This window comes from Mesorhizobium sp. M0207 (genome assembly GCF_040321995.1).
In the GTDB taxonomy this organism is placed as follows: domain Bacteria; phylum Pseudomonadota; class Alphaproteobacteria; order Rhizobiales; family Rhizobiaceae; genus Mesorhizobium.
This window is the reverse complement of the sequence record NZ_JAMYSQ010000038.1, coordinates 1-46,817: the sequence shown is the minus strand read 5'-3', so window position 1 is coordinate 46,817 and position 46,817 is coordinate 1. Positions and strand designations below refer to the sequence as shown.

Here is a 46,817-nt window from a genome sequence, read left to right as displayed (position 1 = left end):
GGGAACTCCATGGTCAGATCGACCCCTCTACCCGCTCAAGTCAAAATGGCAGTCGCGCCATCTCAGAACGAGGCGCCCCTCCCGCGAAGCGGGTTCGTGCATTGGGCGCAAAGCCGCTGGACCCAGCACCCGCGCGACCCACGCGAGGTCGTCCATTTTCAGATTTCAGTTCCCTCGGCCAGCGTCAATGCATCCTCGACGTCGACGCCGAGATACCGGACGGTGTTCTCAATCTTGGTGTGGCCGAGCAGAATTTGAATTGCTCGGAGATTCCCGGTGGCCTTATAGATAATGGAGGCCTTGGTACGACGAAGCGAGTGGGTGCCATAATCCTCACGGCGAAGGCCAACCGCCGAAACCCATTCATCGACCAGGCGCGCATACTGCCTGGTGCTCAAATGGCCAGCATGATCGACCCGACTGGGAAAGGCAAAATCGTCGACCGCTCCACCTCTACGTTCGAGCCATGCAAGTAGGCTTGCTCGGGCGTCTGCCATCAGTTCGAATTGAACTGGCCTCCCAGTCTTTTGCTGCACAACCATGGCCCGAGTCCGAATCTCAGCGCCACTCACTAGCGCGCCAATCTTGAGCTTCACCAAGTCGCAACCACGCAACTTGCTATCGATCGCAAGGTCGAACAGCGCTCGGTCCCGTGATCGACCTTCGCGGTCGAGAAAGAACCGGATTTCCCAGATTTGACGAACCTTCAGAGGTCGTTTGACGCCTACTCTCTTGCCTGCATTCCAAGCGGGACGGCCTTGTCGGCGAGGTCATACTGCGAATGTCCCATATCGTTTCTCCTCAGACCACTATTGGCCAGAGCACAAACGTTCGGGAGGGGCCGGGAGCGGTCCGGCCGGTTCTGGTATGAACGCGTGAGAATGCAGATATTCAATCCGGTGGGTCCGAGTCTCGAACTGACCCGTTCCGCACGTTCCTAAAGCTGCAACTCCTCTCAGTCCACTCAAGCGAAGACTCAGGGCAGCAAAACGATCGAACGTACCATATAGATGGACCGTGGGCAGCACTCGGGCTTGACGTCTTGCCGTCATGGTTGAACGGTAGCGGCAGCCTGGCACCGCGCAGGAAGGCACGTTATGATCAAGGCTGTCTTGGGTTTTCTTCTGCTGCCTTGGCTTGTCATCTTGCCCCTGATCGCAGTGACACCCGCGATCGCAACCGATTTCAGCCAGCCCGGTCCTTTCGCGATCGGTATTCAGAAGTTCACGATACCTGACGTGACTGGTGAGCACCCGCTGGAAACATGGGTCTGGTATCCCGCTGCTGGTCCTGCGCCAGCTCCCGCCGGCGCAATCCTGAAGACGACGCCGGACGCACCGCCGGCAACGACCGGTCCCTATCCGCTGCTTGTGCTGATCCCCGGATCCTCGATGCCGGGCATAGCCTACACCCGCTGGGGCCAGTTTCTCGCGACCTACGGGTTCGTTGTCTTCGCTTCGAGCTATGATACCGGATTCGACGTTCGCCGATTGCTCTATTATCGTTCTGCCAACGTGCTTCGTGTGGTCGGCTACGCCGATACACTGACAGCCCCGGGTGGCAAACTCGCTGGACTCATAGATACCTCCCACATCGGCGTCTGGGGGCATTCATCGGGCGGAGCGACTGCGCTCCAGGCGGGAGGCGCTCGGGTCGACTTTAAAGCCCTGGATAGCTGGTGCGCTGCAAATGAGGCCCAGAAGTATGGCGACTCATGCCAATTTGTAGGTTTCGAGCCAACGATTGCCAAACTCTACGGCGCTGCAGACCCGTTTGCGGAGCCGATGCCACCCATTCGGGATAGCCGCGTGGCGGCGCTCGTTCTCGCAGCTCCGGGCGGCGAGCTGCAGGTATTCGGCGCCACTGGCATTGCGGCTGTCAAAGTGCCGACGCTCATACTGGTCACTTCTGACGACGAGATGGTGAAGCCGGAATTCAATGCCCTATGGGCGCATGATAGCATCGGAAGTCGAGATAAGGCGTTGGCCGTATTCGACAAGGGTGGGCACATGATGTTCGCATACGGTTCCGGTTCCAGCCCGCAGTTCGATCAAGCCAAGACGCTGACCGCGGCATTCTTCCTCAGTATTCTAAAAGGTGATCCCATGGGGCAGGCGGCGCTGCGACCCGGCGAGGTGTCGTTTCCGGGCCTCCACTATAAAACGACCTTCCACTGAGCCGACCGGACTCGTTGCTGGACAGGTGGAGGCGCTCGTGTGGCCAACGGCAACACGTGGTCCGCTTGTGGCGCAACCGCGATCACCAATGCGGTGGCCGGTAATGTCCTCTTTAAGGCAGTTGACGACCGACATGAGACGCATTGCCGTCCGGCAGCCTGTGGGCCGGAAGCGGCCAATCGCTAAGTATAGAAATGACCCAACACCGGCCGCCCTTGGCGAGTGTGCTCCACCCATTGCCCTAGCGAATAGCGGCCTGACCGCCGCAGCCAGGACCCGCACAAGCCCTCCTGAACCCCAGCTGAACGCCGCCTTCAGCCTTAGTTCGAACGGCATCTCCTAAAAAGAAGCCGTTCAACCGCGGTCCCGTCCGCCAAAGGAGACGCTCTCATGATCCGCAATTCTTTCATCGCAACCGCGCTTGCCGCTCTTGTCGGTATCACTGCCGCCGCTCCGGCCATGGCCAATGACGTGCGCATCGAGCAATATGGCTGGTCGAACTCGGCCGGCGGCGCCCAGAACGGCTTCAAAAACCGTATCCGGGTGTATCAGAACGGCCGCTTCAACAAGGTGATCGGCCAGCAGCGCGGCCGCCACAACCTTTCGGCTATCGGCCAGGACGGGGCCGGCAACTACGGCGCCACCTACCAGAACGGCAACCGCAACGTGGCCGGCATCGGCCAGTTCGGCTCCAACCACACCACCATTCTGACCCAGGACGGCAACGGCAACATTGCTGCCGGCGTGCAGGTGGGCCACGGCTGCGATGCCAATGTCAGCCAGGGCGGCAGCGGCAATGTCGCAGCTTTCGTCCAGGCCTGCCCATAAACACGGCAACGGCCAGACGGCCGCGGAAAGATTCCGCGGCCGCCGCTAGCCAAGCCAAGGAGACGAACCATGCCCCGCATCGTCAAGCATTCCCGCCGCGTCATGGCGGCACTCGCCCTGATCCTGGTCCCGGCCGGCGCGCTGGCGACCATGGCCACCGCCGACCAGTCCGTTGGGCCGGTGCGCTGCGAGATCCGCGCCACGCCGGAAGGGGGCATGGTCTTGCTTGAGGCGCTTGCCTATGCCGACAGAAACGTGAGTGGCACCTATTCCTTCCATGTCGAAAGCACCGGTCGCACCGGCGGCACCAGCATCGAGCAGGGCGGCGCCTTCAGCGCCGCGCCCGGCAAGCCAGCTACGCTCGGCGCTGTCACGCTCGACGCAAAGGCCGGCGTTTACGACGCCAAGCTCGAAGTTGCGGTCGATGGCAAGAGCATCGGCTGCGCCGCGCGGGTCGGCGGCGCGACCTGATCGCACCGGCCAGTTCACGAAAAGGGCGTCGGCGTTCGGCGCCTTTTCTATGTGTGCCGAGCCGGGAAAAATGACTGAACGACAGCTGAACGACGGGTTCCGGGATGGTTCAGCCGCAATTCGGGAAGGTTGGCCATAGGCTGAGGCAGCCAGAAATGAAGACCAAGATGACCCGCAATATGTTCATAACCCTTACTGCCGCTCTCGTTGCCGGCAGCATCGGCCAGGTGGCGCTGTCCGCACCGGCCTACGCAGGAGGCTGGGTGTCGGTGACATTTGCTCCTGCCAACGCTCGCGACGCCGGCGCCCTGGCGACCGGCCTGCGCGTCTATTCGAAGTATCGCGGCCTGCACGGCGCCAGAATCCGTCAGTCCGGACACGGTAATGCTGCTGGCCTCGGCCGGAACGGCCGCGGCAATCTGGGCATCATCCATCAGGAGGGCAACGGCCATTCCGCCATCCTCAGGCAGAACGGCAACGACAACGCCTACGGTATTTTCCAGTTCGGAAGGAACACCGAGGCGAATGTCGTGCAGAACGGCGACGGTGGTGGCGGCGCCATCTTCAGCTACGGCTGGTAACGGCCGATAATCGGGGCGCGAGCGGGACTCGATCCCCTTGCGCGCGACCCAATCATTCGGGCCGAACATCTCGGCAGAGCCGAAGATGACCCCGCGGCTTCCTCCTTGGGAGGTTTTTCAACGCGGGCCGATGTCGACCCAGCCGCACCCCTCGCGCTGCGGCCCACATCGAAAAACCTTCACCGATGCGGACCTTCTGCAGCGGCTTTTCCACGCATAGCAGACGTTCGACGGAACGGGTGATCCTGCCCCGGCAAACACCGATGATATCAGATAAAGTGCGGCAGACAATGTCACGAGGAAGCGAGGCGACATTTCACGCTCCGCGACAGCCGGAAGTGATCGACAACTTTCCAACGTTTTCCTTCGCGATTGACCCATCCTGGTCAAACACCCCAAACCGGCGGCTGCATCACCGTTCCTCCGGCGGCTTGAGGTGCCGAAACTGCATCAGCAGCAGCAGCAGATCGTAAGCGATCTTCAGTGCACCGCAGATGATCAGGGGCCAAGCCCGGAACGAGGCAGCGAACAGAGCGCCCGCCAGGGCGGGACTGGCTGCGGCAGCCAAACTGCGCGGTACCGATGTGAAGCTTGCGGCGGCTGCCCGCTCCGCCTCGGTGACGACCGCCATGACGTAAGATGAGCGCGTCGGGACGTCCATCTGCGAAAGCGCGGCACGGATCAGCAGCAGGGCGGAGCGCCAGAGGGAGCGTCGGCGCAAGCGCCGCCAGCATCAGGGCGATGCTGGACGGAATGTGTGTGAACACCATCGTGTTGATGAGTCCGATGTGCCGCGACAGCCAGGCGGCAACGGGGAATGAGAACGCCGAAAGCACCCCGGACCAGAAGAAGAAAAAGCCCGCTTCCGAAAGCGACAGGTCGAATTTTTCGAAAAGCCACAGGGCAAGCAGCGACTGGACGAGGAAGCCGCCGGCAAAGGCATCAAGGCTAAAAAGGGCCGCAAGCCTGAAAACGATATTCCGCGAGGGGCCAAGCGCGGACGTGCTGCCGGAGTCCGACGTTGGACGGCGCCGCGGGATCTGCGCGTAAAGGAGACCGCCGAGCAGGCCCAGCAACGCATAGAGCACGAACATCGCCTTGATGCCGGTGAGTTGGTCGAGGCCGGCTGGAGCCAGAAGATCAGGGGTTGCCGAAGCGAGCGCGCCAACCGCGGCTGCGAGCGCACCCACAAGGCTGTAGCGCGCGAACATCTTGGTCCGCGCGGCGTCGGTGACTTCGCGTGTGAGGACGGCATGCTCTAAGGGCACGAACACGCTGACGCTGCCGGCCGACGGGTTGATGGTGCCTGCGAAGGCGATCACCAAAAGCAGCGCGTAGTCGTGGACCACAGCAAAGGCCACACCCGTGGCCACCATCAGACTGGCGGCGGCAAGCAGGAGTTGGCGGTGATCGTGTCGGGCACCAAGGAGTCCGACGGCGATGGTCAAGAGCGCTGAACCGAGCAGCGATCCGGTTGCAATGATGCCGACCTGCAGAGGCGCGAAGCCTAATGCGAGGAGATAGACCGGCAACAGAACGGCCACGAAGCCGTCGCCCATGTCGCGCAAGGCTCGGGCCGCAAAAAGAAAAGTCGCCGGGCGGATCTGCTGCACTGGTCTAGCCTGCCCCCATCACCTGCGTTGGCGTCAACGGCTTTGGCAGCGTCGCTCGACAGGGCCGGAAGATCATGACGGAGTCGCGTTAGACATTCCAGCGAGGCGAAGGCCATGAAGTTCGGGACGTGGGTCAGAATTCCCCGTGGTCTTGCTTTGGTAATGTCCAGGAAGGGGCGCATTGCCGCCCGCCAGCCTTGGGGCCGCTGACGACCCGCGACGAGACCTGGCATAAGCAGCGCCTGCCCATGGTCGAGGATCGCATCCGTGGCCGGCTCGGCGAACTTTCCGATCGCCTGGGCAATGCCGACTGGCTCGATGGTGCGTTCAGGGCCGGTGACCTTCTGATGGTGGCGGTGCTGCGCAGGTTGAACGGATCGGGTATACTGGACGAATATCCGAACCTCTCCGCTTATGTAGCCCGCGGCGACGTGCGGCCAGCCGTCAAGCGTGCTTTCGATGCTTAATTGGCGGTTTTCACGCCGCATCGACCGGCTGATGACATTCTGGTTACTTGACCCTCTAGCTTTGGTTGCGGTCTACTTTCTCTTCATTGGCCAGATACTGGTGGACGAAGGCGATGGCCATGCTGCCCTCGCCGACCGCCGAGGCAACGCGTTTGACCGGGCTCAGGCGTACGTCGCCGCAGGCGAAGATGCCGGGCGCGCTGGTCTCGAGCAGGTAGGGGTCGCGGCCATGCGACCAGAGCCCGGCCTTCTTCACGTCGTCGCCGGTCAGCACATAACCGCGTGCATCGCGCGCTACGTCGGCCGGCAGCCACTCGGTCTCGGCGTTGGCGCCGATGAACACGAACAGCCCGCCGCATTGGTGCCGGCTCACCTCGTTGCCGGTCTTGTCGAGAATGTCGATCGCCGTCAGGTGCGTCTCGCCGTGCACGGCCTGGACTTCGGAGTGAAGCTGGACCTTTACGTTGCATTTCGCCCTGAGCTGCTCGATCAGATAGTGAGACATGCTGTCGGCAAGCGAGGGGCCGCGCACCAGCAGCGTCACGCTGCGCGCATGGCCGGAAAAATGCATCGCCGCCTGGCCGGCCGAATTGCCGGCGCCGATCAGGTAGACATCCTGCCCATGCGTGCTGCTCGCCTCGCTGCGCGCGGCGCCATAATAAACGCCTTTGCCGATCAACCGGTCGAACCCGTCGATGGCAAGACGGCGCCAGGCGACGCCGGTTGCCAGGATGAGGCTGCGGGCGCGCACGACATCGGTGCCGTCGAGCACCACCTCGTGCGTCGTCGGGTCGATGCCGGCGACCGAACGGGTGACCAGGATTTCGGCGCCGAGCCGCTTTGCCTGCTGCAGCGCGCGGCTGGCAAGCTCGTCGCCGGAAATGCCGCTTGGAAAGCCGAGATAGTTCTCGATGCGCGAGGATGTTCCCGCCTGCCCGCCGGGCGCCTCGCGTTCGACGACGATGGTGCGCAGCCCCTCGGAGGCGCCATAGACCGCAGCCGCAAGACCGGCCGGTCCGCCGCCGATGATCGCGACGTCGTACTCGGCGCCGCGCGGGCGCGTCTGCAGCCCGAGGCGGATGGCAAGATCGCGCACGGCGGGTGCTTCGATAATCTCCCCGTCAGCCAGCCGGGCAACGGGACCATCGAGAGCCGGCCTGCTGAGGGCAGACCAGAAAGCCTCGGCATCCGACGTGTCGGGCAACAGCCAGGTGAACGAAATCTGGTTGCGGGCCAGAAACCGGCGCAGTTCGCCGCACGCCGTGTCCCAGCGATGGCCGACCAATGTGACGCGCGGCCTCTGCGGCTCGGCAGTGACGCTTTGCAGCCCGCCCATCCGCTCGCGGGCAAGCGCGCTGACCTTTTGGGCCACGTCCTTTGACACCGCGGCGATGGAATAATACTGCTGAACGTCGATGCGCATGACGCGGGAAGATTCGGCGGCGCGATAGCCACCGGGAAAACCCGAGCCAAGCGCAATCGGCACCTCGCCGAAGATCGTTCCCGGCAGACGCCAACCCAGCGTTCGCTCGATGCCGTCGAAGGTCTTTACGACTTCGATCTTGCCGGCGAGAACCGCAAACAGCGCGGCCTCTCCACCCTCGTGAATCGCGAACTCTCCGGGGCTGAGGTGAAGATCGGCCGCTGCCCGCGCCAGCCGCTCCAGCTCTGCCGCCGGCAAACCCGAAAACAACGGGATTGCTCCCACTTCATCACTTGTCAGCATTGCCCCTCGCGGGAGCCAGTTAGCGTTGTTTTTTTGCCGTGATCAATAAAAAAGCGAGGCGGAGCCGCGTTTTGGGAGAGAGCGCAACTTCCCCGTTGTTGTACCGTTGTTGTGGGGGAGATCGGCAGCCTCGACGCCATGTCACGCATGCTCGTAGCTCGCTCAATCCGGACGGCAGGTGGATGATCGTCGAGCCGTTCGCGCACGATCATCTGGCTGTCAACCCCGTCGGGCGCGCCTATTATGCCGCCTCCGCCTCCCCGGCCATAGCGCCAATGCCAAGCATGCACTAATATTCCAGCTTGCCCCTTTGGGGCTGGCGAGTGATCTGTTCAAAGGGAAGTACCCATGACCAATCATTGCTGTGGACCGGGCTATGCTTCTCCAGCCGAGGCGATGACGGCACCTCGCGAAAAGCTGCTCTATACGATTGCCATCTACACCGGCACGGGCATTCAGAAGCCGGACTATCTGTGCACGATTGATGTCGACCCGGAGAGTTCGACCTACAGCCAGGTGATTTCGCGTTTGCAAATGCCGGGTATTGGCGATGAGCTTCATCACTCGGGCTGGAATGCCTGTTCGTCGTGCCATGGCGATGCGAGCATGGAGCGGAAATATCTGATCGTGCCGGGTGTGCGCTCGTCAAATCTGCATATTGTCGATTGCGGTACCGATCCGCGCAGCCCGACACTGTTCAAGGTAATAGACGGCGCTGAAATCAAAGCCAGGACTAACCTGTCGGCGCCACACACGGTGCATTGCCTGGGCTCGGACATCATCGTTTCCATGCTTGGTGACGCCCAGGGCAATGCCCCCGGCGGCTATTTGCAACTCAGCAAGGAGTTCGAGATTGTCGGCCGCTGGGAAAATTCCATGGGCAGGATCAAGTTTGGTTATGATTTCTGGTACCAGCCGCGACACAACGTAATGGTCAGCTCGGAATGGGCCGCGCCCAATACCTTCATGCCTGGCTTTGACCTGGAAGAGGTTGGTCATCTGAAATATGGCCGAGAGATCCATTTCTGGGATTTTGAAAAGAAGGAGCCAAAGCAAACATTCTATCTCGGTGAAGATGGCTTGATCCCACTGGAAGTGCGATTCCATCATGACCCCGACAGCAGTCACGGCTTTGTTGGCGCGGCCCTTTCTGCAAATATCATCCATTGGTGGAAGAACGCGGCGGGTGACTGGCAATGGGAAAAAATTGTCGATGTCGGCAATGAGCCGCATCCCGCATGGCCGATACCAATACCGGGCGTGATCTCGGTTATTCTGCTCAGCATGGACGATAGATACCTCTATCTGTGCAACTGGTTGCATGGCGACATTCGTCAGTACGACATCTCGGACCCTCACAACGCCAAGCTTACCGGACAAGTGTGGATGGGCGGACTTCTCGGCCGTGCGCCTGAGGTCAATGGCGTGAAAGTGACTGGCGGGCCTCAGATGATACAGCTCAGCCTCGACGGCAAGCGCCTTTATGTGACGACCTCACTCTTCTCGACGTGGGATAATCAGTTCTATCCGGAAATCCGCACCAATGGCGGATGCATGCTGATGGTCAATTGCAATACGGAAAACGGCGGCATGGAAATCGATCCGCTATTCGTTGTTGATTTTGGTAAGGAACCAAATGGACCAAGCCGCTGCCACGAAACCCGTTATCCCGGGGGTGATTGCACGAGTGACATCTGGGTATGACCTGCTTCACCATCATTCTCGCCAATCAAGGCGGTGCGGCCTTTGACGTCGATCACCGCAAGCCCCTCTTGCAAAGCTTGCGCGAGCAGGGCGTGGATCTGCCGTATGGGTGCAAGTATGGCGGCTGCATAACCTGTGCGGCCAAAATAATCAGCGGCAAAGTCGATCAAAAAGCGCAGCGGGCGCTGAACAACCGCCAGATCAACAATGGCTATATAATCCTCTGCGTCGCCCGCCCTTTGAGCGACTGCACGCTGGAGGTCGGCGTTGAGAGCCACGACAAGCTCTATCGCAACCCCTTCCTTGACCCGCTGGCCGCTCATGAATTGAAAGCCGATATTGCGACCCCGTTGGAAGCAAAGAAATGACCCATATGAATCATGATGAGCCCTATTCGGAGGCTTATCTGCAAGACATTCTGAAATCGGTCAAAACCATCGCGATGGTTGGGGCCAGCCCCGATAAAACTAAATTTTCCTATGGGGTACTCAGGGTGCTGCACGAAATCGGCTACGACATGATCCCGGTCAACCCCAGTCCCGGTCTGGATGAGATTCGAGGGCTTAAGGTGTACGCGTCACTAGCGGCCATCGACCGGCCTGTGGATATGGTTGAGGTTTTTCGCCGCTCCGAAGATCTGTTGGAAGTTGCACAGGAGGCCATCGCAATCAACGCCAAGGTTCTGTGGGGTCAGATTGGGGTGCGCGATGACGCTGCCGCCCAGTTGGCGGAGAAAGCGGGCTTGAAAGTGGTGATGAACCGCTGTCCAAAGATTGAGTTGTTCCGCCCCTTCTGGAAGCCAAAGCTGCATTTGGGAATATGACTGCAGGGGCGCAGAATTCGGGGTTGTCGCGGCAACCAACCTGTTCCCTCTGGAGTCTCAGACGTTGATTCTGCTATCAGATTGAATTTTGCCCGAGGTACGATGCCAGATGATCGCTGAGATCACGCGCGTCGTCGCCAGCGCCGTCGATTAGAGCAGACTTGCGGCGGCGCAGAAACTGCGTCCCCATCAGGTACAGGCCCGGATGTTCCGCTACACCGCCGTCGTGACGGACGTGGCCCTTGCGGTCGAGGACCGGCAGTTCCAGCCAGGAGTAGTCCGGCCGGTAGCCGGTGGCCCAGATGATCGTCCTGATAGCGCCTCCGGCAAGATCGAGGCCGAGCGGCGGGTTGTCCTCGACACGGGTCGGCGGCGGGCGATCCGGCGGCCCGACCGTAGCGTCCAGGCCGTTGGCGCGCGCCCATTCGTCGATGAGGTCGAGCAGCCGGGCCATCTTGAGATCGGAAAGCGCGCACATGTTGCGCAACGACCCCGCAAACTGGGCCTTGCCGTCTTCGGTGATGCCGGCAAGACGACCGATGAGCCGGACGCCGAGGTCGTCGAGCGCATTGAGGTCGAGGGTGATGCGGTCGGGCGTGCCGGCAAGCTGTAGCGAAGGAACCCGTCGCGCCCGCCTGATGTCGTCCACCTCGTCGTAACGCTCGTCGAGCACGCCGGCGGCGTCCATCCACCATTCCAGGTCCTTGCCGCGATATACGCGGGGCGCCCGGATGTGCTCGCCCACCGACAGGGTCACTTGACGCCCCGAACGCTGCAGCTCCTGTGCGATCTGGGTGCCGCTCGACGACGCGCCCACCACCATCACGCCACCGTCGGCGACCTGACCCGGATTGCGGTAGGACTGTGCCGTCAGCATGGCGACCGACGGCGGCACGCGGCTGGCGACGTCGGGCAGGCGCGCGATGTTGCACGCGCCCGACGCCAGCACGACGGTCCGACACCGCCACTCGCCGCGGTCCGTGCGCACAAGATATCCCGCCCCGTCGCTGCGAACCGAGGTGACGGTCGTGTGGGTTCTGACCGGAGCCGAGATCGCCTTGGCATAGTTCCCGAGGAAGTCGATCACCTCAGGCATCGTCCGGTAGCCGTCGGGATCGTCGCCGTCATAGCGAAAGCCCGGCAGCCGGCTCTGCCAGTTCGGGGTGAGCAGCCGCAGTGAATCCCATCGCTCGGTGCGCCAGGTATGGGCGATCTCGCCGCGCTCCAGCAGCACATGGTCGATAGAGCGCTCCGCGAGGCAGCGGCTCATCGCGAGCCCCGCGTGCCCCGCGCCGACGATCGCTGTGGTGACGGAACTAATCGCACCCTCTCATCAGGAGAGTCTACGGTTCGAAGCGCCTTTCAATTCACCACGACCGTGACGTTCGTCGGATTGGTGACAATGTCATAGACCGCCGACCGCTTCTGCGACTGAGCGACGATAGCCTCGATGTCCTCGCGCTTTGCGTCGGCGTCGATGTTGTATTTCACCGTGATGCCGCTGAAGCCGTTGCGCACGTCGCTGTCGATGCCGAGAATTCCGGCGAGATCCATGTCGCCTTCGATGGTCGCCTTCACCGACTTCAACTGGATGTTCCGGTTCTGGGCAACCGCGGCGATGCCGGCGGTCAGGCAACTCGCCAGTCCGACCAGCACGTATTCGACGGGCGTGGCGCCCTTGTCCTGGGAAGCGAAGACCTCCGGATGGTCTGCGTCGAATGTGAAGGTGGTCTTGCGATGCTGATCCTCGCCGAGACCGTAGAAGCTCTCGACCGACGAGTGGCTGTGGGTGCCATCCTTCCATTCGCAGGCCGCGCGCCACTTGAACTGCGCTGCCTCCGGGGCGTTGGTGAGCGCTTCGCGTGCGCCGAGCAGCGCCTCTACGTTAACACCGTTGTTTGCCTGTACTTCGGAAGCCATAATTATTATCCTCCCTACCTTGCACTGGCTCAAAAACCCGACCGATCTCACTGACCTCAGATTTCACCATGGCGCGGCATGCTATGGGTCGCGAAGCGTTTCTTCAAGTTGTTTCCGCAGCGGAATGTTCGCCCTCGTGTGCCGAGTTGTGCCTTTGCAGGCTCTGGCGCGATCACGACCTTCAGCGCGGTCAATTGCAGTGTCTGCTTCCGGGGGAGGCAAAGTTCGCCTCTATGGCCGACATTGCGGCGCAAAGCAGCCATACCGCCGTCGCGTGCGAGACTCTGCTTCGGGTCACAAGCAGAACAGCAGCCCCCTACGGCTCGTCCCTCTCATCGCGCAAATTAGACACAACGCGGCGGTTCTGCGACCTGCAGGCGGTGTCGGGGCACTCGCGAACGAGCCTGTCCTTGCCGTAGCCCTTGGCCCACATGCGGTTGCGGTCTATGCCGCCGGCGGCGAGGTAGTCCATCACCGCATCGGCGCGCTGCTGCGACAGCGCCATTTCACTTGCGCCGGGGTCGTCGGCGAAACCCTGCAGCTTGAGCAGCCAGCGCGGATGCTTTGCTAGCCAGGCGATCTGGGTGTCGAGGGTGGCCTTGGCGACAGAATCGAGCGCGGCCGAACCTTGCGTGAAATAGGTGCGGCGGCCGACATTGAGGATAAAATCCTCCTCGCTGCCCGGCTGCACGTTCTGGAAGCCGGCAACCTCGGTGTTGGTGACGTCGGGTGTGGGAGGGGCCAGCGTGTTGCTGGTCGAGCAGGATGCGGCCAGCACGAGCAGGCCGGCGGCGAGCAGCCGGCGCGTGTTTTCAATGATGCGGTTCATGAGGCGCCAATCATTCGACAGTGGTGGAAGCGGGTGCCTGGTCGGCGATGTGCGGCAGGACCTGCACCGCGGTGCCGATCGGGCAGCGCTGGTAGAGGTCGATGATGTCTTCCGGGAACATGCGGATGCAGCCGCTGGAAGCGTCAGTGCCGATGCTCCATGGCTCCAGCGTGCCATGCAGGCGGTAGCCAGTGTCGGCGCCGTCGCGGTGCAGATAGAGCGCGCGCGGCCCGAGCGGATTGTTGGACGCGCCGCCTGCGATCATGTCCGGTAGCTCCGGCCTGCGCTTGCGCATTTCGGGAGGCGGGACCCAGTCCGGCCACAGCGCGCGGCGGTCGATCGTCGCGCGGCCGTACCATTTGAAGCCGTCCTTGCCGACGCCGACGCCGTAGCGGATGGCGGTCTTGTTTTCCATGATGACGTAGAGGAAATGGTGGCGGGTATCGACCACGACGGTGCCGACCGGCTCGCTACTGAAATACTTGACGATCTGGCGGTGCCATCTCTTGTCGATCTTGGCGAAGTTGGTCTTGCGATACACAAAATTGTTGTCGCTGGCGGTACCGGCGAAAAAGGATTTTGCCGCCGCGGCTTGAGCAATATTGCTGGTTGCACCCACCGCGACCAGCGCCAGGCCGCCGAGCACGACACCCCTGCGTGATAAAACCATCGGCAATATTCCCCCTCATGCCAAAAGCCTGGCGGACCATAATTGAGAATTACTTCGCCTCAAAGTGGAAAATGCTGCGTTGCTTCAGTCCGCCGTGTCCGGACATTCGTCATTGCCGGGTTCGGGCGGGTAGACCGGGTGATCGGCAGATTGCTCGACGAGCGTGGATACAGGTGGGTTGCAGTCGACCTCGACGCCAAAAATGTAGAGCGGTCCCGGAAAGAACGTCTACCGGTCTTTTTCGGCAACGCTTCGCAGGAGGAGATGGTGGCCGCCGCGAAAATTGACTGTGCAAAGGCCCTGGTGATCACTCTGGACGACCCCGAGGCAGCCAAATCGGTTCTTGCGGCGCTGAGACGCAAACTGCCCGACCTCCCGTCAGATGCGATGGCGGAGCGCCTCAACGATCACCGCCATCGCAGGCGAGAGCTGTCGCCTGCTCGGGTAGTAGAGGTGATAGCCCGCAAACGGCGGACTCCAGTCGTCAAGCACGAGCCTAAGGCATCCCTTGGCGATGTGCTGGCTGACGAGGTTTTCCGGGACATAGGCGATCCCGAAACCGCTTATTGCAGCCTCGATCATGGGAATGGACGAATTGAAGGTGAGTTGGCCCTCCACCCGCACGCGAAGGTCGCGGCCATCCCTGGCGAATTCCCAGGCATATAATCCGCCGAACGTCGCCTGCCGCATATTAATGCAGTCATGATCGACCAGATCCTGGGGTGCGGTCGGAACCGGATGGCGGGAAAAGTACTCCGGCGAAGCCACGGCGACGAGCCGCCAATCCGGCCCGATGCGCACTGCGATCATATCCCTGTCGATGCTCTCACCAAGCCGCACGCCTGCGTCGAAGCGCTCCTCCACAATGTTCTTCATGCCGTTGTCGCTGTAGAGCTCGACGCACACGTCAGGATAGTCGCCGAGCAAGGGCTGCAGCTTCGGCCAGACGGTCGTCTGGAGCGCATGGTCGGACAGCGTGAGACGGACCGTTCCGGAGGGTTTGTCGCGAAAGGCCACCAGGCTTGCGAGGTCGGCTTCGATTTCCTCGAAGCGGGGAACAAGAGATTGGAAAAGTCGCTCGCCGGCCTCGGTCGGTGCGACGCTCCGCGTCGTACGCGTCAGCAGGCGGACGCCAAGACGAGCTTCAAGCTCCTTGATTGTCGAACTCAGGGTCGACTGCGAGGTTCCGAGCTTGGCCGCCGCCTTGGTGAAGCTGCGCTCCCGCGCGACCGCCACGAACCAGAGCAGATCCTTCATGCCATCGCGCTGCATAGGGCACCTCCGATCGGACATTTATATCATGAGCAGATAAGTCCATGCGAATTACTTGGTCTAATAGAATGGGTTCCTCTGCAATATCTTCCGGCATGGCGACGGGGATGGGCGGCTGATCCGCCCCAGTCGCCTTGCAAGGATGCCAATTATGGAGACGACCTACGACACAAGGCTTGTCGAAGACCGCGCCGCATGGGGCGCGGTGTTGTCGATGGCGCTGTGTGTTTTCGTGCTCATCGCGTCGGAATTCATGCCGGTCAGCCTGCTGTCGCCGCTAGCGGCCGATCTCGGCATCACCGAGGGCCGCACGGGACAGGCGATCTCGATTTCGGGCGCTTTCGCCGTCGTGACCAGCCTGCTGGTCGCCGGCCTCACGCGCCGGATCGACCGCCGACTGGTCGTGACCGGCTTTACCCTTCTCCTGATCGTGTCCGGGCTGGCTGTCACCTTCGCGCCGAACTACGCGTTCCTCATGGTCGGCCGGGCGCTACTCGGCATTGCGATCGGCGGGTTCTGGTCGATGTCGACCGCGATCGTCATGCGCCTCGTGCCGCAAGACATGGTTCCGAAGGGTCTCGCCATGCTAAACGCTGGCAATGCCATTGCGGCCACGCTCGCCGCGCCGCTGGGCAGTTTTCTTGGCGCCTATGTCGGCTGGCGCGGCGCTTTCTTCCTCGTCGTGCCGTTTGGGCTCGTAGCGCTGGTCTGGCAGTGGATAAGCCTGCCGGCGCTGCCCCCGCGCCGGAGGAAGCGTCCAGGCAATCCGCTGGCGCTGCTCGGCCGTCTTCCTGTCGCCACCGGCATGGCGTCGATCATGATGCTGTTCATGGGCCAGTTCGCGCTCTTCACCTATCTGCGGCCCTTCCTCGAGAGCGTCACCCGGCTCGACATCGCCGAGCTTTCGGCGATCCTGCTGGCGATGGGGCTGGCCGGGGTGCTCGGCACCCTCTGCATAGGCCGGCTTTTGCGCACGCGCCTGTTTAGCGTCCTCATCGTCATCCCGCTGGTCATGGCCGCGCTGGCCGTAGCGCTCATCGCCTTCGGTACGATGCCAATTCCTGCAGCGCCGCTGCTCGTCGCCTGGGGCTTCTTCGGCACGGCCGCGCCCGTTGGCTGGGGCACCTGGCTCAGCCGCACGTTGCCGGACGACGCGGAGGCCGGCGGCGGGCTGCAGGTAGCCGTCATCCAGCTCGCCATTACAGGCGGCGCCGCGATCGGCGGCACGCTCTTCGATGCGGTCGGCTGGTGGGGAGCGTTCGCTCTAGGCGCGGTGCTGCTCTGCGGATCGGCGCTCGCCGCCTTTGCCGCATCGCATATGGCCCGGAGGTCTTTGCCATGACCATGGAGCGTGCGCCGCTCAGCCGCCGCACATTGCTCGGCGCCGCGCTCGCGGTGGCGGCCCTGCCTCGCGCAGCCGCCAGCCAAGAAGGCGAAGCCCCAGTCAGCCAGGAGCCCACTGACATGAAGATCAGGATGATTTTCAACGGCCGCACCATGACCGCCACGCTCTACGACAATCCGTCGGCGCGCGACTTCTTCTCCATGCTGCCGCTCGACCTCAAGATCGAGGACTACGCGCATAACGAGAAGATCGCCTATCTGCCGCGCAAGCTGACTGAGGAGGGAAGCGGTCCGTTCGCCAACGAGCAGCCTTATGACCTGTGCTATTTCATGCCTTGGGGCAACCTGGCCATGTTCTACGCCGACTACCGACATCCCGGGCTGATCAGGCTCGGCCGCTTCGACGAGGGCGAGCAGGCCCTGCACCTTCGCGGCGAGTTCCCGCTTCGCATCGAACGCATTTGAGGACACAAAGGAGATCACCATGGACATTCTTCGCGCAGGCACAAGGCCTTCCGCCAAGGGGCCGGCTGACTGGTTCACCGGAACGGTGCGGATCGATCCGCTCTTCAATCCCTTCGATGCCGGGCGGGTTCAAGGCGCACAGGTGACCTTCGAGCCCGGCGCCCGCACCGCCTGGCACACGCATCCGCTCGGCCAGACGCTGATCGTCGTCTCCGGCCTTGGTCGCGTGCAGCGCGAGGGTGGCCCGGTCGAGGAAATCCGTCCGGGCGACGTCGTCTGGTTCGCGCCCGGCGAAAAGCACTGGCACGGCGCGTCGCCTCAGACCGCCATGACCCACATCGCCCTTCAGGAGGTCAAGGACGGCAAGGTCGTGGACTGGCTGGAACATGTCAGCGACGCCGACTACGGCGCTTGATCTTCTCCACTCGAAAAGGAACCAAAATGCTCGCAACCCTTCTTTACAAACCGGGCGACATCCGCTGCGAGGAAATCGCCGATCCGAAAATCATGCGGCCAACGGACGCCATCATCAAGCTCTCGGCAAGCTGCATCTGCGGCTCGGATCTGTGGCCCTATCGCGGGCTGCAGCCGGTCGACGGCCCTATGCATATGGGCCACGAATATTGTGGCATCGTCGTCGAGGTCGGCGCAGAGGTGCGCACGGTCCGTCCCGGCCAGTTCGTCGTCGGCTCGTTCTGCCTCTCCGACAATACCTGCCCGCATTGCCGCTTCGGCTTCCAGTCGTGCTGTGTGCAGCGCGAGTTCATGTCGGGCGCGCAGGCGCCTTACGCCCGCGTGCCGTTGGCGGATGGCACACTGGTCGCCACCGCCGAGGTGCCGCCGGCCGAACTCATCCCTGACCTGCTGGCTGTGTCCGATGTGCTCGGCACCGGCTGGTATGCGGCCGACGCAGCCGAGGTCCGAGAAGGATCGACGGTGGTGGTGGTCGGCGACGGTGCGGTCGGCCTGATGGGCGTGCTTGCGGCCAAGGAGATGGGCGCCGAGCGCATCATCGCCATGAGCCGGCACGCCAGCCGCCAGAAACTCGCTCGCGAGTTCGGCGCCACCGACATCGTCGCCGAGCGCGGCGAGGAAGGTGTGGCCCGGATCAAAGAGCTCACCAAGGACGTCGGCGCGGACTCGGTGCTGGAATGCGTCGGCACGGCGGAATCCTTCGACCAGGCGCTGGCCTGCTCTCGCCCCGGCGGCACCATCGGCTATGTCGGCGTGCCGCACGGCGTGAGCTTCGACGGCCAAAAACTATTCTTCGGCCAGAAGCGCATGCTGGGCGGCCCCGCGCCGGTGCGCCGCTTCCTGCCCGACCTTATGGACCGTGTGCTCAAGGGCAGGATCAAGCCCGGCAAGGTCTTCGACCTCAAGCTGCCGTTGGTCGAGGTCGCTGAAGGCTACCGCGCCATGGACGAGCGGCGCGCCATCAAGGTCATGCTTTCGGTGTGAGCGAAGATTGGACGGACGGCCTGTCCGCACCCACAACAATCAGAAAAGGAACAACGCATATGACGATGAGATTGAAGATAGCCGCCCTTGCGCTTTCAGTTATCACGCCGGCTTTCTCGCAAGAGTCCCCGATCATTGGCGCATGGCGCATGAGGTCGCTCGAGGCCGGTGCCGATGGAAACCTCAAGCCCGTGCCATATTCCGGCCAGGTCATCTTCATCGAGGCCGGCACCCTCTCGGTGCAGGCCCAGAACCCCGACGCCAAGGCGCCGGACACGCCTTATACAGCGAATGGCTACGAAGCCTATTACGGCCCGGTCGCCATCGACGACCAGGACAAGACCTTCGTCATCACGATCGAGTCCTCCCTGGTCCGCAACCTTGTCGGTAAGAGCATGAAACGCAAATTCGAAGTCTTGGGCAACAAACTGGTCCTCACCCCGGACAATCCGGCCGAAGGCTGGCGCGTAACCTACGAACGTTACTGATCGGAACAGCCCGACTGTCAACCTGTCATCGATGGCCACAATGGCGCGGACTTCAGACCGAAATGGCGCGACAGCGGAACTGGCGCCAATCATGGCGGCTGTCTTCGCCGGCTTCCTCCTGATCGGCTTGGCGCTACCCGTCCTGCCGCTGCATCTTCACCAGCAGCTCGGCTTCGGCCCCTTCGCAGTCGGGCTGGTGACGGGCAGCCAGTTCGTCGCCTCGATGCTGTCGCGCATTGGGGCTGGAAACTATGCCGATGGGCGCGGCGGCAAGCGGGCCGTCGTCGTCGGCCTCATTGCCGCTGCCCTGGCGGGGTTCATTTACGTCGGCTCGCTGGCATTGCTCGACCGGCCCGTAGCGTCCGCATCGGCGCTCTTCGCCGGCCGGGCGGTACTGGGCGCGTCTGAGAGCTTCATCATCACCGGCGGCGTCGCCTGGGGCCTTTCCCTTGCGGGCGGACAGAACTCCGGAAAGGTCATAGCCTGGGTGGGCACGGCGATGTTCGCGGCGCTCGCGCTAGGCGCGCCGATCGGATCTGCGCTTTATGCGGCGAGCGGCTTCGCCGCGATCGCACTCGCGACGGTCGGCCTGCCGCTTGCGACGCTGCTTGCCATCCTGCCTATGCGTGGCACCAGCCTCGCCGCGAGCGCCGCGCGACAGTCATGGACGAGCGTGGCGCAAGCGGTCTGGCTTCCCGGCGTCGGAGCTGCTTTCAGCAGCCTTGGCTATGGCGCGATCCTGTCCTTTGGCGCGCTGCTCTTTGCCGAACGCGGCTGGCAGCCGGTCTGGCTTCCCTTCACCGCTTATGCCGCGTCGCTGATCGCGGCAAGGCTGTGCTTCGGCCACCTGCCTGACAGGTTGGGGGGCGCGCGCGTCGCTGTGATCTTCGTGGCGGTCGAGGCGGCAGGGCTGATGCTGACCTGGCTTGCGCCCGGGCCTGTTCTCGCCGCCATCGGAGCGGGCCTGACTGGCCTTGGCTACTCGCTGGTATATCCCGGTTTCGGTGCCGAGGCCGTAGGCCGTCTTCCGCAACGCAGCCGCGGCCTGGCCATGGGACTCTACACCGTCTTCCTCGACGTGGCGCTCGGCTTCGGCAGCCCGGCGCTCGGCTTGGTCGCCGCGTCGGCCGGCCTGCAATTCGTCTTCCTCGTCGTCGCGACGGCGACGCTTCCGGCGTTGGGCATCGCTCTGCTGCTGGGTCGCCGTAACGCTCCACTATAGCTAGTCTGTGCTCGAGATGTCGCACAACCACGATCGCTCCCGCTTTGGGCGACGTCTGCTTCCGGGCAATGACAAGACCGACGTCTACGGCCGACATTGGCGCAGAGCAAACGGTCGGGTTTCCAACGCGGAGCGACAAGAGCTGACCGTTGGTCGGCGCAAGTGTCGTCCTGACGTGACCCAATGCGGTCTTCCGTTGCGAGCGTCGGTTGCTGGAGCTGCGTTAAGTCGGTCGGAGGCCAATGGTATTTTCAATGGAACGCTAATATACATGGAAGCCCCAACGAGCAGCGCCTGCCAGATACTTGAGGAATGCCATGCGAAGGCTCATCTTCACGGCGATGTGTATCGCCGCCGCAACAGCCGCTAACGCCCATGATTGGTACGAAGACAAGATTGACCCCCAGACCAAATTCAAGTGCTGCGGCGGTTCAGATTGCCGCGCCATACCCCGGTCTTCGGTGCGGTCCAGGGTGGACGGCGGGTACACTTATTTGCCGCATAATTTCACCATCCCACGGGACCGGGTACAGGAATCCCCGGACGGGCAATACCATATCTGCGAAAATAAATATGTTGTAACCAACCAGCTGTATTGGCGTTGCTTCTTCGCACCTCGTGTCGATGTGTCTATACTTCTAAAGCATTAACCGCGCGTCACTTCCGCAACTTACATAAGCAAGGTGCTAGTCCATTAATTCTGTTGGACTTTCTTCAAAATTGCCGAAGCTTAAGCGGTGCGCGACTGCCCCAGGGATTTCATTGGATACATCGCGGCTATCGAGAGCCTACGCCCCTGGGCGTAACTCCATGGGGCGCTGCCGCGGGTGACTTCTGGGCGCGCTCCGCAATTCGGTGACAGATCGTGTCGGCGCGGCCGTGGTTGTGTAGATTGGCTGCGTGGCCCGCCTTGCCCGCATTGTCGTTCCAAGTCCACTCGCCACATAACGCAAACGCGGTAACGGCTGGCGATTTCGACCACGATGGACAGCCAAGCGATAGGGGATAACTGGCGCGGGATCATCAGCACGGTTCATGCGGGAGCGGCATTCGCCGGATGAGGCAGCTACGGCTGCAGTCTCGAATTTGACGCATCAGCACTTGCAAATCGTCAGCCGAGGTCTTTTGCTCGCGCGATAGTTGCCCTTGACCGTTGAATGGTTGGCGAACAGATGAACAAAATCGATCGACGGCGGCCAGAATCAGAAACGGACGCCACCGTAAATGCCGCAAGACTTGGAACTCGGCTGCGCCTCGCCCGCCAGACACGCGGCATGACGCTGAAGACGCTGGCCGCGGCTGCGAATTGCTCGGAAAGCCTGCTGTCCAAGATCGAGAACGGCAAGGCTTCGCCGTCCCTGCCCATGCTTCACCGCCTGGTCGAGGTTCTCGACACCAACATCGGCTGGATGTTCGAGCAAGTCGACGACGACGAGGCGATCGTATTCCGGGCGGGCGCAAGGCCTTTGATCGCGCTCGACGCGCTACGGCGTGGCGAAGGAATTTCGCTCGAACGCATCATCCCGTATTCGCCTGGCCACCTCTTACAATGCAACATCCATCACATCGAGGCAGAGGGCTCGAGCGAAGGTCCGATCCAGCATGCCGGCGAGGAAGTCGGCTACGTGCTCGCCGGGCGGATCGAACTGATCGTCGACGGCAAGAGCCATGCTCTCGCCACGGGTGATGCCTTCGTGTTCAGGTCGGAGCTGCCGCATCATTACCGCAATATCGGCGAGGAACGCGCTAGCATTTTCTGGGTCAACACGCCGGCGACTTTCTGAGCAACGCTGTGCGTTCATTTGGATTGACAAATATTCAAGTCTCTTGAATGCTTGCCTCGTGCCTGTAGCACCAACGGGACCAGCCGAGGTCTGGTCCGCAAGCAAGGGGAACCGAAATGCGTCTGTTCAAACTTCTCGCCGGCTGTGCCGCCGCCATTGCCATGGGCTCGGCAGCCATGGGATCGGCGCTTGCCGATACGTTCGCTCTCGTCAACATCAACCAGCAGGCCCTGTTCTTCAACCAGATCAACGAGGGCGCGCAAAAGGCTGCCGACGCCGCTGGCGCCAAGCTGGTCATTTTCAACGCCAACAATGTGCCGAGCGCGCAGAACGACGCGATCGAGAACTACATCACGCAGAAAGTCGACGGCATCATTCTGGTCGCCATCGACGTCAACGGCGTCAAGCCGGCGATCACTGCAGCCAAGGCGGCCGGCATTCCCGTCATAGCCATCGACGCGCAGATCCCCGACGGCGACAATATTTCGTTCATCGGCGTCGACAACACCAAAGCCGGCGAGGACATCGGCAAATTCTACGCCGACTATGTGAAGACCGATATGGCCGGCAAGGCCAAGATCGGCATCGTCGGCGCACTCAATTCATTCATCCAGAACCAGCGGCTCGACGGCTTCAAGAAGGCGGTGACCGAAAGCGGCCAGGGCGTCACCTTCCTCGACACAGTCGACGGCCAGAACGTTCAGGAGACCGCGTTGAGCGCTTCGGAAAACCTGATGACGGCCAATCCGGACATGAACTCGCTCTATGCGACCGGAGAGCCGGCCTTGCTCGGCGCCGTTTCGGCGGTGACCAGCCAGGGCCGCACCGGCGACGTCAAGGTGTTCGGCTGGGACCTGACCAAGCAGGCCGTTCAGGGCATCGATGACGGCTGGGTGGTGGCGGTCGTGCAGCAGGATCCGGCCGGCGAAGGCAAGGCCGCGGTCGAAGCGCTGGGCAAGATCAAGAAGGGCGAGAAAATCGACCCGATCATCAATATCCCGGTGACGATCGTGACCAAGAAGAATGTCGACCAATATCGCGCGATGTTCAAGTAAACTGCGTCGGCGACCGAGCCGCGGCGCCGCCCGAGGCTGCGCCGCGGATCCCTTGCAATCGCGTGGAATTCCAGATGAGCAGTGGCCAGACCTATCGGGTGCGGATGAGCGGCATCTCAAAGCGCTACAACGCCATCCAGACGCTCGATGACGTGTCGCTGACGCTGAAGCCGGGCGAGGTGCTGGGGCTGGTCGGCGACAATGGCGCCGGCAAGTCGACATTGAGCAAGGTGCTGTCGGGGGCAGTGGTTCCCGACGCCGGCACCATCGAGATCGACGGCAAGCCGATGATCTTCAGCTCCCCGGCGGACGCACGTGCGGCGCGCGTCGAGATGGTCTACCAGGACCTGTCGCTGTGCGACACGGTCGATGTTGCCGGCAATCTGTTTCTTGGCCGCGAGCCGCGCCGCCGCATCGCAGGCATTTCCTTTCTCGACAAGAAGCGCATGCATGACGAGACGCGCCAGATGCTCGATCGGCTCGGCATCGTCATTGCCGACACGCGGCTCAAGGTCGAAAACCTCTCCGGCGGGCAGCGCCAGTCGATCGCGATCGGCCGCGCCGCCTCGTTCGAGCCGGCCGTGCTGATCATGGACGAGCCGACGGCAGCGCTTGCCGTGGCCGAAGTCGAGGCGGTGCTCGAACTGATCCGCGCGGTCAGTGCGCGCGGTGTCAGCGTCATCCTGATCACCCACCGGCTGCAGGATCTGTTCCTCGTCTGCGATCGCATCCAGGTCATGTATGAAGGGCGCAATGTCGCCGAGCGGCTGATCGGCGAGACCAATATCGAAGACGTGGTCAATCTGATCGTCGGCCGCAAGTTCAGTGCGCGTTCCGCCACCAATGGCTATCGCGGTGGAGCGCCGGCATGAGCGACGCGATCCACACCGCCCAGCCCTCACGAGTACGCAAGGGCACCTGGCGCGATGCGCTGCTCGCCAATGGCAGCGTCGTCTCGATCGCGCTGTTCTTTCTGGTCGTCTGCATCATCTTCTCGGTTGCGACCGACGCGTTTCTGACATCGCCCAATCTGTTGAACATCCTGCGGCAGTCGGCGCCGCTGCTGATCGTCGCCGCGGCAATGACTTTCGTCATCACCACTGGCGGCATCGATCTTTCGGTCGGCTCCGTGCTGGCGCTGGTGGCGACGCTGTCGGCGACGCTTTTGCAGTTTGGCCTGCCGTGGCCAGTCGTTATCCTCGCCATGTTGGCGCTCGGTGCCCTGCTTGGGGCGGTGCAGGGCTATTTCATTGCCTATGAGGGCATCCCGTCCTTCATCGTCACGCTTGCCGGGCTTTCGGTGATCCGTGGCGTGGCGCTGCTGATCACCGGCGGCTATTCCATCCCGATCGAGCCCGGAAGCGCTTTCACCGTGCTGGGCCGCGCCTGGTTTCTTGGCGTGCCGGTGCCGGCGCTGATCGCGCTGGCGATCCTGGCCATCGCCTATCTCGCCTTCAACGAGACGCCATTCGGCCGCTATGTCACCGGCATCGGCGCCAATGCCGAGGCGGTGCGGCGCGCCGGCGTCAACACGCGGCAGACGACGCTCTTCGTCTATGTGATTTCCGCCACCGCGGCAGCCCTTGCCGGGATCATCATTGCTGCCCGGCTTGGATCGGGATCTTCGAATGCCGGCCAGGGTTTCGAGCTGGAAGTCATCGCCGCCGTCGTGCTCGGCGGCACCAGCCTGTTCGGCGGCCGCGGAACGATCATCGGCACGGTGCTCGGCGCGCTGACCGTGGCCGTCATCGGCAACGGCCTGATCCTGGCGCATCTGTCGCCTTTCCTGACGCCGATAGTCACCGGAACGATCATCCTGATCGCCATCTGGCTGAACTTCCGCCTGTTTCGCGGCGCCGTGCGGAGCCGTTGAGCCGATGAGCGGTCTGTTCGATGACGCAGTGCCGGGCCAGCGGCTGGCGATCGGGGTCGAAACAGGCCATGTGATGACCGTGCTCGGCCCAGTTCCGGTCGACGACATGGGCATCACGCTGATGCACGAGCACATCTTGCTCGATGGCGCGCGCAGCTGGAAATGCCCCTGCCATCCCGACGACATGGCGATCGCCGAGCAGCCGGTGAACATCGAGATCATCGGCGAGTTGCGCATGAACCCTTACGTCAACCGCGACAACGTCTCGCTCGACGACGCCGACCTGGCGCTGTCTGAGCTGCAGCGCTATCGCGCGCTGGGCGGCCACACCGTCGTCGATGCCACCAATATCGGCATCGGCCGCGCCCCCGAAAAGCTCGCTCGCATCAGCCGCATGTCCGGCCTGAAGATCGTCATGGGCACCGGCTTCTATCTCGAGCACACCCATCCCGAATGGCTGAAGGCGATGGATGTGGATGCCGTGACCGAGTTCATCGTCAACGATGTCGGCGGCGGCGAGACGCAGCCGCCGATCATGGCCGGGCTGATCGGCGAGGTCGGCGTCAGCAAGGATTTCACCGCCGAGGAACGAAAGTCGCTGCGAGCTTCGGCGCGCGCCTCGCGCATAACCGGCGTGCCGCTGTCGATCCATCTGCCTGGCTGGGAGCGGCTCGCGCACGACGTGCTCGATGTCGTCGAGGCCGAGGGCGCCGATCTTCGCCACACCGTGCTCTGCCACATGAACCCGAGCCACGACGATCCCGACTACCAGAAAAGCCTCGCCCGGCGCGGCGCGTTCCTCGAATACGACATGATCGGCATGGACTATTATTATGCCGACCAGGACGCGCAATCGCCCTCCGACGAAGAGAACGCACGCGCCATCGCCGCCCTTGTCGAGGCGGGCTTCGGCGACCGCCTGCTGTTGTCGCAGGATGTGTTCCTCAAGATCATGCTGACGCGCTTCGGTGGCTTCGGCTATGGCTATATCCTGAAGCATTTCATACCGCGCCTGAAACGCCATGGCGTCGAGCAGCCGGCCATCGACCGCATGCTGATCGCCAATCCGAAAAGCGTATTCGCGCGGCTCTAAGCGGCCTGGAATTACACTGGAGTTCAAATGTCCAAGAAGAAGATCCTGCTTGCCGGCGAATCCTGGGTGTCGACCGCGACCCATATCAAGGGTTTCGACCAGTTTCCGACCGTTACCTACCACACCGGCGCAGACGAGTTGCTGGGCGCGCTGAAGGCGACCGACTTCGACGTCACGTTCATGCCGGCGCATGAGGCGCAGCGCGGCTTTCCACAGACCATGGAGGCGCTGTCGGCCTATGACGCGGTCGTGCTCTCCGACATCGGCGCCAACACGCTGCTGCTGCATCCCGACACCTGGGTCCACTCCAAGCCGACGCCGAACCGCCTGCGCCTGCTCCGCGATTACGTCAGCGGCGGCGGCGGTCTATTGATGTTCGGCGGTTACTACAGCTTCCAGGGCATCAATGGCGGCGCGCGCTACCGCAAGACCCCGGTCGAGGACGTGCTGCCGGTGAATTGCCTGGCCTACGACGACCGCGTCGAGGTTCCCGAAGGTTTTGCGCCCGTGCCAAAACCAGGGTCGAGCCATCCCATCCTCAGGGGCCTCGGCTCGGACTGGCCGATCCTGCTCGGTTTTAACGAGGTGACGCTGAAGGACGGGGCCGAGGTCCTGGCCAGTGTGTCGTCGGATTATGGCTCGCTGCCGCTGCTTGTCACCGGCCGTTACGGCAAGGGCCGCACCGTAGCCTGGACATCCGATGTCGGGCCGCATTGGCTTCCGCCGCAATTCATCGCCTGGCCAGGCTACAAGACCCTGTTCGAACAGATGCTTGGCTGGGCGACCGGTGAGAGCTGAGCCATGCATGTCCACGTCGTCGGCAATGCCTGCGTCGATACCGTGTTTCGCGTCGGCCGCTTCCCTGCCGCGGGCGAGACTTTGAATGCCGTGAGCTATGCCGACGGGCTCGGCGGCAAGGGCGCCAACCAGGCGGTCGCAGCAGCACGGACTGGTGCAGAAGTGACGTTCTGGACGGCGCTCGGCAAGGACCCCGCTGGCGCGTGGATCAGGAGCCGCCTCGACGGCGAGCTGTCAGACCTTGAGGTGATCGAATTCGAGCTGCCGAGCGACCGCTCGACCATCGTCGTCGATAAAGGCGGAGAGAATTTCATTGTCAGCGGCGTCGCCTGCAGCGAGGCATTCGATCCGGTGACGCAAACAGCATTTGTCCGCTGGATCGCCCCCGGCGACATCCTCGTCTGCCAGGGAAATTTGCGGACTGCCGTGACCAATGCCTGCCTCAGAGCAGCAAAGGAAAACGGTGCGCGCACCGTTCTCAACGCCAGCCCGATCGACACGGCCTCGCTGCCCGATCTCGGCCTGGCGGAGGTTCTGGTGGTCAACCAATCCGAAGCGCAAATCTTGACCGGCCGGGATGACATGACAGCAGCCGCTGGCGCGCTGGTGGCCAAAGGCGCAGGCACCGTCGTCATCACCCTCGGCGCCGCAGGCTGTCTCCTGCTTGGCCCGGGCCATGAAGAGCCGCTTCGTTTGCCGGCGCCGCGAGTCGAAGCGCTCGACACCAGCGGCGCGGGCGATGTGTTCTGCGGCTGTCTGGCCGGTGGGCTTGCCCGGGGCATGCCGGTCATCTCGGCGCTGAAGCTGGCGCTCGCCGCCGCCGCAATCGCCGTGACACGGCCGGGCACGCTGGCATCCTGTCCTTCCGCCTCCGAGATGGCGGCGCTCATCGATCAAATGGAGCTCTCATGACCCAGCTCGGCCAATCCGGCGGCGACGCGCTCGTGGACCTTTTCGGCCGCACAAAGGTGGTGATCGGCGTCGTTCATCTGGCGCCGCTGCCCGGCGCTCCGCGCTATGACGGCGAGGCTATCGAGGCGATCTACCAGCGCGGGCTTGACGACGCCAAGGCCTATCTCGACGGCGGCTGCGACGGCGTCATCGTCGAGAACCATGGCGACATCCCGTTCGCCAGGCCTGATGATATCGGCCCGGAGACGGCGGCCTACATGGCGGTGGTTTCCGACCGCATCCGCCGCGAACTCGGCAGGCCGATCGGCATCAATGTGCTGGCCAATGCCGCGATCCCGGCCCTGGCGATCGCCAGCGCAGCCGGCGCCGGCTTCGTCCGAGTCAATCAATGGGCAAATGCCTACGTCGCCAATGAGGGCTTTGTCGAAGGCGAATCGGGCCGCGCGGCACGCTACCGCGCCAGGCTGCGCGCCAACGGCATTCGCATTTTCGCCGATGCGCATGTCAAGCACGGCGCACACGCCATCGTCGCCGACCGCCCGGTGGAGGAACTGGTCAAGGACCTGGTCTTCTTCGACGCCGACGCCATCATCGCCACTGGCCAGCGCACCGGCCACGCCGCGGATTTGGGCTACATAAGCATGATCAAGCAGGCCGCCGGCCTGCCGACGCTCGTCGGCAGCGGTGTCACGCCGGACAATGCCAAGGATATCCTCGCCATTGTCGACGGGGTCATCATCGCCAGCGCGCTGAAGCACGACGGCGTCTGGTGGAACCAAGTCGACTCTGCTCGAGTAAAGGCGTTCATGGGTGGTCTGAAGCGATAGCTGGACTACCCTACCAAGGGCTTGGGGCCCAGCTTGATCAGAGACGACGGACGGGCCCAGGATACTGCGCGACCAGATCGTCGACGGTCAGCAAAGTAATGCCTTCCACAATCGATTGAGCAATCAGGATCCGATCGAAGGGTCCTTGTGGATGGGTGGAAGCCCATCCACCGCAATGGCATACTCGCCGGTGATTGGCAGCTCATGATAGACATTGTCTATCAGGCCCCGACGTAAAAGACGCGCATCGACCCTGAAGTCGGGGCGCCCCAGACCGCGTTTAAAGGCAATCTCCCAGAGACTTGCGGCGCTGAACGTCAAGTGGTTGTCGGCATTCTCGATCTCAGCGAGGCCGGCACGCGGAAGCTTTTCGGGTTCGCCCGCCGCCCAGAGCAGAAGATGGGTCTCGAGAAGAAGTTTCATGCATGGCCGCCAAACAGCTTCTCGATTTCGTCATCGGCCATGCGATCAAAATCGTCCGGAACTGAAAACCGCCCGGCCATAAACCCCACCCGACGCATTTCGCCGGCCGCAGGTGCGTCTATGGCAACGACCTTGACCATCGGCTTGCCGGATTTGGCGATAATGAAGGATTCGCCTTTGGCCGCCCTGTCGACAAGACGAGACAGATGCGTCTTGGCCTCGTGGATATTGACGGTGCGCATTGCGGGCCTCATGACTTAGTCCATGCAACTTAGTCTACATGGGGCCCCGATTTTTTTAAGCGTGTTTCAGTCAGTGAAGGTGAAGGATGCCGGATGCGGCCGATCCTTTCGGATCGGCCGCATGGCACGACTTCAACAAAGACGCGTAATCGATTGTCTGAACTGCATGTTTGTTGGGACTGCGTCACACCTGATGTTGGCCGAACCTGTTGGTCCGGCATGCGACGTCGGAGTTCACAGGAGCGATTTTTGCCGAGCAGATGCTCTGCGTTGCGCTAGGGGCCGAAAGCGAAACGTCCGCTTTTAGGGCGCTGCGCCACGGCGGCGACGAGCCCGACACTGTACCGAAGGCGATCGACGCGACGGGCGCCAAGGGCCTTACCTGACTCTATGTTCCCTTCACGATTCTCGGTTTAGTCGGTCGGCGGGATTGAGCCGCGCTCTCGAGGGCCAGGGCCAACCGCTTCTCGTCTTCGATGGCGCGATCGACTGCCTCAATTTCCTCTTGGAGCACCTTCAGCTCGGCTCCGTAGCTGGAGCCGTCGCTGTCCCCGATCTGAAAGCCACTTGCCCGCATTGCGTCGCGAGTATGGTGCACGTTACGGACTCCTTCGCGCCGCGTCGCGACCAAGATTTCCCTAAACTCTCCAAGACGTTCAACGTGATTGCGAGCCATTGCGTTCTCCTATTTCGTCGTCATCGTCGCCGACGGCGATTCAGAACGGCTAAAACCTACGGAGATACTCTCGACAAAGCATGAGTGCGGAAGCTCAAATTTGAATGTCTTGCAATAGCGTGAAGCGCAGCAGGTGGAAATTGGCTTCGACCCGATCGATCTCAGACCAAATGCAGACACTTTCGGCCGAGCGCGTCTGCGGCTCCCCCAACGGGGCCATCCGCTCATGTAATCAGTAAAATTCGAGTGCGAGAATGGCCCGGGCCATGGACGTCCCGCCATTTCTGGTCGAGTTTGACCTGCGGCCGAGGCAGGGCAGGCTTCGGCGCGTTGGTTGTGTAAAGCATCTCAAGCAACCGCTCTCCGTCGATCAGCTCCAGATGCAGCCTTGAGTTCGTCTCTCGGGCCTTCCTCGGTAGCGCTCGCTCTACTTTCGAGAACGAGAGGCGGTGGTGACAAATATCCCCTGCCCGGCACTCGCGAAGACCTTGCTCCTACGAAGTTTCGCACCGCTTTGACGGATTCCGCATCGGTCGTGATGTTGCACTGCCCTCTGGATGACGCGGTTGTCACGCAAAGGCAGGAAACGGCGTAACGAAAGCGAACGCGAAATTTCAAACTGAGACACACAACCGGGATAGAACCGGGTAGACAGCATGCCGAAACGGAACGCAAGAACGGGTGCATAAGATGACGCCTCAGCACCTTTTTGTTAGCTAATGCTAATAAAGGCGTGTAATTGCTTCAACATGTGGCCGAAGCGGCAATCGGAAAAGGGAATGCCGCGGCGCCAAGCCCTGCCGCGGTCGTCCTTGCGGCCCTTTCGTCGTCAGGATTCTTGGTTCCCTCGAGCGCACATGATGCCCCGTCCGGATGGAGCTATCCGCCGGCCTGCTGTCACGGCGACGCCGAACATGGCGAGTGTCAGCGAATCCCAAACGGCGCGGTTCATGTTCGTCTCGGTGGCTGGGTTGTGATCCTGAGGGCCGGGGATCATCGGAAGATCACGCGGCAACAGCGATATTTCATCCCATATGGTGATGAGATTCCGTCGCAGGACGGCGACTATCATATATGCCTCCATCCGACCCAAGAGCATGAGAACTGTTTTCTTGTCCCGCCGGACTCGATATGATCCGGGAGCCAGCGCGAGCTGCGGCTGAGATGCGGATAGCGCCGCGCCCCAGTGCCGCCCGACGGCTTCGATGATGCGTGTAAGCGAAAATCCAAATTTCCCGAATCTTGCGGATCTTCGCTGGGGTGCCGCCTCAGCTCGTACCAAACATGCGCGCCACCCCGCGAAACGTCGCCTCAGTCGAGGCTGGCCGGCGACGAGAACGGCCGATTGGCGTCCACCATGAAGATGGCCAGCTCATCAAGAGCGGTTGTGCCGGCGCTGAACACCTCCATCGGCATGTCGACCCCGTGTCCGACCATGGTCGTGCCGGCTTCGGCATAGCTCACTCCGGGGGGCGTTCTTTGGCCGAGCTTGCCGCCCAGGACATAGAAGGCCTCCGGTCCCGGATGTGTATGGATCGGCGTCTTGGCACCGTCGCTCCACCGGGCCGTTGACGCGCAGCAAATACTCGCTCGCACTGATCGGCGGAACAGGCCCGATCTCGACGACCTTGGTCCCGGCAGGAGTGGTGCCATCCTTCGATCCGAGCGTGAACAGCCAGGCCTTGCAAAATCATGGTTCTGATGCGTTGTCGCAGTAATGGAAGGTGGCGAGATAGCCGGGGAGTACGCGCATGAACTCCTGTTGATGGGTCCAAGCTCTGCACTCCGCCATGGAGGTCATGGGTTTCACGTCGGGGAGCCTGATTAGCTCCCCCTGGTTGGTCAGAAGGAGTGTGACAGCGATGGCGGTGAACATGGCCCGGTTATCCATCGACTTAAGGCTGGCGACACAATAACCGCCGGGGTTGGGACGGACGTCGTCTGAGGCAACCTCGTTGACATGGTCAGGACCACAGAATCTCGCGATGCGGGGATCCGGTTTTGCAGCCGTTTGCGTTGCCAAAAGAAGAGCGAGAGCGATGATGAGCTTGGTGCGATTCATGTCGTCCTCCGTTTCATCCGGTGCTGCTGGGATCGCTTGGAGGCGAAGGCCGAATGGGCTAAACTAGGAAGCGCGCCAGGAAGGTGAAATGTCCCGAACGGCCCCTGAAATTGACCTGAAATCTGCTGAAACGATCACGTTTCGCGGTTTTGCCTTCCTGACGAAAAGCAAAGAACTCCGAACCGTCGAAGGCAAAGCGGTCAATCTTCGCAGCCAGTCCGCCGAGGTGCTCTCGGTGCTCGCGGCGCGACCGGGCGAAATCGTGTCCAAGGATGCGCTGATGCAGGCGGTTTGGCCCGAGACCTTCGTGACCGACGACAGCCTCACTCAATGCATTGCCGATATTCGCCGCGCATTGAGGGACGACGCGCACGTGACCGTGGAAACCCTCCCCAAGCGAGGCTACCGGCTGAATGCCAATCCGTCGGACGCGGCGGACGCAAACGCCGCAGCCGACACGGAACGTGCCAAGACACGATTCTCGCAGCGCGGCTTCATTCTTGCTGCAATCGTTCTCGTCCCGGCAGCGATCGGCGCATACTACGGCGCGGAAATATGGCGAGCCGCTCCAGTTCCTTCGAGCGACATGCCGAGGATTGCGATCCTTCCCTTCGACGACTTCAGTACCGGCGCGGATAAGGGATATCTCAGCGATGCCGTCGCCGAGGGGATCATCACCGAGCTTTCGCGGAGCAAGACTTATGCCGTCATCGCCCGAAACTCGAGCTTCAGGTACCGCGACCAGCCGGTCGACACCAGGAAGATCGGAGATGAACTCGGCGTCGACTACCTGCTCGAAGGCAGCCAGCAGAAGGTCGGAGACCGGCTGAAAGTGACCGCCCAGTTGCTGAATGCGCATGACGGATCGCATGTCTGGGCCAACACCTACAACCGAGAGATTGGCAATTTTTTCGTCGTCCAGGAGGAAATCATCCGCACGCTTGCGGATCGGGTCGGGCAGAGAATCCAGCGCCCGCTGCCAAGGAGTGACGCCGCGCAGGTCAGCGCGCTCCGCTACTACCTGATGGGAAGGGCCGAGTTGATGGGAAGGGCCGAGATCAATTTCTCTGCCGCGGGGAACGATCTGCTAAGGCAGTTCAGCCTCAAGGCGATCGAAGCGGATCCGAACGCCCAGTTCGGCTATATCGGGATGGCCTGGTCCTATCGCAATGACGCGGTATTCTGGCACAAGCAGGAAAATAACCCCGACGAGGCGTTGAAGCGGGCCGCCGAATACGCCGACAAGGCTATTCTACTCGCTCCCGACGATTCCGAGGCGCATAACATCCGCGCCAGCATCCACACCGAAGCCGGCGAGATGGAGCAGGCCCTTGCCCGGTACGATCAGGCGATCGCCCTGAACCCCAGCGACTCGAATATCCTCGTCATGAGTGCAGGCGTGCTGCTGAACGTTGGCCGCACGGACGAAGCGATTGATCGGATCGAGCAGGCCAAGGGCATCGATCCCTTCCACCCTGACTGGTTCCACTGGCAGATGGGCTGGGCGCTCTACGAAAAGAACGATTGCGGGGCTGCGCTGACGGCGATGCGGAAAATGTCTAGAATCCCGAGCGGCGCACAGCGCATGCTTGCCGGGATCCACGCTTGTCTGGGAAACAAGCGGGAAGCAAAGGAAGCACTTGCGGTTTTCCTCAAAGACTCGCCCGGCGACTCCATCAGCAAACAACGCAGGCAATGGGAGAAAAACTACCTCGCCCCCGGGGCCCTCGATCGCTGGATCGGACACATGCGGTTCGCGGGGTTGCCGGAGTGAACGGCTGTCCGGTTGTGGCCCGGCAGAAGTCCGATTGGCCGCATAAAAACCGTTGAAGCCTTTGTGTTGTGGACGGTGGTTGCCCTCAAAGCAAGATCATCCTTCATAGGAATATTGGGTGCGGGAAAGTCGGCAATGGGGCCGACTTGCGCCATAGTGCGCTCGCACCCCAACTTCTGCGACGAGCCCGATGGCTGCCGTTCATCGGCGATGCCTCGAACTTCCGCAGATGGCGCATTTGGTCCTTATCGGCTGCCGCAGAGCCAATCGCTCTCGAGTGCAGGCACTCCAGTGGAGTCCAGACGTTGGATTGGACCCTCGACCTCTACAAAAGCACACTGAGCTTCCAGTCGGGCTACGAAGCGATCGCTTCGGCGAGAAGTCGTCGTTCTCAATCGGGCGACGGGGGGATACATCGGCGAAGACGGCATAAGGGAGGATGCGCCAGACCGAGCCGACGGAATGGTCGTAGCCAAGGCCTTGGAGCGCATAGCGCCTGGCCGGGAGGCCGCCGCCAGTCAGACTTACGCAGCGCGTCGTTGAGCGAGGTGGAGACCCGAACGGGCTCGACGAGGGTCCACGGCGGTCACAATGTTGTGGTGGTGATCGCAGTAGACGCGATCCGGCGAAGTTGGCCCAGCACAAAAACGATAACCACCGGGTACTGACGGGTCTTCGCTCACCGGGAAGCGGCATTGATAGAGGCCTAGCTGAATGAGGGGGACATCTCTCGAAGTTAGTCTGATATTTTCAGGCATGATGGTTTCCTAGTTCACAGCAATTGCCGGGTGACGGCCGCAGTGCGACCCGTCAGGGGCGAGCTTCTCTCGTTTGGGAGGCTATGGATCACCATATGGTGTTGGCAGCACCGTCAATGAAGCCCGACGCCCTGCTTCTGAAGCCAATAGTTTGCGACTTAAGGCCACACCCGCAAACGCATTGGCAATCTACCATCTTGTCCCCGAGGCACCCGCCCGCCGCGGTTTGCCGGCTAATTCGTGCCGTGTTCGCTGGAGGTATCACTCCTCTCTGAATCCTGCAGTGAGGCGTGGCGAAATCCGAACTCGCCCCGTAGATGCTTGACGTGGGCTTTCAGCCCGGCCTGACCCATGGTCGCCGGCCGTTTTTGCCCTTCGGCGGTGGCCCGGCGTGCTCTTGGACACGCTTCCACAGCCGTTCGCGCATCTCCTGGTTCAAGGTGATGAAAGCCGAACCGGCATATTTTCCGGTACCGGGCTTCGCCAGCAAGGCGAATGCCGCCTTGCCCGGCTCGCGCTCGACGCCCAATAGTTCGTATTCCTGGACTGTGAAGCTCTTCGTCTTCAGCCAATTCGTCGTCGGGCCGCTTCGATACGGGCTGTCGGCGCGCTTCGAGACGATGCCCTCAAGGCCCGCTTGGTCGGCAACATACGCGGCGGTAAGTGCAAAGAGGCTCGCAATCCAAACACCACGCATCACACGCGCGGGCGGTCTGCGCATTGTAAACACCGAGAACGCGTTGGCTTAAGCGCAAATCCTAGGGAACATGCTAGAATGTGCGGCTTCGCTCAACTTGAGCAAATGTCCCCAACGACATCTAGGACGCGCTGATTTCCGCTTCTTGAAAGCTTGTTATCATGATAATTTTCAGTCTCCTCGCTTAAGAATATATAGACATTTCAGTCAAACCGGCGGGGGATGGGGAGGATAGGATGAAACTGTTATCGCTTGTTGTCGTAGCTACGTTTTCACTTGCTATGTCCGCTTGGGCCGAGGATCTACCAAGTAGCGCGAAGAAAGCATCGATGGAAGAATTTAAGACTTTTGCTAATGGGAAAAAGGTAAATGTAATCATATACGACGCTGGAGCTGCCATAACTGCCACTCTTGTCTGGAACTGGAAGAAAAAACAGATCATTGGCGAAGCTTTGGTGAACAACAAAACTAAGATAAAGGTCAAAGTTCCATTGACTTTCGACGGCGACAAGGCCTGTTCACAAGACCAAGGTAAACCAGTTTGTCATCTTATCTACATTGACAACGACAAATTTTACGAGGTGCGCGACGACGGCAAAGTCCACGCGACTTCAACGTTGGTTCAATGAGACGGACCACGTCCGAATGGTTTGGTCGGCGTTTGCACGGACCCGCAAATGCCGGCCCTATTCAGTACGCTTGTCAAGTCTTACGACACCTGCACACTCGCCTCCGACTCGAGAAAACTCACCGCTGCCTTTCGCACCTTGAAGCCTGCCGATGATATGGTTTTGCCTTGGCGCACCATCGTCATCGACGAAACTTAAATAGATGTCGAATGCCCCGTCGGCGGTGATTGTTCCGGCCAACGGCACCATCGCGGAAATTTCCGTTCCATCGATAAAGATTGTCGTTGACTGTTCAGTGTAATCGCAGGCGGAATTACCTGCGCGCCGCGTCAGTGCCCACGCGCCATCAAAAGCCTTTACCTTGACCGGAGCGCAGACACGTTCTGGGATATTCTTGATTGCGCGCAACACCTCTTTCGTCGGCTCCAGGCTGGCAAGCTTCAATCCCCGCTGCTCGGCAAAGGCTTGAAGAGCTTTCCGACTTCCCGGTCCCCATTTGCCGTCTGCCTGTCCGACAAGGCAGCCGACTCGCGTTAGCTCTGTTTGCGTTGCCTTTGTCAACGCGCGCGGATCAGCCAAAGCTTGCGTCACATCTAAATCAGGATGAGCTTCTGCAACCGCCACGCCCGCGATGGAAATCGAGGGGGCTTTGCCACGATCTGTTGCTGCCTGTTCGATCTCGTCGATCTTCAAGCTGGCTAACGCCGCAAAGGCGCCGCTTGGATACTGTCTGAGATAGGCCTCAAAGAAGCGCTTGTCCGTTTTTTCCTTGATGGTCTCCCAATAGGCGACTTCTACGTCCCCTCCTTTCGCACCCGCCGTGACAGCGGTGTTTCCGGACAACGGTTGCAAAATGACGTCGCCCGTCAGCGAGGAGTTGTCCCATGGCACTTGCTTGCCGTCGGTTGCTTCAAGCACATCCCTACGGACGTTGATGAGGTCGCGGGAGATGTCCTGGCCAGGCGTACCAAGATTCTTCAGCAGCGCAGATGTGAACGGCGAGTTCCTTCCCTCGCCGTCCAGCGCAACGTTCCCGGGCTGCGTTGCAAAGGCTATGAGCGATCCAACGCCCGTGCCTAGCTTTGCCAAGCCCCGACCGACCGTCCCTGATCGCGTACCCATCGAGCGCCCAAGGTTCTGTGAGAAAGGACTGTCCCGGCAAGCATCCAAAAATACCAGGTTGACCTTCGTGGTTCGCTCCATGGCCGACAAGACGAGGTCCATGGGCACGGCTTCGAAGTCGAGGTCGTTATATGTGGATAGCCGCGCATCAACGGGAGCCATGTAGTTGGTGCCGTTCACCTGGACGCCATGGCCGGCATAGAAGAGAAGCGCCATGTCGGCACCATCCAGCTTGCCGATGAAATCTCGAACCGTGCCGCGCATCCCGCTCAGATCGAGGTCCTCGCCTGCAACCACCTCAAAGCCCAACGCCTGCAGTTTTGCGGTCATATCCACCGCATCATTTTTTGGATTGGAAAGTGGAACCGCGTATCTATAGGCAGAATTACCGATGACCAGCGCGACGCGCCGTTCTGCCCACGCTTGGGCGCTCAGCGAAACTAGAAGAAGCGCAATGGCGAAGCGAAGCGCCATCATGGCTGTATATCCTTAGTCTCGGCTCATTCAGCGGGTTCACCAGTCGATAGACTGGACAAAACCGGAGCAATCTTGCGAGACTGAGCCCGGTGCTTCGCAGTGTCAAGTCCAACGGATCTAGCGAAGGGCCCGCCGCTAGCCCACAGTTCGTCAGCGGTCTATGCTGTGTAGATTCACGCCGATAGACACCGAAACGAATTGCACGCAGCTTGGCCGTCTTCACGCCGATCGGAATGGTTCAAAAAGGGCGCCTTCTCGCGTCGCTCGGATTCTTTTTCATTCTGGGCGCCTGCATTGCCACATTCTCTCCCTCAGGCGAGAAACTGCTGCGCGACGTCTTGATGACGACCATCTCGCCCTTCGTCGCGCCCCCGACAGACATCGTGATCGTAACGATCACAGAGCAGACATTGGAAAGGTTTCCCTATAGATCGCCGCTGGATCGGGGTGCCTTGGCCGACCTCGTGCAGAGAATCGATAAGGCTCATCCGAGAACAATAGGCATCGACTTGCTTTTCGATCAGCCAACCGAGGCGGAAAAGGATCGGCGCCTAGCTGAGGTTATCGAGGCGGCCGAAAGTCCGGTAATTGTCGCATCTGCATCACACGGGGACGACCTTACCGACAAGCAACTGTCGTATCTTAGTCGCTTCGCGCCAAGCGCCATCCGCGGACTGGCCGCCCTGTCTCATGATAGGGTCGACGGGGTTGTGCGGGAAGAATTTCCAGGGCGCGTGGTGAATGGCAACTGGCAACCTAGCTTTGCATCAGCGCTTGCGCAGACCGCCGGCATATCGGCATCGCAAGCTGCGGAGAAGATGGTCTACTATCGGGCTACAGGCATTCATCCGGCACGATGGACAATATATCCGGCACACGCCGCCGCTTTCGCGCCCCCGGCCTGGTTCGCCGGGAAGTTCGTTTTGATCGGCGTTGACCTCCCGCTGCAGGATCGTCATGCAACCCCCTTTGCCGTGCTGAACGGCTCTGTTGCCGGAGCGCTGCCGGGTGTCGTTATTCATGCCAATGCGCTGGCGAGATTGATCAAGGGCGACAAAATCATTACGCCAGAGGCGGTGGCGGCGTTTGCGCCCTTCGTTCTCGCGACGGCGCTCTGCATCTGGGTCGCTTGGCTCCGCATATCAGTGTTGGTGAAACCTGTGGTCATCATCGGCGCAGTCGTTTCGGTTTTGATCTTAGAAGCAACCGCGTTTGCCAAGGCCGGAATTCTGTTACCTATGGTCGCGCCGTCGATGCTGCTGCTAGGGCTCTCCGGATTCGTCGCCATTCTGGCATGGCACCGGGACTCGAAAGAAAGGCGTTTCGTCCAGAACGCGTTCTCTCAGTATCTCAGCCCGGCAGTCGTGGCAGAGCTAGTCAGCAAGCCGGCGTCGCTGCGCCTCGGCGGATCCGAACGCTTGATAACGTGCGTGTTCACCGACCTTGAGGGATTCACCAGTTTGGGCGAACGGACGGAACCAGAGGTACTTGCTACGGTTCTGAATGAATACCTCGAGGCGGTTTGTGGTCTCTTCATTGAACATGGCGCCACGATAGACAAACTAATAGGCGATGCAGTCATTGGTTTTTTTGGCGCACCGGGTGTGCAGGAGGACCAAGCCGAAAGGGCCCTAAAACTAACGCTTGCTACCGTCGCGATGTCTCGAAGATTTCGGACAGATCTAAAGTCTAGAGGCCATGACGTTGGCGTCACTCGTATCGGCGTCCATCGAGGACCTGCAGTTGTCGGAAATTTTGGGGGCAATCGATTCTTCAACTACACGGCCATGGGCGATACGGTGAACACCGCTGCCAGGCTCGAAGGCGCGAACAAGTTTCTAGGTACCGTGAACTGCATCAGCGAGGAGGTGGCGAACTCTTCCGATGACTACCTGCTTCGGCCGTCCGGTGTGTTGTGTCTGAAAGGCAAGACTGAGTGGATCTCAGCCTTCGAGTTGCTGGAAGACGGGCGTATGAATCGCGAGATGGTGGAGGCTTACTCGCAAGCTTACTTGCTGATGTCCGCGCGCGACAAGACTGCCGCTGCTGCCTTTGCATCGCTGGCCATTCAATATCCCAACGATGGCCTCGTTGCTTATCACCTTGGGAGACTGAAGCAGGGTGAGGCTGGCGATAGGATCTATCTTGAAGGCAAGTAAAACAAGCGTATGGTTGAACGTGCGTCATGTATCGGCAACCCAAAATCATTTTCCTACTGGCTGCGGCCATCGCAGCAGTTGGTTCCTGCTCGAGCGCTCTTGCGGCCAGCGAGTATGTCGTTGTCGCTGTCGATCCTCCCGCGGACAGCCCTCAGCTCGGCAAACTGTTCAGACTGGGCGACCTCGTGCATATCGAGGGTGGATCGACTGTCACTTTGATGGGTGACGATGGCTCGGTCACTGCGTTGCCGGGACCTGCCGATATTGTGGTGACTGACGACGCATCGGATTCTGGATCAACGTCTAACGGGGCGGCAGGCGCTTCTTCGAGTTTGACTGCGATTTCGGATCTATTGGGGAATGCCGCTGGTCAGCTCCAAACCATAGGTGGATCTCGTGGCGTTTCCGACACGACGGCCGCCACCTTGGAACCTTGGATGGTGCCGGTCGAAAATGGTCTGACAGGCTGCGTTTATGACCTCAAACTGGAGCTTTGGCGCCCACCGGAGCACAGGGCGGATGTTTCGGTTGCCTATAATGAAGAGTCGCTGGCGACAAGCTTGGTCTGGGACAAGGATACCCCAATTTTGGCAATTCCCGGAAACGTGCCACCGGATCTTCGATCCGTTGGGTTGGTGATCGACGATAAGTCGTTTCGAATGCCTATCGTGCATTTGCCCACCGGCTTCAGCCCGTCGGATCATGTGGGACTGTATGCCTGGATGATAGGAAGCGGTTGTCTTCTTCAGGCATCCGCACTGATCCGGAACTTGGCTAACCGATAGACCACCAGGGGTGGTCACTTCACGGCGCACTGGAAGCGGTAGAGGCGCGCCTTCGCGTCAACCACCGCCATATCGAGGCAACTTCTCGATGGCGCGCTAAGGAAAGCGATCGCCTTGTGCCCAGCGGGTACGCCGACTGAAAGTTTGCGGCGCACGAATTTAACGCTTTCGTTGACGTAGACTTGGACGGTTGCCGAATAGCGGCTGAAGTAGATACGCAGGTGGCAAAACGTCGTGCTCTGTTGCGAGGCTATGCTGGATCAGGTGATCCGTCCAGAAGAGTTCTTCCTGCAGAACCGGCGATCTCGAGATGCCACCGACCCTCCGCATGCCCCCTCGGAACGCTGGAAGAGGGATGGTGCGTCGCACAAAAATATTGCAATGCACTATAAATGCCGTAACGTCAGTTTCGTAAATGAACGAGACGGCTTTTGTGAAAGGCCGTCCACCGGAAAGGATGGAAACTATGGCCAAGACCGCTGACACCGTTGAAAATACCGCATTCCCCACCTTCGACGCGTCGAAGGCTGCCGACCAGGTCCGCGCTGTCGCCGAAAAGGGCGTCGAGCAGTCGAAAGAAGCCTATGCGAAATTTGCGTCAGGCACCGAGACGACCCAGAAGGCTCTGCAGTCGAGCTTCGAAACCGCCAAGACCGTCGGCAACGAGTTGTCGCTGAAGACAATTGCTGCTCTGCGCGCCAATGCCGAAGCCGGCTTCTCGCACCTCGAAGCCCTGGTTGCCGTGAAGTCGCCGTCCGAGTTCATCGAACTGCAGACTGCCTTCTTGCGCACGCAGCTCGAAAAGACCGTCGAGCAGGCCAAGGAATTTCAGGCCGTGACGACCAAGGCTGCCGAAGATGTATCGAGGCCGATCAAGGATGTCGTTGAAAAGGCGATGAAAGATCTCAAAGTCGCCTAATTGAGTCTAAGCGATCGGAAATAACCGCGAAACAACACCTTCTCCAGCCGGTCTTTTTCCTTTTGGCTGGATGCTCTTTGGTGCCTGCGTTGCCATGGCGGTGCGGGCATGGCTCTCCCGGCTGCGATCATCCGCACAATCTGACGGCGGCGAGCGACGAGCCCGGCCAGGGCCCCGGCTTCGGTGCCGCGCAACGGGCACTTGCCGCTCGACCCAACGAAGGCAGCGTTACAGCAGCATCGGTGGTGTCGGTCCTGGCCCGCTTGCCGAGCGCATGGCGTAGGCTGTCACCTGCCCGGATTGACCACGACAACCGCCAGGCTAGACTAGCACCCTGTCCAAAGCGGCAACGGCTAAGCGCGATACCCTGCCCCATTCTTCGCACGTCGAGCCTTGACATTCGCCTGCGGCAAATTCAGCTGGGCCTTCGTTGCACGGATGGCGGTGCGATGCGGCCTTTCGTCTATGAGCGGCTGCGCGGACGCCGTCAAACGGCAGAAACTTCAAATCCATCATGTTGGCTCATTGCCAAAGCACCGCTTCAAGACAACAATGACCTCGACGCCGGCGCGCCAGACGCGCACAAAAAGAGCGTTGGAGGAAATGGAGGAGGAAGCCGCTGGCCAAGTCACGGACGCGCTATGCATGCGGCGTTTCGGTGCTCACGACCGACGAATCTGACGCGGATGCGTTCGCCCGGGCGGTGGCAGCGGAAGCAGCGGCCATTGACGCCGGGTTTGCCCTCCTGTTTTTCTCGCAGAGCCTCATAGAGGCCGTCGCCCTGTCGGAAGCGCTGAAGACCCACGCACCGGCGCTCCACTATGCCGGCTGCTCGACAGCCGGTGAGATAACGCCCAAGGGGCTGGAGGAAGGCCAGATCCTGGCTATGCTGCTTCCCTCCGTATCGTTTTCGGCAGCCAGCACCATGATCGAAAATCTGTCCTCATCGGGCATGGACGGGATTACCGGCGAAGTCGAGGCGCTGAGGCGTTCGTTACACGAGCGCCTCGGGCACGAGCGGGCCGACACCACTTTCGCGCTCTGTTTGATCGACGGCCTGTCTTATGCCGAAGAAGCGGTGACCTCCGCCATCCATTGGGGGCTCGACGACATCCCACTGATCGGTGGGTCGGCTGGCGATGATTTGAAATTCGAGACAACACGGCTGATCTCGAACGGCAAAGTGACCTCCGACAGCGCCATCATCGTGCTGGTCACCACGGAAATTCCTTTCCACGTGTTCAAGACCGACAATTTCGTTCCCACCGACGAGAAGCTGGTGGTGACGGCATCCGATCCCGACCATCGCATCGTGCGCGAATTCAACGCCACCATTGCCGCCGAGGAATATGCCGCCTCGGTCGGCGTTGTCGCGCAGATGCTGACGCCATTGAGTTTTGCCTCGCATCCGGTGGTGGTGAAAGTCGGCGGCGAATTTTACTGCCGTTCAATCCAGAAGATGCACGCGGACGGCTCGCTGTCGTTCTTCTGCGCCATCGACGATGGTGTCGTGCTTGCCGTCGCCCAGCCTAAGGACATGGTCGAGGCGACCCGCGCCGCGCTCAGCGACGTCAGCGAAAGGCTTGGCGGCATTGACCTGATCCTCGGTTTCGACTGCGTGCTGCGCCGGCTCGACGCGCGCAATCGGCAGGTCTATCGCGAGATTTCGGAACTCTACAAGGTCAACAACGTCCTCGGCTTCGGCACCTATGGCGAACAGTACCGTTCGATGCATCTGAACCAGACCTTCACCGGCATCGCCTTCGGTGAACGCAATGCGGCCGAAGCGGCGGAGTAGGAAATCCGGGATGCCGCTCAGGAACATCGACGACCTGGAAAGGCTGAAGAAGATCAACGCCGCGCTGATCAGCCGCGTCGAGCGTTCCATGGACCAGCAAGGCAATGCCTTTTCGCTGTTCCAGACCGCCATTTCGCTCGAGAGCCGGGTGCGCAGCCGCACCGAAGAGCTGCATTCGACCTTGCGCCGGCTGGAGCAGTCGAACATCGACTTGAACGCAGCCAAGGAAAACGCCGAGCTGGCGAACCTGTCCAAGACCAGGTTCCTGGCGGCCGCCAGCCATGACGTGCTGCAGCCGCTGAACGCCGCGCATCTGTCGGTCTCGGCGCTTGCCGAAGTACAGACCAGCGAGGAAGGCAGAAAGCTGGTCCGCCAGGTCGAGCGATCGCTGGAGACGATGGAGGACCTGCTCCGCACCTTGCTCGACATTTCCAAGCTCGATGCCGGCGTCGTGCAGCCCGACATCACCGATGTCAGCCTGGAGACGTTGTTTTCGTCTTTGCGCTCGGATTTTCAGCCGGTCGCGGAGATGAAGGGGCTGACGCTGAAGTTCCGGCCGGTCGATGCGCTCGTTCGTTCGGACCGAACCTTGCTGCGCCGCATCCTGCAGAACATCCTGTCCAATGCACTGCGCTATACCCGCTCGGGCGGCGTGTTGGTCGGCACCAGGCATCGCGGCGACACGATCCGCATCGACGTTGCCGATACCGGCTGCGGCATCCCCGACGACCAGCGCGAGGCGGTGTTCGAGGAATTCCATCGCGGCGTGATCCCGACGGATGCCGGGCTTGCCGCCGGCGGGCTGGGGTTGGGGCTGGCCATCGTGCGCCGCATCGCCGCGGCCCTCGGCCATCCCGTCACGTTTTCGTCGAAGGTCGGACATGGCACGATTTTTCATATCGACGTTCCGGTCGGGATCGGCGACACGGCCGATCCAATCGCCAGCACCGTCGACATGGAGCGGCCGCGCGGCTACGGTCTGTTCGGTACAAGGGTGCTGCTGGTCGAGAACGACATCGACGTGCTGCAGGCGATGACCTCCCTGCTCGAGCGCTGGCAATGTCTGGTGCGCCCCGCCACCTCGACCGGTGACGCGCTCGACATGCTTGGCGACACCGACTGGTTGCCAGATATTGTCATAGCCGACCAGCATCTCGACGGCGGCGACCTCGGCACCACCACAATCGCCAAAGTCCGTGATTGTCTCGGCCGCGCGGTGCCGGCGCTGATCGTCACCGCCGACGGCTCGGAAAGTGTCGCCAAGGCCGCCCGCGCCGCCGGCATCGAGCTGATGCGCAAGCCGCTGAAGCCGGCCCAACTGAGGGCGTTGCTGGCGCATCTGCTGGCTTGAAGAATGGCTAACGCGATCCTCGATTACTTGGGAAAACCGGCGTCATCTCTTTTGACGTCACCGCCTTTTGAATCCTGGAAGTTCAAACGAACTGTAGATCATGATCTTCCGGAAATCCGCATAGATTACGTTTCTGCGCGTCACAAATTTTCCTTCATCTGCGATCGCGATGAAAAAATAGACACCATATTCATAGAAGCTGACAATTTGGATCGAGACCTCCTTGATATCCCCTTTTCATCCAGTCGCAACGACGTGCTGAATATCTTTGGCGTGCCCTCAAAAAGCGGCGCGGCACGGAGAGATCCTTTTTTGGGTGAATACGGCCCTTGGGACCGCTTCGACGAGGCGCATCATTCAATACATATCTCATATCACGCTCATGCAAACCGGATAACAAGGGTGACGCTTATGCGCGCCGACGCGGTGCCGTGACTATGCCGGGCATGCCCATGCGCGACTGAGGGGGCCCGGGAAACCCACAATGACAACGCAGTTCTACGGCACCTTCGACTTGCCCGTCGGATGGGAAGACATAACTGACAACCTCCCCGAGCGATCGCCGCCTACCTTAGTTAAAGAATCAGATGCCGGCGGCACCGTTCAATTCTCTATTGCGAAATGTCGAAGCGGGGAAAAGCCAAATGCAGATTTCGATGTTCTTAGAACGTTTATGATCGAGTTTTGTCGAAACAATTTCATAGATGTCGAGCGGATTTTTGAGAGAAAATTTGGCGACGTAATGTGTGTTGGCGTTTCGTCGCGGACTACAGATCAAACCTTATTGGCCTGGTATTTGTCGAATGGAAACGATTTTGCATTCGTGACCTACCTCGCGCAAGGCGAGGAATACGATCTCATCGATGAGGTAGCCGAAACGAGAGAAATCATTTCGTCTATGTCATTCGGATAGGGAGCAGCAGATCAAACGCCTTTGAGACATTCACCTGATCGCAGCGCCTTGCTGCTTCGTTTGCAGGGGCATCGGCAACGACCCCTCAAAACCCCGCCGGATCGCGAAACAGCTCGGCATTGTCGAGCTTTGAAACCTCGATCACCGCCTGGGTGCGGCTGTAGACGTTGAGCTTGCGCAGGATTTCGGAGACATGCGCCTTGACTGTGGTCTCGCCGACCTGCAGCTCGTAGGCGATCTGCTTGTTGAGCAGGCCTTGGCGCAGCATCTGCAGCACTTTGAGCTGCTGCGGCGTCAGCGTAGCCAGGCGCTGCACCATCTCGGCGCGGTCGGTGCTGTCGGCATCGCGCGGCCGGCCTTCATAAGTCTCGGGAACATAGATCGCGCCTTCCATCACCGAGCGGATGGCGGCGGCAAGGTCGCTCTTGCGCGCCGATTTGGGAATGAAGCCGGCCGCACCGTAGGACAGCGCCTCGGAAATGATCTTCGGTTCCTCATAGCCGGAGACGATGACCACCGGCAGGCGCGGATAACGCGTCCTGAGCTGCAGCAGCCCGTCAAACCCATGCACGTCGGGCATGCTGAGATCGAGCAGCGCCAGGTCGAAGGGCTTGGCATCCGTCAGAAGCTCGAGCGCCTCGGCAATCGAGCGTGCCTCGACCGTGTCGACTTCCGGATAGGCCATCTGCACGGCACTATGCAGCGCCTCGCGAAACAGCGGATGGTCGTCAATGATCAGGAACCTGGCGCGATCGGTCATCAGCTTCATTTCGGTTTGGTCTGGCCTAGAATAGTCCTGCAACCATGGCCAGCTTATTGGCAAATAGTACATTGCCATCTTGGCCGGCTAAAGCAGAATGTGCCCATGATTTCCGCGGCGCCACGCGGCAGATGTGGCCGTTCTGAAATGCAATGCCTTGCCCGGTGGCCCAAATCGACCGAATGTGCCGGCGACGGATCCATTGAAACAGAGACAGGTCGTGACCGACTTCCGGCTTCGCGTGACAGCCAGTGACCGCTGGCTTTCGCACTGTTGCCGGCCGCCACACGACGCTTCCCCGACGCCCGCCCTGTTCGCGGCCGCACCGATGGTATCGGCTGGTCTGGGGTCGCGCTGGTATACGGGCTGGTTTCCTGGACAAAACGCAGCAAGCTGATGGTGCTGCTGTTCAAGCCCCGCTAGGCGCTCGATATCGTACTGGTAAGGAGCACCACCTTGCCGCCATCGCGCTTTGGGCGCGACATTGCCCGCGATATCCAAGCTAGTCCACGATCTGGGCCGCGCCAAGCCAGAACCAACTGATCGCAGTCGCTGATCTTGAAGCTATACGATCCGGTTGGACCAATTTCAGCGTATTCCCGTTGAGCCCAACGCCCCCCGAGGCTGACAGCACGTCGGCAATGACTTACGGAGCGTGTCCGTCTACGCGCTCGCCTGCGTTCGTTCCAACGCCTGGGGACCGGGCGATTTCGTCCGGCCCCCAAAGATAGTGTCTGATCACTCGTTAGGCCGGCAACGCGCCGGATCTCTTGGCCGTCCAGGTGGCGATATAGTCCATCAGTCCTGGATTGAGGCAATCATAAGGTTCGAGCCCGATCGACTTCAGCTGTGACCTTATGCCGTCCATGCGG

At 61.1% G+C, this 46,817-nt stretch carries 44 protein-coding genes and 6 pseudogenes; 33 read left to right on the top strand and 17 right to left on the bottom strand.

Annotated features, from left to right (window positions below):
- Positions 1 to 158: 158 nt before the first annotated feature.
- Positions 159 to 790 (bottom strand): annotated as a pseudogene (locus tag NKJ15_RS30720) (tyrosine-type recombinase/integrase).
- Between the two features lie 307 nt (positions 791 to 1,097).
- On the opposite strand from NKJ15_RS30720, the gene NKJ15_RS30715 reads away from it, so the two are divergent.
- The 4 genes from NKJ15_RS30715 (at position 1,098) to NKJ15_RS30700 (ending at position 4,057) form a co-directional block, all read left to right on the top strand.
- Positions 1,098 to 2,177 carry an alpha/beta hydrolase family protein gene (locus NKJ15_RS30715; RefSeq protein ID WP_352819469.1) on the top strand — a complete coding sequence of 360 codons (1,080 nt, stop codon included), beginning with the start codon at positions 1,098 to 1,100 and terminating at the stop codon, positions 2,175 to 2,177.
- A gap of 390 nt (positions 2,178 to 2,567) precedes the next feature.
- Entirely contained in the window at positions 2,568 to 3,005 is a 438-nt protein-coding gene (locus NKJ15_RS30710; RefSeq protein ID WP_352474420.1) for a curlin, read from the top strand.
- 69 nt (positions 3,006 to 3,074) lie between these two features.
- Positions 3,075 to 3,476 carry a curli-like amyloid fiber formation chaperone CsgH gene (csgH, locus tag NKJ15_RS30705; protein WP_352819467.1) on the top strand — a complete coding sequence of 134 codons (402 nt, stop codon included), beginning with the start codon at positions 3,075 to 3,077 and terminating at the stop codon, positions 3,474 to 3,476.
- Positions 3,477 to 3,643: 167 nt separating this feature from the next.
- Positions 3,644 to 4,057, top strand: a complete 414-nt coding sequence (locus tag NKJ15_RS30700) for a curlin (protein ID WP_352453910.1) — start codon at positions 3,644 to 3,646, stop codon at positions 4,055 to 4,057.
- Positions 4,058 to 4,469: 412 nt separating this feature from the next.
- Here NKJ15_RS30700 and NKJ15_RS30695 read toward each other — a convergent pair.
- Positions 4,470 to 5,616: pseudogene (locus NKJ15_RS30695) on the bottom strand (MFS transporter).
- A 272-nt stretch (positions 5,617 to 5,888) separates the two neighbouring features.
- Here NKJ15_RS30695 and NKJ15_RS30690 point away from each other — a divergent pair.
- Positions 5,889 to 6,137, top strand: a pseudogene (locus NKJ15_RS30690) (glutathione S-transferase family protein); the annotation flags it as partial.
- A 55-nt stretch (positions 6,138 to 6,192) separates the two neighbouring features.
- On the opposite strand, the gene NKJ15_RS30685 reads toward NKJ15_RS30690, so the two are convergent.
- Positions 6,193 to 7,863, bottom strand: coding sequence for an FAD-dependent oxidoreductase (locus tag NKJ15_RS30685; RefSeq protein WP_352771161.1), 1,671 nt, complete (start codon positions 7,861 to 7,863; stop codon positions 6,193 to 6,195).
- Positions 7,864 to 8,211: 348 nt separating this feature from the next.
- On the opposite strand from NKJ15_RS30685, the gene NKJ15_RS30675 reads away from it, so the two are divergent.
- The 3 genes from NKJ15_RS30675 to NKJ15_RS30665 are packed head-to-tail and all read left to right on the top strand — an operon-like array spanning position 8,212 to position 10,390.
- Positions 8,212 to 9,567 carry a selenium-binding family protein gene (locus NKJ15_RS30675; protein ID WP_352819464.1) on the top strand — a complete coding sequence of 452 codons (1,356 nt, stop codon included), beginning with the start codon at positions 8,212 to 8,214 and terminating at the stop codon, positions 9,565 to 9,567.
- Positions 9,564 to 9,935, top strand: a complete 372-nt coding sequence (locus NKJ15_RS30670; protein ID WP_352474288.1) for a 2Fe-2S iron-sulfur cluster-binding protein — start codon at positions 9,564 to 9,566, stop codon at positions 9,933 to 9,935. The genes NKJ15_RS30675 and NKJ15_RS30670 overlap by 4 nt, the downstream gene beginning before the upstream one ends.
- A gap of 5 nt (positions 9,936 to 9,940) precedes the next feature.
- Positions 9,941 to 10,390 carry a CoA-binding protein gene (locus tag NKJ15_RS30665; RefSeq protein ID WP_352771286.1) on the top strand — a complete coding sequence of 150 codons (450 nt, stop codon included), beginning with the start codon at positions 9,941 to 9,943 and terminating at the stop codon, positions 10,388 to 10,390.
- A 76-nt stretch (positions 10,391 to 10,466) separates the two neighbouring features.
- Here NKJ15_RS30665 and NKJ15_RS30660 read toward each other — a convergent pair whose 3' ends face one another.
- The 4 genes from NKJ15_RS30660 to NKJ15_RS30645 form a co-directional block, all read right to left on the bottom strand.
- Positions 10,467 to 11,690 carry an NAD(P)-binding domain-containing protein gene (locus NKJ15_RS30660; protein ID WP_352503449.1) on the bottom strand — a complete coding sequence of 408 codons (1,224 nt, stop codon included), beginning with the start codon at positions 11,688 to 11,690 and terminating at the stop codon, positions 10,467 to 10,469.
- A gap of 62 nt (positions 11,691 to 11,752) precedes the next feature.
- On the bottom strand, positions 11,753 to 12,310 hold the full coding sequence (locus tag NKJ15_RS30655; protein ID WP_023679231.1) for an OsmC family protein: 558 nt from the start codon (positions 12,308 to 12,310) through the stop codon (positions 11,753 to 11,755).
- Between the two features lie 316 nt (positions 12,311 to 12,626).
- Positions 12,627 to 13,139, bottom strand: a complete 513-nt coding sequence (locus tag NKJ15_RS30650) for an OmpA family protein (protein WP_352819462.1) — start codon at positions 13,137 to 13,139, stop codon at positions 12,627 to 12,629.
- A 10-nt stretch (positions 13,140 to 13,149) separates the two neighbouring features.
- Positions 13,150 to 13,809 carry a L,D-transpeptidase gene (locus NKJ15_RS30645; protein WP_352819460.1) on the bottom strand — a complete coding sequence of 220 codons (660 nt, stop codon included), beginning with the start codon at positions 13,807 to 13,809 and terminating at the stop codon, positions 13,150 to 13,152.
- Between the two features lie 42 nt (positions 13,810 to 13,851).
- Between NKJ15_RS30645 and NKJ15_RS30640 the strand changes: the two are divergent.
- Positions 13,852 to 14,175 (top strand): annotated as a pseudogene (locus NKJ15_RS30640) (NAD-binding protein); the annotation flags it as partial.
- A gap of 12 nt (positions 14,176 to 14,187) precedes the next feature.
- On the opposite strand, the gene NKJ15_RS30635 reads toward NKJ15_RS30640, so the two are convergent.
- Positions 14,188 to 15,081, bottom strand: coding sequence for a LysR family transcriptional regulator (locus NKJ15_RS30635; RefSeq protein WP_352819459.1), 894 nt, complete (start codon positions 15,079 to 15,081; stop codon positions 14,188 to 14,190).
- Between the two features lie 151 nt (positions 15,082 to 15,232).
- On the opposite strand from NKJ15_RS30635, the gene NKJ15_RS30630 reads away from it, so the two are divergent.
- From NKJ15_RS30630 to NKJ15_RS30565, 14 genes are all read left to right on the top strand, one after another.
- Entirely contained in the window at positions 15,233 to 16,423 is a 1,191-nt protein-coding gene (locus NKJ15_RS30630) for an MFS transporter (RefSeq protein ID WP_352819457.1), read from the top strand.
- Positions 16,420 to 16,890 carry a cyclophilin-like fold protein gene (locus NKJ15_RS30625; RefSeq protein ID WP_352819455.1) on the top strand — a complete coding sequence of 157 codons (471 nt, stop codon included), beginning with the start codon at positions 16,420 to 16,422 and terminating at the stop codon, positions 16,888 to 16,890. Before NKJ15_RS30630 ends, NKJ15_RS30625 begins: the two co-directional genes overlap by 4 nt.
- Positions 16,891 to 16,909: 19 nt before the next feature.
- Complete coding sequence (locus NKJ15_RS30620) at positions 16,910 to 17,305, top strand: (R)-mandelonitrile lyase (protein WP_352819453.1); 396 nt, start codon at positions 16,910 to 16,912, stop codon at positions 17,303 to 17,305.
- A gap of 26 nt (positions 17,306 to 17,331) precedes the next feature.
- Positions 17,332 to 18,348, top strand: coding sequence for a zinc-dependent alcohol dehydrogenase family protein (locus NKJ15_RS30615; RefSeq protein WP_352819451.1), 1,017 nt, complete (start codon positions 17,332 to 17,334; stop codon positions 18,346 to 18,348).
- A 149-nt stretch (positions 18,349 to 18,497) separates the two neighbouring features.
- Positions 18,498 to 18,836: a lipocalin-like domain-containing protein gene (locus NKJ15_RS30610; protein WP_352819449.1), complete on the top strand. Its 339-nt coding sequence runs from the start codon at positions 18,498 to 18,500 to the stop codon at positions 18,834 to 18,836.
- 31 nt (positions 18,837 to 18,867) lie between these two features.
- Positions 18,868 to 20,058, top strand: coding sequence for an arabinose transporter (locus tag NKJ15_RS30605; RefSeq protein WP_352616220.1), 1,191 nt, complete (start codon positions 18,868 to 18,870; stop codon positions 20,056 to 20,058).
- A 1,172-nt stretch (positions 20,059 to 21,230) separates the two neighbouring features.
- Entirely contained in the window at positions 21,231 to 21,842 is a 612-nt protein-coding gene (locus NKJ15_RS30600) for a cupin domain-containing protein (RefSeq protein ID WP_023679230.1), read from the top strand.
- Positions 21,843 to 21,958: 116 nt separating this feature from the next.
- On the top strand, positions 21,959 to 22,897 hold the full coding sequence (locus NKJ15_RS30595) for an ABC transporter substrate-binding protein (protein WP_352542622.1): 939 nt from the start codon (positions 21,959 to 21,961) through the stop codon (positions 22,895 to 22,897).
- A 74-nt stretch (positions 22,898 to 22,971) separates the two neighbouring features.
- A complete protein-coding gene (locus tag NKJ15_RS30590; protein WP_352775819.1) occupies positions 22,972 to 23,769 on the top strand; it encodes an ATP-binding cassette domain-containing protein in 798 nt (265 codons plus the stop codon).
- Positions 23,766 to 24,770 carry an ABC transporter permease gene (locus tag NKJ15_RS30585; protein WP_352795809.1) on the top strand — a complete coding sequence of 335 codons (1,005 nt, stop codon included), beginning with the start codon at positions 23,766 to 23,768 and terminating at the stop codon, positions 24,768 to 24,770. Before NKJ15_RS30590 ends, NKJ15_RS30585 begins: the two co-directional genes overlap by 4 nt.
- 4 nt (positions 24,771 to 24,774) lie before the next feature.
- The gene (locus NKJ15_RS30580; protein ID WP_352819447.1) at positions 24,775 to 25,863 is read left to right on the top strand and encodes a phosphotriesterase family protein; all 1,089 of its coding nucleotides are present in this window, start codon (positions 24,775 to 24,777) and stop codon (positions 25,861 to 25,863) included.
- Between the two features lie 27 nt (positions 25,864 to 25,890).
- Positions 25,891 to 26,661, top strand: coding sequence for a glutamine amidotransferase (locus NKJ15_RS30575; protein WP_352685652.1), 771 nt, complete (start codon positions 25,891 to 25,893; stop codon positions 26,659 to 26,661).
- Between the two features lie 3 nt (positions 26,662 to 26,664).
- Positions 26,665 to 27,573: a ribokinase gene (locus NKJ15_RS30570; RefSeq protein ID WP_352819445.1), complete on the top strand. Its 909-nt coding sequence runs from the start codon at positions 26,665 to 26,667 to the stop codon at positions 27,571 to 27,573.
- Positions 27,570 to 28,400, top strand: a complete 831-nt coding sequence (locus NKJ15_RS30565) for a BtpA/SgcQ family protein (RefSeq protein ID WP_352819443.1) — start codon at positions 27,570 to 27,572, stop codon at positions 28,398 to 28,400. Before NKJ15_RS30570 ends, NKJ15_RS30565 begins: the two co-directional genes overlap by 4 nt.
- Before the next feature lie 37 nt (positions 28,401 to 28,437).
- On the opposite strand, the pseudogene NKJ15_RS30560 reads toward NKJ15_RS30565, so the two are convergent.
- Positions 28,438 to 28,823 (bottom strand): annotated as a pseudogene (locus NKJ15_RS30560) (type II toxin-antitoxin system VapC family toxin).
- The gene (locus tag NKJ15_RS30555) at positions 28,820 to 29,065 is read right to left on the bottom strand and encodes a type II toxin-antitoxin system Phd/YefM family antitoxin (RefSeq protein ID WP_352819441.1); all 246 of its coding nucleotides are present in this window, start codon (positions 29,063 to 29,065) and stop codon (positions 28,820 to 28,822) included. Before NKJ15_RS30555 ends, NKJ15_RS30560 begins: the two are co-directional and overlap by 4 nt.
- Before the next feature lie 209 nt (positions 29,066 to 29,274).
- On the opposite strand from NKJ15_RS30555, the gene NKJ15_RS30550 reads away from it, so the two are divergent.
- Positions 29,275 to 29,451: a hypothetical protein gene (locus NKJ15_RS30550; protein WP_352819439.1), complete on the top strand. Its 177-nt coding sequence runs from the start codon at positions 29,275 to 29,277 to the stop codon at positions 29,449 to 29,451.
- Positions 29,452 to 29,453: 2 nt separating this feature from the next.
- On the opposite strand, the gene NKJ15_RS30545 is transcribed toward NKJ15_RS30550, so the two are convergent.
- The 3 genes from NKJ15_RS30545 to NKJ15_RS30535 form a co-directional block, all read right to left on the bottom strand.
- Positions 29,454 to 29,741 carry a hypothetical protein gene (locus NKJ15_RS30545; RefSeq protein ID WP_023679221.1) on the bottom strand — a complete coding sequence of 96 codons (288 nt, stop codon included), beginning with the start codon at positions 29,739 to 29,741 and terminating at the stop codon, positions 29,454 to 29,456.
- A gap of 1,311 nt (positions 29,742 to 31,052) precedes the next feature.
- On the bottom strand, positions 31,053 to 31,205 hold the full coding sequence (locus NKJ15_RS30540) for a hypothetical protein (RefSeq protein ID WP_352819437.1): 153 nt from the start codon (positions 31,203 to 31,205) through the stop codon (positions 31,053 to 31,055).
- 226 nt (positions 31,206 to 31,431) lie between these two features.
- Entirely contained in the window at positions 31,432 to 31,803 is a 372-nt protein-coding gene (locus NKJ15_RS30535) for a hypothetical protein (protein WP_352819436.1), read from the bottom strand.
- Between the two features lie 88 nt (positions 31,804 to 31,891).
- On the opposite strand from NKJ15_RS30535, the gene NKJ15_RS30530 reads away from it, so the two are divergent.
- Positions 31,892 to 33,577 (top strand): winged helix-turn-helix domain-containing tetratricopeptide repeat protein, encoded by a 1,686-nt coding sequence (locus NKJ15_RS30530; protein ID WP_352819434.1) that lies wholly within the window; start codon positions 31,892 to 31,894, stop codon positions 33,575 to 33,577.
- A gap of 1,092 nt (positions 33,578 to 34,669) precedes the next feature.
- On the opposite strand, the gene NKJ15_RS30520 is transcribed toward NKJ15_RS30530, so the two are convergent.
- Positions 34,670 to 35,056 carry a hypothetical protein gene (locus NKJ15_RS30520; RefSeq protein WP_352819432.1) on the bottom strand — a complete coding sequence of 129 codons (387 nt, stop codon included), beginning with the start codon at positions 35,054 to 35,056 and terminating at the stop codon, positions 34,670 to 34,672.
- Between the two features lie 212 nt (positions 35,057 to 35,268).
- Between NKJ15_RS30520 and NKJ15_RS30515 the strand changes: the two genes are divergently transcribed.
- Positions 35,269 to 35,661 carry a hypothetical protein gene (locus NKJ15_RS30515; RefSeq protein ID WP_352503416.1) on the top strand — a complete coding sequence of 131 codons (393 nt, stop codon included), beginning with the start codon at positions 35,269 to 35,271 and terminating at the stop codon, positions 35,659 to 35,661.
- A 57-nt stretch (positions 35,662 to 35,718) separates the two neighbouring features.
- Here NKJ15_RS30515 and NKJ15_RS30510 read toward each other — a convergent pair whose 3' ends face one another.
- A complete protein-coding gene (locus tag NKJ15_RS30510; protein WP_352819430.1) occupies positions 35,719 to 37,260 on the bottom strand; it encodes a caspase family protein in 1,542 nt (513 codons plus the stop codon).
- 209 nt (positions 37,261 to 37,469) lie between these two features.
- Here NKJ15_RS30510 and NKJ15_RS30505 point away from each other — a divergent pair, with 209 nt between their 5' ends.
- The 7 genes from NKJ15_RS30505 to NKJ15_RS30475 all read left to right on the top strand — a co-directional run bounded on the left by NKJ15_RS30505 (position 37,470) and on the right by NKJ15_RS30475 (position 45,185).
- The gene (locus NKJ15_RS30505; protein ID WP_352819428.1) at positions 37,470 to 39,419 is read left to right on the top strand and encodes a CHASE2 domain-containing protein; all 1,950 of its coding nucleotides are present in this window, start codon (positions 37,470 to 37,472) and stop codon (positions 39,417 to 39,419) included.
- A 26-nt stretch (positions 39,420 to 39,445) separates the two neighbouring features.
- Entirely contained in the window at positions 39,446 to 40,204 is a 759-nt protein-coding gene (locus NKJ15_RS30500; protein ID WP_352819426.1) for a hypothetical protein, read from the top strand.
- A 457-nt stretch (positions 40,205 to 40,661) separates the two neighbouring features.
- Positions 40,662 to 41,123, top strand: a complete 462-nt coding sequence (locus NKJ15_RS30495) for a phasin (protein ID WP_352531729.1) — start codon at positions 40,662 to 40,664, stop codon at positions 41,121 to 41,123.
- Positions 41,124 to 41,781: 658 nt separating this feature from the next.
- The gene (locus tag NKJ15_RS30490; protein ID WP_352819424.1) at positions 41,782 to 42,921 is read left to right on the top strand and encodes an FIST N-terminal domain-containing protein; all 1,140 of its coding nucleotides are present in this window, start codon (positions 41,782 to 41,784) and stop codon (positions 42,919 to 42,921) included.
- A 10-nt stretch (positions 42,922 to 42,931) separates the two neighbouring features.
- On the top strand, positions 42,932 to 44,272 hold the full coding sequence (locus NKJ15_RS30485; protein ID WP_352503406.1) for an ATP-binding response regulator: 1,341 nt from the start codon (positions 42,932 to 42,934) through the stop codon (positions 44,270 to 44,272).
- Between the two features lie 3 nt (positions 44,273 to 44,275).
- Positions 44,276 to 44,707, top strand: a complete 432-nt coding sequence (locus tag NKJ15_RS30480) for a DUF6392 family protein (RefSeq protein ID WP_352780222.1) — start codon at positions 44,276 to 44,278, stop codon at positions 44,705 to 44,707.
- 49 nt (positions 44,708 to 44,756) lie between these two features.
- Positions 44,757 to 45,185: a hypothetical protein gene (locus NKJ15_RS30475; RefSeq protein WP_352819422.1), complete on the top strand. Its 429-nt coding sequence runs from the start codon at positions 44,757 to 44,759 to the stop codon at positions 45,183 to 45,185.
- 85 nt (positions 45,186 to 45,270) lie between these two features.
- Here the strand turns inward: NKJ15_RS30475 and NKJ15_RS30470 are convergent, their stop codons facing one another.
- Positions 45,271 to 45,954, bottom strand: coding sequence for a response regulator (locus NKJ15_RS30470; RefSeq protein ID WP_023679211.1), 684 nt, complete (start codon positions 45,952 to 45,954; stop codon positions 45,271 to 45,273).
- Between the two features lie 736 nt (positions 45,955 to 46,690).
- Positions 46,691 to 46,817, bottom strand: a pseudogene (locus tag NKJ15_RS30465) (S-(hydroxymethyl)glutathione synthase); the annotation flags it as partial.

What these genes read in the sequence shown, in the direction of transcription:
- NKJ15_RS30600 (WP_023679230.1), top strand. Translation starts at nt 21,231, where the DNA reads ATGAACAAAATCGATCGACGGCGGCCAGAATCAGAAACGGACGCCACC.
- NKJ15_RS30685 (WP_352771161.1), bottom strand. Translation starts at nt 7,863, where the DNA reads ATGCTGACAAGTGATGAAGTGGGAGCAATCCCGTTGTTTTCGGGTTTG.
- NKJ15_RS30495 (WP_352531729.1), top strand. Translation starts at nt 40,662, where the DNA reads ATGGAAACTATGGCCAAGACCGCTGACACCGTTGAAAATACCGCATTC.
- NKJ15_RS30715 (WP_352819469.1), top strand. Translation starts at nt 1,098, where the DNA reads ATGATCAAGGCTGTCTTGGGTTTTCTTCTGCTGCCTTGGCTTGTCATC.
- NKJ15_RS30470 (WP_023679211.1), bottom strand. Translation starts at nt 45,954, where the DNA reads ATGAAGCTGATGACCGATCGCGCCAGGTTCCTGATCATTGACGACCAT.
- NKJ15_RS30565 (WP_352819443.1), top strand. Translation starts at nt 27,570, where the DNA reads ATGACCCAGCTCGGCCAATCCGGCGGCGACGCGCTCGTGGACCTTTTC.
- NKJ15_RS30475 (WP_352819422.1), top strand. Translation starts at nt 44,757, where the DNA reads ATGACAACGCAGTTCTACGGCACCTTCGACTTGCCCGTCGGATGGGAA.
- NKJ15_RS30555 (WP_352819441.1), bottom strand. Translation starts at nt 29,065, where the DNA reads ATGCGCACCGTCAATATCCACGAGGCCAAGACGCATCTGTCTCGTCTT.
- NKJ15_RS30510 (WP_352819430.1), bottom strand. Translation starts at nt 37,260, where the DNA reads ATGATGGCGCTTCGCTTCGCCATTGCGCTTCTTCTAGTTTCGCTGAGC.
- NKJ15_RS30545 (WP_023679221.1), bottom strand. Translation starts at nt 29,741, where the DNA reads ATGGCTCGCAATCACGTTGAACGTCTTGGAGAGTTTAGGGAAATCTTG.
- NKJ15_RS30675 (WP_352819464.1), top strand. Translation starts at nt 8,212, where the DNA reads ATGACCAATCATTGCTGTGGACCGGGCTATGCTTCTCCAGCCGAGGCG.
- NKJ15_RS30710 (WP_352474420.1), top strand. Translation starts at nt 2,568, where the DNA reads ATGATCCGCAATTCTTTCATCGCAACCGCGCTTGCCGCTCTTGTCGGT.
- NKJ15_RS30590 (WP_352775819.1), top strand. Translation starts at nt 22,972, where the DNA reads ATGAGCAGTGGCCAGACCTATCGGGTGCGGATGAGCGGCATCTCAAAG.
- NKJ15_RS30655 (WP_023679231.1), bottom strand. Translation starts at nt 12,310, where the DNA reads ATGGCTTCCGAAGTACAGGCAAACAACGGTGTTAACGTAGAGGCGCTG.
- NKJ15_RS30635 (WP_352819459.1), bottom strand. Translation starts at nt 15,081, where the DNA reads ATGCAGCGCGATGGCATGAAGGATCTGCTCTGGTTCGTGGCGGTCGCG.
- NKJ15_RS30665 (WP_352771286.1), top strand. Translation starts at nt 9,941, where the DNA reads ATGAATCATGATGAGCCCTATTCGGAGGCTTATCTGCAAGACATTCTG.
- NKJ15_RS30595 (WP_352542622.1), top strand. Translation starts at nt 21,959, where the DNA reads ATGCGTCTGTTCAAACTTCTCGCCGGCTGTGCCGCCGCCATTGCCATG.
- NKJ15_RS30650 (WP_352819462.1), bottom strand. Translation starts at nt 13,139, where the DNA reads ATGAACCGCATCATTGAAAACACGCGCCGGCTGCTCGCCGCCGGCCTG.
- NKJ15_RS30520 (WP_352819432.1), bottom strand. Translation starts at nt 35,056, where the DNA reads ATGCGCAGACCGCCCGCGCGTGTGATGCGTGGTGTTTGGATTGCGAGC.
- NKJ15_RS30585 (WP_352795809.1), top strand. Translation starts at nt 23,766, where the DNA reads ATGAGCGACGCGATCCACACCGCCCAGCCCTCACGAGTACGCAAGGGC.
- NKJ15_RS30615 (WP_352819451.1), top strand. Translation starts at nt 17,332, where the DNA reads ATGCTCGCAACCCTTCTTTACAAACCGGGCGACATCCGCTGCGAGGAA.
- NKJ15_RS30700 (WP_352453910.1), top strand. Translation starts at nt 3,644, where the DNA reads ATGACCCGCAATATGTTCATAACCCTTACTGCCGCTCTCGTTGCCGGC.
- NKJ15_RS30580 (WP_352819447.1), top strand. Translation starts at nt 24,775, where the DNA reads ATGAGCGGTCTGTTCGATGACGCAGTGCCGGGCCAGCGGCTGGCGATC.
- NKJ15_RS30570 (WP_352819445.1), top strand. Translation starts at nt 26,665, where the DNA reads ATGCATGTCCACGTCGTCGGCAATGCCTGCGTCGATACCGTGTTTCGC.
- NKJ15_RS30530 (WP_352819434.1), top strand. Translation starts at nt 31,892, where the DNA reads ATGTCCCGAACGGCCCCTGAAATTGACCTGAAATCTGCTGAAACGATC.
- NKJ15_RS30620 (WP_352819453.1), top strand. Translation starts at nt 16,910, where the DNA reads ATGGACATTCTTCGCGCAGGCACAAGGCCTTCCGCCAAGGGGCCGGCT.
- NKJ15_RS30480 (WP_352780222.1), top strand. Translation starts at nt 44,276, where the DNA reads ATGGCTAACGCGATCCTCGATTACTTGGGAAAACCGGCGTCATCTCTT.
- NKJ15_RS30670 (WP_352474288.1), top strand. Translation starts at nt 9,564, where the DNA reads ATGACCTGCTTCACCATCATTCTCGCCAATCAAGGCGGTGCGGCCTTT.
- NKJ15_RS30515 (WP_352503416.1), top strand. Translation starts at nt 35,269, where the DNA reads ATGAAACTGTTATCGCTTGTTGTCGTAGCTACGTTTTCACTTGCTATG.
- NKJ15_RS30485 (WP_352503406.1), top strand. Translation starts at nt 42,932, where the DNA reads ATGCCGCTCAGGAACATCGACGACCTGGAAAGGCTGAAGAAGATCAAC.
- NKJ15_RS30605 (WP_352616220.1), top strand. Translation starts at nt 18,868, where the DNA reads ATGGCCACAATGGCGCGGACTTCAGACCGAAATGGCGCGACAGCGGAA.
- NKJ15_RS30535 (WP_352819436.1), bottom strand. Translation starts at nt 31,803, where the DNA reads ATGAATCGCACCAAGCTCATCATCGCTCTCGCTCTTCTTTTGGCAACG.
- NKJ15_RS30625 (WP_352819455.1), top strand. Translation starts at nt 16,420, where the DNA reads ATGACCATGGAGCGTGCGCCGCTCAGCCGCCGCACATTGCTCGGCGCC.
- NKJ15_RS30630 (WP_352819457.1), top strand. Translation starts at nt 15,233, where the DNA reads ATGGAGACGACCTACGACACAAGGCTTGTCGAAGACCGCGCCGCATGG.
- NKJ15_RS30645 (WP_352819460.1), bottom strand. Translation starts at nt 13,809, where the DNA reads ATGGTTTTATCACGCAGGGGTGTCGTGCTCGGCGGCCTGGCGCTGGTC.
- NKJ15_RS30500 (WP_352819426.1), top strand. Translation starts at nt 39,446, where the DNA reads ATGTATCGGCAACCCAAAATCATTTTCCTACTGGCTGCGGCCATCGCA.
- csgH (WP_352819467.1), top strand. Translation starts at nt 3,075, where the DNA reads ATGCCCCGCATCGTCAAGCATTCCCGCCGCGTCATGGCGGCACTCGCC.
- NKJ15_RS30575 (WP_352685652.1), top strand. Translation starts at nt 25,891, where the DNA reads ATGTCCAAGAAGAAGATCCTGCTTGCCGGCGAATCCTGGGTGTCGACC.
- NKJ15_RS30610 (WP_352819449.1), top strand. Translation starts at nt 18,498, where the DNA reads ATGAGGTCGCTCGAGGCCGGTGCCGATGGAAACCTCAAGCCCGTGCCA.